Annotated in this window: 63 protein-coding genes and 1 tRNA gene (1 of these 64 only partly in view); 24 read left to right on the top strand and 40 right to left on the bottom strand. The window is 65.9% G+C overall.

All coding sequences use genetic code 11. The features are described 5' to 3' along the window. From E5673_RS00300 to E5673_RS00290, 3 genes are all read left to right on the top strand, one after another. On the top strand, positions 1 to 545 hold the 3' portion of the coding sequence (locus E5673_RS00300; protein WP_136188498.1) for a fumarate hydratase. The gene continues 973 nt to the left of window position 1, outside the view; only the last 545 of its 1,518 coding nucleotides appear in the window; its start codon lies off the left edge, out of view; its stop codon occupies positions 543 to 545. Between the two features lie 44 nt (positions 546 to 589). Then, on the top strand, positions 590 to 1,216 hold the full coding sequence (locus E5673_RS00295; RefSeq protein ID WP_247599493.1) for a hypothetical protein: 627 nt from the start codon (positions 590 to 592) through the stop codon (positions 1,214 to 1,216). Positions 1,217 to 1,286: 70 nt separating this feature from the next. Then, positions 1,287 to 1,772: a DUF2501 domain-containing protein gene (locus E5673_RS00290; protein WP_168711536.1), complete on the top strand. Its 486-nt coding sequence runs from the start codon at positions 1,287 to 1,289 to the stop codon at positions 1,770 to 1,772. 682 nt (positions 1,773 to 2,454) lie between these two features. Here E5673_RS00290 and E5673_RS00285 read toward each other — a convergent pair. Further along, complete coding sequence (locus E5673_RS00285; protein WP_247599492.1) at positions 2,455 to 3,036, bottom strand: hypothetical protein; 582 nt, start codon at positions 3,034 to 3,036, stop codon at positions 2,455 to 2,457. 112 nt (positions 3,037 to 3,148) lie between these two features. Here E5673_RS00285 and E5673_RS00280 point away from each other — a divergent pair, with 112 nt between their 5' ends. Next, a complete protein-coding gene (locus tag E5673_RS00280) occupies positions 3,149 to 3,526 on the top strand; it encodes a PRC-barrel domain-containing protein (RefSeq protein WP_136188495.1) in 378 nt (125 codons plus the stop codon). Between the two features lie 50 nt (positions 3,527 to 3,576). Here E5673_RS00280 and uvrB read toward each other — a convergent pair whose 3' ends face one another. Further along, positions 3,577 to 5,775, bottom strand: a complete 2,199-nt coding sequence (gene uvrB / locus E5673_RS00275) for an excinuclease ABC subunit UvrB (RefSeq protein WP_136188494.1) — start codon at positions 5,773 to 5,775, stop codon at positions 3,577 to 3,579. Positions 5,776 to 5,941: 166 nt separating this feature from the next. On the opposite strand from uvrB, the gene E5673_RS00270 reads away from it, so the two are divergent. Beyond that, positions 5,942 to 6,772 carry a ferredoxin--NADP reductase gene (locus E5673_RS00270; protein ID WP_107963158.1) on the top strand — a complete coding sequence of 277 codons (831 nt, stop codon included), beginning with the start codon at positions 5,942 to 5,944 and terminating at the stop codon, positions 6,770 to 6,772. Positions 6,773 to 6,938: 166 nt separating this feature from the next. Continuing rightward, positions 6,939 to 7,325, top strand: a complete 387-nt coding sequence (locus tag E5673_RS00265) for a VOC family protein (protein ID WP_136188493.1) — start codon at positions 6,939 to 6,941, stop codon at positions 7,323 to 7,325. A gap of 300 nt (positions 7,326 to 7,625) precedes the next feature. Here E5673_RS00265 and E5673_RS00260 read toward each other — a convergent pair whose 3' ends face one another. The 7 genes from E5673_RS00260 to E5673_RS00225 all read right to left on the bottom strand — a co-directional run bounded on the left by E5673_RS00260 (position 7,626) and on the right by E5673_RS00225 (position 15,859). Continuing rightward, complete coding sequence (locus E5673_RS00260; RefSeq protein ID WP_136188492.1) at positions 7,626 to 8,804, bottom strand: MBL fold metallo-hydrolase; 1,179 nt, start codon at positions 8,802 to 8,804, stop codon at positions 7,626 to 7,628. Positions 8,805 to 8,866: 62 nt separating this feature from the next. After that, entirely contained in the window at positions 8,867 to 9,289 is a 423-nt protein-coding gene (locus E5673_RS00255) for a DUF4345 domain-containing protein (RefSeq protein WP_136188491.1), read from the bottom strand. Continuing rightward, the gene (locus E5673_RS00250; RefSeq protein WP_136188490.1) at positions 9,286 to 9,744 is read right to left on the bottom strand and encodes a DUF2721 domain-containing protein; all 459 of its coding nucleotides are present in this window, start codon (positions 9,742 to 9,744) and stop codon (positions 9,286 to 9,288) included. Before E5673_RS00250 ends, E5673_RS00255 begins: the two co-directional genes overlap by 4 nt. Positions 9,745 to 9,853: 109 nt before the next feature. Continuing rightward, positions 9,854 to 12,193, bottom strand: coding sequence for a TonB-dependent receptor (locus tag E5673_RS00245; protein WP_136188489.1), 2,340 nt, complete (start codon positions 12,191 to 12,193; stop codon positions 9,854 to 9,856). 88 nt (positions 12,194 to 12,281) lie between these two features. Next, a complete protein-coding gene (locus E5673_RS00240; protein ID WP_136188488.1) occupies positions 12,282 to 13,529 on the bottom strand; it encodes an MFS transporter in 1,248 nt (415 codons plus the stop codon). A gap of 372 nt (positions 13,530 to 13,901) precedes the next feature. Beyond that, positions 13,902 to 14,969 (bottom strand): LLM class flavin-dependent oxidoreductase, encoded by a 1,068-nt coding sequence (locus tag E5673_RS00230; RefSeq protein WP_136188486.1) that lies wholly within the window; start codon positions 14,967 to 14,969, stop codon positions 13,902 to 13,904. Continuing rightward, the gene (locus E5673_RS00225; protein WP_136188485.1) at positions 14,966 to 15,859 is read right to left on the bottom strand and encodes an aldo/keto reductase; all 894 of its coding nucleotides are present in this window, start codon (positions 15,857 to 15,859) and stop codon (positions 14,966 to 14,968) included. Before E5673_RS00225 ends, E5673_RS00230 begins: the two co-directional genes overlap by 4 nt. Before the next feature lie 30 nt (positions 15,860 to 15,889). Here E5673_RS00225 and E5673_RS00220 point away from each other — a divergent pair, with 30 nt between their 5' ends. Beyond that, positions 15,890 to 16,978, top strand: a complete 1,089-nt coding sequence (locus E5673_RS00220) for a Gfo/Idh/MocA family oxidoreductase (protein WP_281727879.1) — start codon at positions 15,890 to 15,892, stop codon at positions 16,976 to 16,978. 87 nt (positions 16,979 to 17,065) lie between these two features. Here the strand turns inward: E5673_RS00220 and E5673_RS00215 are convergent. Beyond that, positions 17,066 to 17,140, bottom strand: a tRNA-Thr gene (locus E5673_RS00215). A gap of 89 nt (positions 17,141 to 17,229) precedes the next feature. Between E5673_RS00215 and E5673_RS19500 the strand changes: the two genes are divergently transcribed. Next, the gene (locus tag E5673_RS19500) at positions 17,230 to 17,367 is read left to right on the top strand and encodes a hypothetical protein (protein WP_165899554.1); all 138 of its coding nucleotides are present in this window, start codon (positions 17,230 to 17,232) and stop codon (positions 17,365 to 17,367) included. Positions 17,368 to 17,373: 6 nt separating this feature from the next. Here E5673_RS19500 and E5673_RS00210 read toward each other — a convergent pair whose 3' ends face one another. Continuing rightward, complete coding sequence (locus E5673_RS00210) at positions 17,374 to 19,173, bottom strand: aminopeptidase P family protein (RefSeq protein ID WP_136188484.1); 1,800 nt, start codon at positions 19,171 to 19,173, stop codon at positions 17,374 to 17,376. Between the two features lie 395 nt (positions 19,174 to 19,568). Between E5673_RS00210 and E5673_RS00205 the strand changes: the two genes are divergently transcribed. Beyond that, on the top strand, positions 19,569 to 21,623 hold the full coding sequence (locus E5673_RS00205) for a S9 family peptidase (protein ID WP_136188483.1): 2,055 nt from the start codon (positions 19,569 to 19,571) through the stop codon (positions 21,621 to 21,623). Continuing rightward, complete coding sequence (locus tag E5673_RS00200; protein WP_136188482.1) at positions 21,620 to 22,012, top strand: acyl-CoA thioesterase; 393 nt, start codon at positions 21,620 to 21,622, stop codon at positions 22,010 to 22,012. The genes E5673_RS00205 and E5673_RS00200 overlap by 4 nt, the downstream gene beginning before the upstream one ends. Positions 22,013 to 22,163: 151 nt before the next feature. Here E5673_RS00200 and ppc read toward each other — a convergent pair whose 3' ends face one another. The 3 genes from ppc to E5673_RS00185 form a co-directional block, all read right to left on the bottom strand. Next, on the bottom strand, positions 22,164 to 24,839 hold the full coding sequence (gene ppc, locus E5673_RS00195; RefSeq protein WP_136188481.1) for a phosphoenolpyruvate carboxylase: 2,676 nt from the start codon (positions 24,837 to 24,839) through the stop codon (positions 22,164 to 22,166). A 105-nt stretch (positions 24,840 to 24,944) separates the two neighbouring features. Next, positions 24,945 to 25,319, bottom strand: coding sequence for an EF-hand domain-containing protein (locus tag E5673_RS00190; RefSeq protein WP_136188480.1), 375 nt, complete (start codon positions 25,317 to 25,319; stop codon positions 24,945 to 24,947). 25 nt (positions 25,320 to 25,344) lie between these two features. Continuing rightward, on the bottom strand, positions 25,345 to 25,911 hold the full coding sequence (locus E5673_RS00185; RefSeq protein WP_056052248.1) for an HNH endonuclease: 567 nt from the start codon (positions 25,909 to 25,911) through the stop codon (positions 25,345 to 25,347). A gap of 89 nt (positions 25,912 to 26,000) precedes the next feature. On the opposite strand from E5673_RS00185, the gene gluQRS reads away from it, so the two are divergent. Beyond that, complete coding sequence (gene gluQRS, locus E5673_RS00180; RefSeq protein WP_136188479.1) at positions 26,001 to 26,834, top strand: tRNA glutamyl-Q(34) synthetase GluQRS; 834 nt, start codon at positions 26,001 to 26,003, stop codon at positions 26,832 to 26,834. Between the two features lie 315 nt (positions 26,835 to 27,149). On the opposite strand, the gene E5673_RS00175 is transcribed toward gluQRS, so the two are convergent. Next, positions 27,150 to 27,500, bottom strand: coding sequence for a DUF3147 family protein (locus E5673_RS00175; RefSeq protein ID WP_136188478.1), 351 nt, complete (start codon positions 27,498 to 27,500; stop codon positions 27,150 to 27,152). 83 nt (positions 27,501 to 27,583) lie between these two features. Here E5673_RS00175 and E5673_RS00170 point away from each other — a divergent pair, with 83 nt between their 5' ends. From E5673_RS00170 to egtD, 4 genes are all read left to right on the top strand, one after another. After that, positions 27,584 to 27,814 (top strand): twin transmembrane helix small protein, encoded by a 231-nt coding sequence (locus tag E5673_RS00170; protein WP_056052241.1) that lies wholly within the window; start codon positions 27,584 to 27,586, stop codon positions 27,812 to 27,814. A 158-nt stretch (positions 27,815 to 27,972) separates the two neighbouring features. Beyond that, the gene (locus tag E5673_RS00165) at positions 27,973 to 28,557 is read left to right on the top strand and encodes a cob(I)yrinic acid a,c-diamide adenosyltransferase (protein WP_136188477.1); all 585 of its coding nucleotides are present in this window, start codon (positions 27,973 to 27,975) and stop codon (positions 28,555 to 28,557) included. A gap of 48 nt (positions 28,558 to 28,605) precedes the next feature. Next, positions 28,606 to 29,874: an ergothioneine biosynthesis protein EgtB gene (gene egtB, locus E5673_RS00160; RefSeq protein WP_136188476.1), complete on the top strand. Its 1,269-nt coding sequence runs from the start codon at positions 28,606 to 28,608 to the stop codon at positions 29,872 to 29,874. Beyond that, the gene (gene egtD, locus E5673_RS00155; protein WP_136188475.1) at positions 29,874 to 30,851 is read left to right on the top strand and encodes an L-histidine N(alpha)-methyltransferase; all 978 of its coding nucleotides are present in this window, start codon (positions 29,874 to 29,876) and stop codon (positions 30,849 to 30,851) included. The genes egtB and egtD overlap by 1 nt, the downstream gene beginning before the upstream one ends. Positions 30,852 to 30,890: 39 nt before the next feature. Here egtD and E5673_RS00150 read toward each other — a convergent pair whose 3' ends face one another. The 4 genes from E5673_RS00150 to E5673_RS00135 form a co-directional block, all read right to left on the bottom strand. Beyond that, positions 30,891 to 31,112, bottom strand: a complete 222-nt coding sequence (locus tag E5673_RS00150; RefSeq protein ID WP_136188474.1) for a hypothetical protein — start codon at positions 31,110 to 31,112, stop codon at positions 30,891 to 30,893. Between the two features lie 97 nt (positions 31,113 to 31,209). Next, on the bottom strand, positions 31,210 to 31,497 hold the full coding sequence (locus E5673_RS00145; protein WP_136188473.1) for a hypothetical protein: 288 nt from the start codon (positions 31,495 to 31,497) through the stop codon (positions 31,210 to 31,212). A gap of 146 nt (positions 31,498 to 31,643) precedes the next feature. Further along, positions 31,644 to 32,015, bottom strand: coding sequence for a hypothetical protein (locus tag E5673_RS00140; RefSeq protein ID WP_136188472.1), 372 nt, complete (start codon positions 32,013 to 32,015; stop codon positions 31,644 to 31,646). Then, positions 32,012 to 32,701 (bottom strand): EI24 domain-containing protein, encoded by a 690-nt coding sequence (locus E5673_RS00135; protein WP_136188471.1) that lies wholly within the window; start codon positions 32,699 to 32,701, stop codon positions 32,012 to 32,014. The genes E5673_RS00140 and E5673_RS00135 overlap by 4 nt, the downstream gene beginning before the upstream one ends. 482 nt (positions 32,702 to 33,183) lie before the next feature. On the opposite strand from E5673_RS00135, the gene E5673_RS00130 reads away from it, so the two are divergent. Then, positions 33,184 to 34,182 carry an adenosine kinase gene (locus E5673_RS00130; RefSeq protein ID WP_136188470.1) on the top strand — a complete coding sequence of 333 codons (999 nt, stop codon included), beginning with the start codon at positions 33,184 to 33,186 and terminating at the stop codon, positions 34,180 to 34,182. A gap of 128 nt (positions 34,183 to 34,310) precedes the next feature. Here the strand turns inward: E5673_RS00130 and E5673_RS00125 are convergent, their stop codons facing one another. The 8 genes from E5673_RS00125 to hisB all read right to left on the bottom strand — a co-directional run bounded on the left by E5673_RS00125 (position 34,311) and on the right by hisB (position 40,086). Then, positions 34,311 to 35,921, bottom strand: coding sequence for an amino acid permease (locus tag E5673_RS00125; protein WP_136188469.1), 1,611 nt, complete (start codon positions 35,919 to 35,921; stop codon positions 34,311 to 34,313). A gap of 112 nt (positions 35,922 to 36,033) precedes the next feature. Next, complete coding sequence (locus E5673_RS00120) at positions 36,034 to 36,411, bottom strand: histidine triad nucleotide-binding protein (RefSeq protein ID WP_136188468.1); 378 nt, start codon at positions 36,409 to 36,411, stop codon at positions 36,034 to 36,036. A 116-nt stretch (positions 36,412 to 36,527) separates the two neighbouring features. After that, entirely contained in the window at positions 36,528 to 36,845 is a 318-nt protein-coding gene (locus tag E5673_RS00115; protein WP_120301286.1) for a phosphoribosyl-ATP diphosphatase, read from the bottom strand. A 32-nt stretch (positions 36,846 to 36,877) separates the two neighbouring features. Further along, the gene (locus E5673_RS19495) at positions 36,878 to 37,054 is read right to left on the bottom strand and encodes a hypothetical protein (protein ID WP_168711535.1); all 177 of its coding nucleotides are present in this window, start codon (positions 37,052 to 37,054) and stop codon (positions 36,878 to 36,880) included. Positions 37,055 to 37,058: 4 nt separating this feature from the next. Continuing rightward, positions 37,059 to 37,832, bottom strand: a complete 774-nt coding sequence (gene hisF / locus E5673_RS00110) for an imidazole glycerol phosphate synthase subunit HisF (protein ID WP_136188467.1) — start codon at positions 37,830 to 37,832, stop codon at positions 37,059 to 37,061. Between the two features lie 217 nt (positions 37,833 to 38,049). Then, positions 38,050 to 38,787, bottom strand: a complete 738-nt coding sequence (gene hisA, locus E5673_RS00105) for a 1-(5-phosphoribosyl)-5-[(5-phosphoribosylamino)methylideneamino]imidazole-4-carboxamide isomerase (RefSeq protein WP_136188466.1) — start codon at positions 38,785 to 38,787, stop codon at positions 38,050 to 38,052. Then, on the bottom strand, positions 38,784 to 39,389 hold the full coding sequence (gene hisH, locus E5673_RS00100; RefSeq protein ID WP_136188465.1) for an imidazole glycerol phosphate synthase subunit HisH: 606 nt from the start codon (positions 39,387 to 39,389) through the stop codon (positions 38,784 to 38,786). The genes hisA and hisH overlap by 4 nt, the downstream gene beginning before the upstream one ends. Before the next feature lie 109 nt (positions 39,390 to 39,498). Next, entirely contained in the window at positions 39,499 to 40,086 is a 588-nt protein-coding gene (gene hisB / locus E5673_RS00095; RefSeq protein ID WP_136188464.1) for an imidazoleglycerol-phosphate dehydratase HisB, read from the bottom strand. 71 nt (positions 40,087 to 40,157) lie between these two features. On the opposite strand from hisB, the gene E5673_RS00090 reads away from it, so the two are divergent. The 5 genes from E5673_RS00090 (at position 40,158) to gmk (ending at position 43,501) form a co-directional block, all read left to right on the top strand. Next, a complete protein-coding gene (locus E5673_RS00090; protein ID WP_056052087.1) occupies positions 40,158 to 40,643 on the top strand; it encodes a ClpXP protease specificity-enhancing factor SspB in 486 nt (161 codons plus the stop codon). A gap of 189 nt (positions 40,644 to 40,832) precedes the next feature. After that, on the top strand, positions 40,833 to 42,221 hold the full coding sequence (gene fumC, locus E5673_RS00085; protein WP_136188463.1) for a class II fumarate hydratase: 1,389 nt from the start codon (positions 40,833 to 40,835) through the stop codon (positions 42,219 to 42,221). Between the two features lie 147 nt (positions 42,222 to 42,368). Beyond that, positions 42,369 to 42,581: a hypothetical protein gene (locus E5673_RS00080; RefSeq protein ID WP_056052081.1), complete on the top strand. Its 213-nt coding sequence runs from the start codon at positions 42,369 to 42,371 to the stop codon at positions 42,579 to 42,581. Then, on the top strand, positions 42,578 to 42,778 hold the full coding sequence (locus E5673_RS00075) for a hypothetical protein (RefSeq protein WP_056052077.1): 201 nt from the start codon (positions 42,578 to 42,580) through the stop codon (positions 42,776 to 42,778). The genes E5673_RS00080 and E5673_RS00075 overlap by 4 nt, the downstream gene beginning before the upstream one ends. A 72-nt stretch (positions 42,779 to 42,850) precedes the next feature. Further along, positions 42,851 to 43,501, top strand: coding sequence for a guanylate kinase (gene gmk / locus E5673_RS00070; protein ID WP_056489738.1), 651 nt, complete (start codon positions 42,851 to 42,853; stop codon positions 43,499 to 43,501). A gap of 115 nt (positions 43,502 to 43,616) precedes the next feature. Here gmk and E5673_RS00065 read toward each other — a convergent pair whose 3' ends face one another. From E5673_RS00065 to E5673_RS00055, 3 genes are read right to left on the bottom strand one after another with little or no spacing between them, the layout of a single operon-like run. Further along, positions 43,617 to 44,297 carry an ATP12 family protein gene (locus tag E5673_RS00065; protein ID WP_136188462.1) on the bottom strand — a complete coding sequence of 227 codons (681 nt, stop codon included), beginning with the start codon at positions 44,295 to 44,297 and terminating at the stop codon, positions 43,617 to 43,619. After that, complete coding sequence (locus E5673_RS00060) at positions 44,294 to 44,512, bottom strand: hypothetical protein (RefSeq protein ID WP_121904415.1); 219 nt, start codon at positions 44,510 to 44,512, stop codon at positions 44,294 to 44,296. Before E5673_RS00060 ends, E5673_RS00065 begins: the two co-directional genes overlap by 4 nt. Beyond that, on the bottom strand, positions 44,509 to 45,168 hold the full coding sequence (locus tag E5673_RS00055; RefSeq protein ID WP_136188461.1) for an HAD-IA family hydrolase: 660 nt from the start codon (positions 45,166 to 45,168) through the stop codon (positions 44,509 to 44,511). Before E5673_RS00055 ends, E5673_RS00060 begins: the two co-directional genes overlap by 4 nt. Positions 45,169 to 45,282: 114 nt before the next feature. Here E5673_RS00055 and E5673_RS00050 point away from each other — a divergent pair, with 114 nt between their 5' ends. Continuing rightward, the gene (locus tag E5673_RS00050) at positions 45,283 to 45,777 is read left to right on the top strand and encodes a DUF1440 domain-containing protein (RefSeq protein WP_136188460.1); all 495 of its coding nucleotides are present in this window, start codon (positions 45,283 to 45,285) and stop codon (positions 45,775 to 45,777) included. Between the two features lie 355 nt (positions 45,778 to 46,132). Here the strand turns inward: E5673_RS00050 and E5673_RS00045 are convergent, their stop codons facing one another. The 3 genes from E5673_RS00045 to E5673_RS00035 form a co-directional block, all read right to left on the bottom strand. Further along, positions 46,133 to 47,428, bottom strand: a complete 1,296-nt coding sequence (locus E5673_RS00045) for an RluA family pseudouridine synthase (RefSeq protein ID WP_136188459.1) — start codon at positions 47,426 to 47,428, stop codon at positions 46,133 to 46,135. Then, positions 47,425 to 47,799, bottom strand: a complete 375-nt coding sequence (crcB, locus tag E5673_RS00040) for a fluoride efflux transporter CrcB (protein ID WP_056489728.1) — start codon at positions 47,797 to 47,799, stop codon at positions 47,425 to 47,427. Before crcB ends, E5673_RS00045 begins: the two co-directional genes overlap by 4 nt. A gap of 287 nt (positions 47,800 to 48,086) precedes the next feature. Then, positions 48,087 to 48,818 carry a hypothetical protein gene (locus tag E5673_RS00035; protein WP_247599491.1) on the bottom strand — a complete coding sequence of 244 codons (732 nt, stop codon included), beginning with the start codon at positions 48,816 to 48,818 and terminating at the stop codon, positions 48,087 to 48,089. Between the two features lie 111 nt (positions 48,819 to 48,929). On the opposite strand from E5673_RS00035, the gene E5673_RS00030 reads away from it, so the two are divergent. Next, a complete protein-coding gene (locus tag E5673_RS00030; protein WP_132737284.1) occupies positions 48,930 to 49,151 on the top strand; it encodes a hypothetical protein in 222 nt (73 codons plus the stop codon). 58 nt (positions 49,152 to 49,209) lie between these two features. On the opposite strand, the gene E5673_RS00025 is transcribed toward E5673_RS00030, so the two are convergent. Beyond that, positions 49,210 to 49,638: an OsmC family protein gene (locus E5673_RS00025; RefSeq protein ID WP_136188457.1), complete on the bottom strand. Its 429-nt coding sequence runs from the start codon at positions 49,636 to 49,638 to the stop codon at positions 49,210 to 49,212. A gap of 106 nt (positions 49,639 to 49,744) precedes the next feature. Continuing rightward, positions 49,745 to 50,050 carry a glycine zipper 2TM domain-containing protein gene (locus E5673_RS00020; protein WP_136188456.1) on the bottom strand — a complete coding sequence of 102 codons (306 nt, stop codon included), beginning with the start codon at positions 50,048 to 50,050 and terminating at the stop codon, positions 49,745 to 49,747. 197 nt (positions 50,051 to 50,247) lie between these two features. Here E5673_RS00020 and E5673_RS00015 point away from each other — a divergent pair, with 197 nt between their 5' ends. Next, on the top strand, positions 50,248 to 50,886 hold the full coding sequence (locus E5673_RS00015; protein ID WP_136188455.1) for a TRIC cation channel family protein: 639 nt from the start codon (positions 50,248 to 50,250) through the stop codon (positions 50,884 to 50,886). Between the two features lie 323 nt (positions 50,887 to 51,209). Here E5673_RS00015 and E5673_RS00010 read toward each other — a convergent pair whose 3' ends face one another. The 5 genes from E5673_RS00010 to E5673_RS19890 all read right to left on the bottom strand — a co-directional run bounded on the left by E5673_RS00010 (position 51,210) and on the right by E5673_RS19890 (position 53,517). Continuing rightward, positions 51,210 to 51,875, bottom strand: coding sequence for an N-acetyltransferase family protein (locus E5673_RS00010; RefSeq protein ID WP_348769877.1), 666 nt, complete (start codon positions 51,873 to 51,875; stop codon positions 51,210 to 51,212). A gap of 132 nt (positions 51,876 to 52,007) precedes the next feature. Then, a complete protein-coding gene (locus tag E5673_RS19900) occupies positions 52,008 to 52,367 on the bottom strand; it encodes a hypothetical protein (protein WP_281727878.1) in 360 nt (119 codons plus the stop codon). After that, on the bottom strand, positions 52,364 to 52,951 hold the full coding sequence (locus tag E5673_RS20130) for a S49 family peptidase (protein ID WP_281727877.1): 588 nt from the start codon (positions 52,949 to 52,951) through the stop codon (positions 52,364 to 52,366). Before E5673_RS20130 ends, E5673_RS19900 begins: the two co-directional genes overlap by 4 nt. Then, a complete protein-coding gene (locus tag E5673_RS19895; RefSeq protein WP_247599490.1) occupies positions 52,948 to 53,295 on the bottom strand; it encodes a S49 family peptidase in 348 nt (115 codons plus the stop codon). Before E5673_RS19895 ends, E5673_RS20130 begins: the two co-directional genes overlap by 4 nt. Before the next feature lie 78 nt (positions 53,296 to 53,373). Further along, on the bottom strand, positions 53,374 to 53,517 hold the full coding sequence (locus E5673_RS19890) for a hypothetical protein (RefSeq protein WP_247599489.1): 144 nt from the start codon (positions 53,515 to 53,517) through the stop codon (positions 53,374 to 53,376). Between the last annotated feature and the right edge of the window lie 369 nt (positions 53,518 to 53,886).

Raw genomic sequence — 53,886 nt, 5'->3', positions numbered from 1 at the left:
TCGTGCAGACGTGGAAGCATGGCGACCGCCTGCTGCTCAACGGCAAGATGCTGACCGGGCGCGATGCGGCGCACAAGCGGATCAAGGACATGCTCGATGCGGGCGAGCCGCTACCGGTCGATTTCAAGGGTCGCGTGATCTATTATGTCGGCCCGGTCGATCCGGTCGGCGCGGAAGTCGTCGGACCTGCGGGCCCCACCACGGCGACGCGGATGGACAAGTTCACGCGGATGATGCTCGACCAGGGCCTTTTGGCGATGGTCGGCAAGGCGGAGCGCGGCGGCGATGCGACCAAGGCGATCGCGGAAGCCAAGTCGGCGTATCTGATGGCGGTCGGCGGCGCGGCGTATCTGGTCGCGCGCGCGATCAAGGGATCGAAGGTCGTCGGCTTCGCGGATCTCGGCATGGAAGCGATCTACGAGTTCGAGGTCAGCGACTTCCCGGTGACCGTTGCGGTCGATTCCGCGGGCGAGAACGTCCACCAGCTCGCACCGTTGGTCTGGCGTGAGAAGATCGCGCGTGAGGGGTTGCTGACGCCGGCATGACGACGCGCGGAGGCAGAAGGGGGCGGGGGTCCATCCGGTGGGTCGTGGCCTTCCTCCTTCTGCTTGCCGTCGCGGTCGTCCACGCGCCGCAGTTGCTAGCGTTTCCGAATGAGCAGCACGTCGGCACCGTCACCGTCTATGCCGAGCGTCCGATCGATCCGCGGATCGCCAGCGAACTGGCGCGCGCGGAAGGGTTGCTGCGCGCCAGTCCGATCTACACCGGCCGGCTCGATCGTTCGCTGTTCCTGACGGACGGTGGCTGGCGGTGGCGGCTTTTGGCGATCCAATCGCCGGGCGCCTTTGCGTTCCGCCGGCCCTTCAGTGCGGCGATCGTTTTCAACCGCAGCGACGTCGCCGCCGACCGCGTGACGAACGGTCGTGCGATCGGTGGTACCCGGACGCTGTCCGGCGTGATCGCGCACGAGACGACGCACATCATGATCGCCAACCATCTCGGCGAAATACGCAGCGCGCTGCTCCCGACCTGGCGGCAGGAGGGGTATGCGGATCATGTCGCGCGCGAGAGCAGCCTGACGGACGCGGAGGCCGCCAGCCTTCGACAGATCGATCCGGCCGCGCCGGCACTGGTATATTACGATGCTCGCCGACGGGTGGCGGCGGCGTTGGGCGCCAAGCGCGGATCGGTCGACGCGTTCTTCGCGGGCGGCTGAACGAAGCCGAGCCCGGAACGCACCCCGGCCAGTCCTGTTGGTAATACGACCTCATCGGAGCACGCTCATCATGCCTAAGACCGCAATCGCCCTCGTCGCAGCCTTCGCTTTCGCGACCACGGCCTCGGCCCAGACCACCGCGCCACAATCGGCGCCGACGCAGGGTGGCTTGGGCAGCCTCGGGGGACTCGGCGGTCTGCTAGGTGGCGCGTTGCCGAACATCGGATCGATCGGCGCGGGCAATGCTGCCGGGTTGCTCGGCTATTGCCTGAAGAACAATCTGCTCGGGCAAGGCGGTGCACTTGGCGCCTTAACCGGCGGGCGGAATGCAGCGTCACGAGCGGGCAGCGCGAAGGCCCCGGCTACTGGCGCGCAGTCGATCCTCCAGCGTCTGACCGGGCGACAGGGTGTGCAGACTTCGCCGGGCTATGCCGCGGGACAGGAAGGCGAAGTGCAGGCGCCGAACGGCCAGGCGTTTTCACTCGACGACCTCGGCGGGCAGGTGAAGACGCGGATGTGCAGCATCGTCCTCAATCGGGCGAAGTCGTTCCTGTAGGGGCGGTCTTGGGCAGTCGGCGTCTCTACGGGGCAAAGCGCAGCGTGTGTACCTGAACCAGCATGTTTCCCCGCGAAGGCGGGGATTCAGACTGGGCTCCCGCCTTCGCGGGAGAACAAGGACGTGCGCTGGCCCTTCGATCTGCCACGGACGACGGCGTGCCAAACCTCTCGGAATCTCTGGATAGTTTCGGCCGCACAATGCCGCAAAACTTAAACGATCGAGTACGTAGCGCGGTGAAGTCTGGAATTGGCCCCACATTAGGCGGCGCGGGCAGGGCAATGGTTTGCCCCCGAGCGCGGCATGCCAACACGCCCCGTAGTTCCCACAAACGAAAAGAGGCTGCCGGATCGTCTCACGACGAACCGACAGCCTCCTGACATGGTCAGCGGCCGGAGAGCTCCAGCCCGGAGGACCATGCGTACCGCCTATCCTATGGACCACGTGTTGACTGGGAGAGGATACTCCCCACGCGGACCGGCGGACTTAGCGGTGCGTCCCCCGAACGAACCGAACCGAACTCACTGCTGAACCATGAGACATCGGATCACCTCCTTTCGCTTGTTGAAACAACGCGGCCAAGCCTGACCGCAACGCCAATGTGTGCCGACCGCGTCTGCGATACAAGCCTTGTTTTACGGAAGTTTTCGGTCAATCCTGTGCGACTGCCGGTTCACCGAAGTCAGCCGCGGCAATCCTCGGTGACGCGCTCGATCTCGGCCCAGGCGGGCACCACCAGTGGCGGCAGTCCGGCTTGCTGGACGACGAACCGCCCGCGACTGAACCCCATCGCTTCCAGCAACGAATCGTTCGGCATCAGTGAGGCCGCGACATAAGGCGGCGTGCCTCCGGTCGGCTGTACGGACACGGCCCGCGTAACACTCGACGTGCGGATCGTCAGCGGCGTCGGCGTACTGCCCGCGCGCGACAGATAGACTTGGCGCGCCGCGGTGTCGCATCGCACCGTCAGCGACGCGTCGGCATTGGCAGGCCCGAACAACGCGATCGAACCGCGCGCATCGCGGCGATACACCCACGTCCCCGGCGAATACGGCCAGTCGCGCCAGTCGGCAGCAATCGGTGCCGGACGCGGCTCCGGGGCAGGGGCCGGGGCGACGGTGCGCGGCGGGGGCGGCGCTTCGGCCCGCGGTGGCGGCACGCAGCCCGCGATCGACGCGAGCGTCGCCAGACCGGCAAGCCGCGCCAGGACGAGAGGGCTGGCAAGCGATCGCAAGCCGACGAGGTGAGGGGACGGAGTGCGCATCGCATCGCTATGCGGCACGCCCGGCGGTCGCTCAAGTACGACGAAGCGCACCGGCCGGGAACCGCCGCACGGTGATACCGGTTCAACGACGGAAGAAATCAGGAGAACGTCCATGTCCGATACCGCCGCCCAGACGCCCACCCAGTTGCTCGTCCAGTCGAATATCTCCGGCACGATGAAGGTCGAGAGCCGTGACGGCGACAATGTCGGCTCGGTCCACGCGTTCATGGTCCACAAGGGCACCGGCCGCGTCACCCACGCCGTGCTCAGCCTCGGCGGCTTTTTCGGCATGGGCAAGAGCTTCTATCCGCTGCCGTTCGCGCTCCTCCAGTTCGACGCCGTCCGCGACCTCTACGTCGTCACGATCGACAAGCGCGTCCTCGAAGGCGGCCCAAGCTGGGCAAACAACGCACCGGTCTTCGACCAGGCTTATGCCGACCGTGTGGCAAGCTATTACGGGTCGAGCAGCGAAGACCTCATCGTCGGCTAAGCTACATTTCGACCGGTGCGGGTGACTGCCCGCACCGGTAACTTCCGCGTTCACCGCGACCGCGAACCGCCCATCCGCATTTTCTGACTCTTGCCGTAGCGCGTTTTGCGTGTCCCAGGCTTGCCCTCGTTCGAACGCCCCATGACCGGCGCCTTCTGCTGGTCGACCGGCAGGCCTAGTTCCTCGTTCTCCAGCTGACGAATCTCGTCGCGCAGACGCCCGGCGGTTTCGAACTCGAGATCGCTCGCGGCCTTTCGCATCTGCTTCTCGAGGTCCTCGATATACGCGCGCAGGTTGTGGCCGACCATGTGCGGGCGGTCCTCGTCGATCGGGATCGTCACCTGATCCTGGCTCGCGACGTGTGCGATGATGTCGCCGATGTTGCGGCGGATCGTCGTCGGGGTGATGCCGTGTTCGGTGTTGTACGCGACCTGCTTCTCGCGGCGCCGCGAGGTCTCGTTCACCGCGCGCTCCATCGATCCGGTGACGCGGTCGGCGTACAGGATCACGCGGCCGTCGACGTTGCGCGCCGCGCGGCCGATCGTCTGGATCAGCGACGTTTCGGAGCGCAGGAAGCCCTCCTTGTCCGCATCGAGGATCGCGACCAGCCCGCATTCGGGGATGTCCAATCCCTCGCGCAGCAGGTTGATGCCGATCAGCACGTCGTACACGCCCAGCCGCAGGTCGCGGATCAGTTCGATGCGCTCCAGCGTCTCGACGTCGCTATGCATGTAGCGGACCTTGATCCCCGCCTCGTGCATATACTCGGTCAGGTCCTCCGCCATCCGCTTGGTCAGCGTGGTGACGAGCGTGCGATACCCTAGCGCCGTCGTCTTGCCGACCTCGACGATCAGGTCCTGGACCTGTTCCTCGACCGGCTTGATCTCGACGGGCGGATCGATCAGCCCGGTCGGGCGGATGACCTGTTCGGCGAACACGCCGCCGGTCTGCTCCATTTCCCAGCTGCCGGGGGTCGCCGAGACGTAGGTCGTCGGCGGGCGCATCGCGTCCCATTCGTTGAAGCGCAGCGGGCGGTTGTCGATCGCGCTCGGCAGGCGGAAGCCATACTCCGCAAGAGTCAGCTTGCGACGGTGATCGCCGCGCGACATGCCATTGATCTGGCCAATCGTGACGTGGCTCTCGTCGACGAACAGCAGCGCGTTGTCGGGGAGATATTCGAACAACGTGGGTGGCGGCTCGCCCGGCATGCGACCGGTGAGGAAGCGCGAGTAATTCTCGATCCCCGCGCAGGAGCCGGTGGCGGCGATCATCTCCAGGTCGAAGTTGGTGCGCTGCTCGAGCCGCTGCGCCTCCAACAGCTTGCCCTCTAGCACCAGCTCCTTGAGCCGCTCGGCGAGCTCGTGCTTGATCGCCTCGCCCGCCTGCTTGAGCGTCGGTCCAGGCGTCACGTAATGCGAGTTCGCGTAGACGCGCACCGAGTTCAGCGACGCGACCTTCTTGCCGGTCAGCGGATCGAACTCGATGATCTCCTCGATATCGTCGCCGAAGAACGAGATGCGCCACGCGCTGTCCTCGTAATGCGACGGGAAGATCTCCAGCGTGTCGCCCTTCACGCGGAAATTACCACGCTGGAACGCCGCGTCGTTGCGCTTGTACTGGAGCGCAACGAGCTTGCGCACGATCTCGCGCTGGTCGACCGTCGTGCCCTTCTTGAGATCGAAGATCATCGCCGAATAGGTCTCGACCGAGCCGATGCCGTACAGGCACGACACCGACGCGACGATGATGACGTCGTCGCGTTCGAGCAGCGCGCGGGTCGCGGAATGCCGCATCCGGTCGATCGACTCGTTGGTCGACGATTCCTTCTCGATGTACGTGTCGGAGCGCGCGACATACGCCTCGGGTTGGTAATAATCGTAATAGCTGACGAAATATTCGACCGCGTTGTCGGGGAAGAACGACTTCATCTCACCATATAACTGCGCGGCCAGGATCTTGTTCGGCGCAAGGATCAGCGCGGGACGCTGGACGCGGTTGATGACGCTGGCCATCGTGAAGGTTTTGCCCGAGCCGGTAACGCCGAGCAGCACCTGGTCCTTCTCGCCGTCGCCGATGGCGGAGACGAGCTCGGCGATCGCGGTAGGCTGGTCGCCTGCGGGTTCGTATTCGCTGACGAGGTTGAACCGCTTTCCACCCTCGACCTTGTCGGGACGCGCGGTCGGGCGGTGCGGGACGAAGCTCTCGCCGGTTTCGGGCTCGGCGAGACTGGTGCGGATCTGAATGGCCATCGAGGGGGAATATGGGGAACATCGCTCGAGTCGGCAACGGCCACGGGACCTGTTTGGCCGATGCCAAGTTTAGCTGTTGTTGACCCGTCCGGCTCGCGCCCATAATGCGACCGTTTCGCAAGCCATCGATCCGCCAGCGCCCGCGCGTAGGCCAAGGAATAGACGCATGACCGCCCCGACCGTCGAAGCAACCCGCGCGCCCGCGCTGATCCCCGAGACCCCCGCGTTCCTCAACGCCAAGGTGCTGTGGGTGCGCCACTGGAACGAACATCTGTTCAGCTTCGCGATCGAGCGGCCATCGACCTTCCGTTTCCGCTCGGGCGAGTTCGTGATGATCGGCCTGCCGCAGGAAGGGGGCAAGCCGATCATGCGCGCCTATTCGATCGCGTCCCCGCATTATTCGGAAGAGCTCGAGTTCCTGTCGATCAAGGTCGAGGACGGCCCGCTGACCTCGAAGCTCCAGCTGATCCAGCCCGGCGACGAAGTGTATCTCGGCAAGAAGCCGACCGGTACGCTGGTGCTCGACGCGCTGCTGCCGGGGAAGCGGTTGTTCATGTTCTCGACCGGCACCGGCCTTGCGCCGTTCCTTAGCCTGATGCGTGATCCCGACGTGTATGCGGCCTATGAGCAGGTGATCGTCGTGCACAGCGTGCGCCGCGTGAGCGATCTTGCGTATCACGACGAGATGGTCGGCCTGCTGGCGGAGGACCCGCTGATCGCCGACGAAGCGCAGACGCAGTTCCACTATATTCCGACCGTGACGCGCGAGCCGTTCCGCACCACGCGGCGGATCGGTGCGCTGATCGAGGATGCGTCGCTGTTCGGCCACCCGGTCCGCGGCGAGCAGAAGCTGAACCCCGAGACCGACCGCGCGATGCTGTGCGGCTCGACCGAGATGATCAAGGAATTCGCGGTAATGCTCGAGGCTAACGGCTTCGAGGAGGGCGCGAATTCGAAGCCGGGTACGTTCGTGATCGAGCGCGCCTTCGTCGGCTGATGGCGTTGCGCTTTGGGTTCCCCCGCGAACGCGGGGGCCCAGGGATTACTGCACCGTCGCATGCCGGGAGGGTTCGGGCCTGGGCCCCCGCCTTCGCGGGGGGACAGCTAGTTGCGTCCCCGCGTAACCCGCCGATATCGCTCCTTATTCATAAGAGGAGAGACCCATGATCGGTTACGCAACGCTCGGCACCAACGATATCGACGCCGCACTGGCGTTCTACGATGCGCTGTTCGCAACGGTCGGCGGCAAGCGCCTCATGCAGATGCCCGACGCACGCCAACTCACCTTCTACGGCGCAGGCCCCGACAAGCCGATGCTCGTGATCGGCAAGCCCTATGACGGCGCGGCCGCGACCGCGGGCAACGGTACGATGGTCGCGCTGGCGGCAGATTCGCGCGAGCAAGTCGATCAGGTCTACGCCAAGGCGATCGAACTGGGTGCAGCGGACGAAGGCGCTGCCGGCACCCGCGGGCCCGAGGAGATGGGCTTCTACGGCGCATATTTCCGCGATCCCGACGGCAACAAGCTCTGCGTGTTCAAGATAGGGTGAAGCGGAGGATCACCGCACCGGCAATCTAGGCGGTGTCGCTTCATATCATACACCACCCCGGCGAAGGCCGGGGCCCAATTGGGGAAGGCCGCTAATGTTGGACAGCCCCTCGTTACTGCCACCTTTCCAATTGGGCCCCGGCCTTCGCCGGGGTGGTAGAAGGCAAATTCGGCGTTACTCTTCTCTCTCGTTGTTCTACCGCGAAGGCGGGAGCCCAGTCTGGATCCCCGCCTTCGCGGGGAAAAAGGTTTACTCGGTCGAAGGGGATAGCCGCCGAACTTCTCCAGAGTGACGGACAATTTAGCGCAATGCGCGAACCTGCGGCGTATCGAGGCACCGCAACAACGCCTCCCGCGGCATCGCGTTAACCGCCGCCGGCTTCACATACCCCGCAACCTCCGTGGGCCGCCCAATCGCCACCGGCTCGAACCCAGTCTGCCCCGTACACCGCATCGCCGCCGCCAGCAGTTTCGGCGGCGTATCATACCCCTCGAACGACAGCCGGAACGTCCCCCAGTGAATCGGGATCGCGTGCGCCGCGCCGAGCCGGCGATACACCTCGACCGCGTCGACCGGCCCGATATGGCTCCCCGACTCCATCTGCCCATCGACGAACCGGAACGCGCCGATCGGGATCAGCGCAAGCCGGATCGGCCCCAGCGCCGCCGCCTCACCCGGCCACTGGCCGTCGCCCATCCCGGTATCGCCCGCAAAGAACACATTCCCGCCCGGGAGCGTCACGACGAAGCTCGACCACAGCGCACGATTCCGATCGGTGAACCACCGGCTGCCCCAATGGTGGTTGCGCGTCACGGTAACGGACACGCCCGGCTTGATCGCCACCCGCTGCCCCCAGTCGAGCGCAGTCGCCTGCGCCCCGGTCTGGCCGATCACGCTGTCGTTGCCCAAGCTGGTGACGATCCGCGGCCGATCGCGCTGCCACAGTCGCTTCAGCGTCGCCTTGTCGAGATGATCGTAGTGATTGTGGCTGACCAGCACGAGGTCGATCCTGGGAAGCGCATCGAAGGCGATCCCCGGCTCGGCGACACGACGCGGCCCCGTGCCCAGCGGCCCCGCCTTCTCCGCCCAGACCGGATCGGTGAGGATGTTGAGCCCCTGCGTCTGGATCAGCACGCTGGCATGGCCGACCCACGTCACGACCATCCGCTCGCCCTCGACGCGGGCGGGCGGCGCGACGCGGTTCACCGCGACCGACTTCGGCCACGCAGGCCGGCCATCGCTGCCCGTGAAATACTTCCAGAAGAAGCTCGCCCGGCCACCGCCACTGCCCTTGGGCTGAATTTGCCGGGTATCCGCGTCGCCATCGGGATTGGAGAACCGCGCACCGTCGAAATGGCTCGACGTCGCCCCACGATAATAGATTCGGTCGAGAAATTGCGGCACGATCGTCACAACCAGCGCACCGATCACGATCAGCAACAGGATCGCACCGCCGACGATCTTCAATAGTCTCGTCACGGCGTTCCTGTCTGCATGGGATTGGATGTCGCCCTAACGCACGCTGTCGATCATCGTTCAGATCACGCGCGCAATCCGGTCCGCCGCGCGAAATTCCGCCGCTCGAAATTCCATTGCCACAGCATTAGCAACGGCACGACGATCGTCTCCATGCCCAGCCCGAGCACATGGCCCTGCGACGGCACGCCGACCGCGATCAACGATATCAGCCGCGACACGCCCCCGACGAAGATCAGCCCGCCGAGCAGCCGGAACCGCGGCCCCTTGCGCTCGATATCCGGAATGCAACTGACGAACCCGAGACCTGTCGCGAAGAATATCCCCGAGATATACCGGAAATGGCTGTCGAGATCCCTCGGCACATCGGCGAGATGCCCGAACGGCGCAGGGCCGTGCAGGATACCCTGGCCGCCGACGATCAGCGGCAACAGGCACGCCACCGCGATAACGGCCTGCAACAGGCGCTTCTCGATCGAGCCGGTCATGGCAGGGGCCTCAGCAATTCTGGGCGAATACGAAATGCGCGGAGCGAAATCCGCACCTCGAAGATAAACGAGATGAGCGCCGCGATCAGCAGGATCATCGCCAAGATGAAGCACACCGCGACGTAGGTCCCGAAGTGCAGCTTCGCGAGTTCGGCGATGAACAGCAGCGCGATCAGGATACACGTCATGATCGCGCTGGAGACCGCGAGGAACAGCGCGAAGTTAATGATCGTCATCCGGCGGTCGAGCAGGCGCAGTTCCCAGACGAACCGGACATGCTCGGGTCCAGTGCTGCTCGCGTGGAGATGCTCCAGCTTGCGTGCGCGGTCGATCACCCGCGACAGGCGTCCGGCCAGCACGTTGAGCAACTGGCCGATACCCGCCAGCATGAACACGGGCGCTAGCGAAAGCTGGATCGTCTGAGCGATCGTCGAGACGGCGGGGATCGTCGGCATGCCGGCACCATGTGGTAAAACGCGCTCGATAGGAAGAACGCGCGTACCGCATGGCGTCGCAATACAGCGGCTTGCCGCTGTTTGCCTCGCGCAGGCCCCCGGGTGCCGGTCAGAAGTCCTTGCGCAGCAGCAGCCCGGCATAGCGCTTGTCGTCGCGCGGCACGAACCGGACGGTGCCGGCGAACGTGCCGGCGGTCAGGAACGACGAATAGGACGTGTTCGTCAGGTTCTTGACGTACGCACGCAGCTGCCACCCGGACGTATCGCTCAGTACCGCGACGCTCGCGTTCCAGATCGCATAGGATGGCTGGACCGTGCTCGGCGTCTCGGCGAGTGAATATTGCACCTTGCTGCTGAACGTCACATCGGTCTGGAGCTCCAGCGCTAGCGTGTCGGTCAGCCCGAACTTGTACGCGGCATTCTCGTACAACTTGATCTTCGGCGCATAGGGGAGCGGCTGGCCGTTGATGTTGCAGCTCGTCGGCGCGCCGGTCGGGCAGAGGAAGTTGCGCACCGTCGCATCGGTATAGGCGGCGGAGATGTCGAGCGTCAGGCCCTTGGTCGGGCGCAGCGTCACGTCCGCCTCGACCCCGCGCGAGCGGACCGATCCGGCGTTGATCAGCCGGCTGACCTGCGCGCCCGCGACGACGTCGTTAAAGCTCGCCTGATACCCGTCGAAATTGGTCGTGAACGCGGCGAGGCTATAGCTCAGCGCACGGTTCGCGGTGCTGCCCTTCAGCCCGACCTCATAGGAGTTGGACGTCTCCGGGCTCAGCGGCACTTCGTCGAGCGGCGTCGTCGCGTTCAGCGATCGCATGTTGAAATACACGTTGTACGCCGGGCCCTTATAGCCGTGCGAATAGGTGAAATAGGTCTGCGCATGCTCGCCGAGATCGTACTGGAGCCCGAGGCGATAGCTGTCGCCGCGCTTGTCGATCCCGCCGGTCGCGTTGTGATACGCGCGGACGCCGGGCCGATCGAGCGCCGCCGCGCCGGTGTTGAGCGGATCCGCGGTCGACGTGCGGACGTGGTAGAAATCGAGACTGTCCCAGGTCGAGCGATAGCCGGCGATACCGCGGAATTTCGGCGTGAAATTGACGTTCGCCTCACCGAACAGCGCGTAATTGTCGTTGGTGATGCCGTAGTTGGCGACGCCCGTCGTCGTGCTCTGCGCGCCACCCGCCGCGAGCGAAGTCAGCGTGCGCTGGTATCGCTCGTCGGTCGTTGCGTGGAGGTAATAGGCGCCAACGACATAGTCGATGAGGCCACCCTTGGGCGACGTCAGCCGCAGTTCCTCGGAGAATTGCTTGGTGTTGACGCTGCCTGCGTCCTGTCCCGACGGGAACGCGGTCGAGAGCGCGGCGACGCTGTCGTAATCCTGGCGCTGGTTATTGAGCCATTGCCGCCAGCCGGTGATCAAGGTGACGTGGTAATCGCCGAGCGCGAGTTCGCCGGTGAACGACCCGCCGTAATTCTCGTCCTTCACGTCGGTGATCGAATTGTTGTTGGTCCGGCGATTGCTCGGTCCGGCGACGATCCCGCTTGCACCCAGCGCGGCGGCGAGATCGGGTGAATTGGTGACAACACCGGTGGGATACGCCGTACGGCTGGTGGCGGCGTAGACGCTGGTCGGGGTGGTATCGTGTGAGTTGAGGTAATCGCCGATGATCGTGAACTTCAGGGCGTCGGACGTCGTCACGACCAGCTTGCCGCGCGCGCCATAACGCCGGTAGCCGTTGACGTCCTGGTTGCGTGCGACGTTGCGGACGTTGCCCTGATAGTCGTCGTACAGCCCGCCGATCAGGGCTTGCACCTTGCCGGGGACGAGCGCGCCAGAGATGCCGGCCTTGATCCGGTATTCCTCGTCGGAGGTGATGCCGGCCTCGCCGAACGCGCGGAATTCGTCGGTCGGGTTGCGGGTGACGATGTTGACCACGCCCGCCGAGGCGTTCTTGCCGAACAACGTGCCCTGCGGTCCGCGCAACACCTCGATCCGCTCGACTTCGCCGAGGTCGAGCGTCGATTGGCCGGGGCGGGTGAGGACGACGCCATCGAGCACGGTCGACACCGATGGCTCGACGCCCGGCGAGGTCGTGATCGTGCCGACGCCGCGGATGAAGATCGTGCGATCCTTGTTCGACGCGCCGCTGCGGAAGCCGACCGACGGAATCGTCGCGGCGATGTTCTCGACCGTGTTCAACTGGCGCTCGGCGAGCGACTGACCGCTGACCGCGGTGATCGCGATCGGCACCGATTGGAGCGTCTCGTTGCGGTAGCGCGCGGTAACGATCACTTCGTCGCTCTGCGCCGCCGGGGCAGGCGTGGTGGTCGGCGCAGTCACCGGTGTCGTCGCGGGAATATCCTGCGCAGCAGCCGGAGTGGCGAGCGCGACGAGTGCGGTGCCAGCGAACAACGCGACATGGCGCCGCTGGATGCGTGGGTCGATCATGGGTTCCCTCCCCGAAATTGATGCCGCCTTGTAAATCCCATTCGGGCGATGGGTATAAAGAACGATATGCAGGTGCGTCGTATCAGCTTTAGCGCGCCTCGATCGGTCGCAGCGTCGGCAGCAGCAGCTGGATCCATCCGACCGCGAGCAGGTACGACACGCTCGCGAACAGGAATAACGGAAGATATCCAAGGCCTGCGGTGAGCACGAGCCCCGCGACCTTGGCGATCACCATCCCCCCGACATTGCCGCTGAACGACCCGAACGCGGTCACGCGACCGAGCTTGTCCTGTGGCACGACGTCGGCGATCAGCGCGAAGAGATTGGTCGAAAATGCCTGATGTGCCGCGAGCGTCAGTGCCATGAGCCCGATCGTGACCGCGTAATTGCCCGCGTAGAGCACCAGCGGGATCGGCAGCACGCAAAGCGCGGCGACCAGCAAGATGCCTTTGCGCACCGCGTTGATGCTGTAGCCAAGACTCAGCAACCGCGTCGAGACGCCGCCGCCGAGCAACGACCCGACCGCCGCGCCACCATAAGCAATGGCGAGCGGCACACCGAGCGCAACGCCGGTCAGCCCGTATTGCCGGTGGAAGAAGTCAGGCAACCAGAACAGCAGCAGCCACCACGTCGCATCCGACAGGATCTTGGCAACCGCGATCGCCCAGGTCTGGCGGTTGCGCAGGATCGGGCCGTACTCGGTGAGGGGAGCGGTATCCGTCTTGACCGGACGGGGCGGGGAGAAAGTCACGCGCCGTGTCGCGACCAGCCATACTGCAGCCCAGACGAGCCCTAGAACGCCCGCAGCGACGAACGTCCCGCGCCACCCGACCAGCAGCGCAACACCCGGGATCGCTAGCGGCGCCAGGATCGCGCCGATGCTGTTGGCGGCGTTGGTCGCGCCGAACCCGCTCGATCGCCAGTTCTTGGGCAGCACCGACGCGATCGTCTTGATCCCCGTCGGCGTTCCCATCGCCTCGGTTGCGCCGAGGCTGACGCGAATCATCACGAATTCGGTCATCGACCGCGCCCAGCCATGCGCCATCGCCGCGATGCTCCACGCCGCGACGCCGATCGGGTTCGCCCATTTGACGCCGAGCTTGTCGACGATCCACCCGGTGAACAGGAATGCAAACGCCGCGCCGCCCTGGAACCACGCGGCGAGGGTCCCGTAATCATCGTCGCTCCAACCAAGGTCGGTGGCGATGATCGGCTTCAGCACGGAGATGATCTGGCGGTCGACGAGGTTGAGGATGCCCGCGGTGACGACGAGCGCGAACAGCAGCGCGCGGGCGCGGGCGCCGAGTTGCGCGACGGTCTTGGTAGGCTTGGTCATACGCGCCTAGCATGGACGAGGCGCGCGCGGTGGCCAGCCAGTTTCTCTTCACCGACCCGGTTATTTGGTTGCAGCGGGGCGGACAGGCTGGCCCTCACTTCGCGGATTTGTTCGGGGATTATCTGATCAATCAAGCACGCTTGTTTCCCCGCGAAGGCGGGGATCCAGACTGGGCTCCCGCCTTCGCGGGAGAACATGGAGGAGAGGGCCACCGCCAACCCAATACCACCCCGGAGTTGGCCGGGGCCCAATTGGAAAGGTCGCAGTAACGGAGCGGAGCGCTCAGTTAGCAACGTTCCCCAACTGGGCCCCGGCCTTCGCCGGGGTGGCGCTACTGTGGGGTGGGTGCGTAATTGAACCGCAAGCGGCCTCTTATATCACCAAAGGCCCATGCTCGATCCGCGGCAACACATGCCGCGCAAACAGATCCGCCTCGGCCGCATGCGGATACCCGGAGAGAATAAACGCATCGATCCCCTCGGCCCTATACGCGTTCAGCTTAGCCAACACCTGGTCCGGATCGCCAACGATCGCCGCCCCGCATCCAGACCGAGCCCGCCCGATGCCCGTCCACAGGTTCGCCTCCGCATAGCCGTCGTCCGATCCTTCGCGCAGCTCGGCCTGACGCCGCACGCCAGCCGACTGCGAGTCCAGCGAGCGCTCCCGGATCGCACGACCCTCGGCATCGTCGAGCTTCGAGAGTAGCCGGTCGGCGGCAACGCGGGCTTCCGCCTCAGTCTCGCGCACGACGACATGCACTCGGTATCCGAACCGCAAAGTCCGACCGTGCTTTGCCGCCCGCGACCGTAGATCCGCAACGATCGCGCGGACCGCATCCATCGTATCCGGCCACATCAAATACACGTCGGCATTGGTGGCCGCCGCATCGCGCGCAGCCTCCGAAAGCCCACCGAAATATAGTGCCGGGCAGCGTCCCGACACCGTCGTCACGCGCGGCGGATCGACCTTCAGCTTCCAGAATGCGCCGTCATAATCGAGCGGCTTGCCGTCGAGCAACGTCCGCAAGATATGCATCGCCTCGACCGTGCGCGCATACCGCGGCGCACTCTCCAGCTTCTCGCCGGGCAGGTCGCTTGAGATGATGTTGATCGCCAGCCGCCCGCCGAGCATCCGGTCGATCGTCGCGATCTGGCGCGCGAGTTGCGGCGGCCAGCTCTCGCCGATCCGCACCGCCATCAGCAACCGCAGGCGCTTCAGCATCGGCGCGATCCCCGCAGCGAACGCGGTCGTGTCGATCCCCAGCGCATAGCCCGACGGCAGCAGGATATTGTCGTAGCCGGCGGTCTCGGCCTGCATCACGATGTCGCGGCAATGCTCCCAGCTCGATTTCAGCGCCGCATCGGGCACGCCGAGAAACTCGTAATCGTCGTCGCACAGCGCGGAGAACCAGCTGATTTCGCAAGGGGGCAGGACGGTCATGGCAGATTCTCACCCATCCCGGCCTGCAGCACCGCATACCATTCGGGACGCGTCCACTCGACCTTGTACGCGTCCGCCGAGGCAGCGATCCGCGCAGGAGTCTGCGACCCGACGATCGGAATGATCCGCGCCGGATGCGCCATGATCCACGCGAGCGTCGCGGTCGCCGCATCGACGCCGTAGCGTGCGCCATGCTCGGCGAGCAGCTTGGCCGCGGGGTGATCGCCCTGCGCCAGCCGCCCGCCCCCGAGCGGCGACCACGCCATCACCGCGACATCGCGCCGCATCGCCTGGTCGAGCGTCCCGTCGAACAGCGGCGCGGTCCGCAGCGGCGAGAACTCAGGCTGCGTGCTGACGATCGGCTGGCCCAGGAAAGCCTGCAACGCGTCGAACTCGTCCACGCTGTAGTTCGACACGCCGATGCTGCGGATCTTGCCCGCCTCGACCATCCGGGTCAGCGTTTCGGCCACCTCGTGCGGATGCGTCAGGAAGTCGCGACGGTGGATCTGGTACAGGTCGACCTGCTCGACGCTGATCCGCGTCAGCGACGCGTCGAGCGCATCGGCAAGATACGTCGCGCTCGAATTATACGGGATGCCGGGACGGATGCCCGCCTTGGTCGCGATCACCATTTTCGCCCGCAATGACCGGTCTTCGGCCAGCGCCCGCCCGAACAGCGCCTCCGCCGAACCGAACCCGGCGGGCACGTCGCAGCCATAGATGTCGGCGGTGTCGAAGAAATTGATCCCCGCCCCCAAGGCCGCCTCGATCATGGCGTGGACCGGGGCAACCTCTCCGGCCAGCCGCCACATGCCCCAGGCTATCGGTGAAACAAGGATTTCGCTCTTGCCGAGCGGGCGAAGGTCGTTGGAAAGGCGGATCGTCGTCATGCAGGCGGCCATGGCATAGGGAATGACAGCTTGGTAGCCACGATCAGATACGGCGTCGTCGGAACGGGCATGATGGGCGTCGAACACCTTCGGAACCTGGCAATCCTGCCCGGTGCCGAGATCGTCGCGATCGCCGATCCGGTCGCGACCTCGATCGACTGGGCGACCGATGCGCTTGGCGACCGCGCCGCCACTGTCGCGCGGTTCGACAGCGTCGAGGCGTTCGCCAAAGCAGCAGATGTCGACGCGATCGTCATCGCCTCGCCCAACAACACGCACCGCGACGTGCTGGAACGACTGTTCGACATGGACGCCGCGATCCTGTGCGAGAAGCCGCTGGCGACGACGATCGAGGACGCCCGCTGGATCGTCGAGCGTGCAGGAGCCCACGCAAAGCCGTTCTGGACCGGCATGGAATATCGCTTCATGCCCCCCGCCGCCGCGTTTATCGAACAGGTGCGCGGAGGCCGTGTCGGCCGGCTCCAGATGCTCTCGATCCGTGAACACCGTTTCCCGTTCCTTCCCAAGGTCGGCGACTGGAACCGCTTCTCCGCCAACACCGGCGGCACGATGGTCGAGAAATGCTGCCACTTCTTCGACCTGATGCGACTGATCGTCGGCTCGGAAGCGGTCCGCGTATATTGCTCGGGCGCGATGGACGTGAACCATCTCGACGAGCGCTATGACGGCCAGCGGCCCGACATCATCGACAACAGTTTCACGACTGTCGACTTCGCCAACGGCGTGCGCGCAATGCTCGACCTCAGCATGTTCGCCGACGGTGCCGAGAACCAGGAGGAAATGTCCGCGACCGGCGACGCCGCTCGCCTCGACGTGCTGATCCCCGCAGGCGAACTGGTCTACTCCCCCCGCGTCGGTTTCCTGAACCCGAAGCAGGTCGAGCGTACCCACGTCGTCGTAGACCCCGCCGCCAAGGCGGCCGGCTCACACGAAGGCGCGACCTACTACCAGCACGCTGCGTTTGCCGCAGCGGTCCGCGGGGAGGGGCCGGTCCAAGTCACCGCGGAGGACGGCCTGCGCGCCGTCGCGATCGGCACCGCCGCCGAGATCAGCGCTCGCGAGCACCGCGTCGTGACGATGGCCGAACTCGGGCTCTAGAACGTTCGCGGAAGCGTCAATACAGACCCCGACGGAAGTCGGTGTCCCCGCAGGGGATGCTTGTCGCGACGATCAAATGTTGAAAAATGGTGCTGCCGGTGAGGATTGAACTCACGACCTCAGCCTTACCAAGGATGCGCTCTACCACTGAGCTACGGCAGCACTCGCTGGCATCGCTGCCGGCGGAGTGGGGCTAAGAGACGAGGGCGGGATGATTGTCAAGGCACCGCGCCGCAATGTAGGGCATATTTATGGATGATCGGGATCGAAAGGCGGCGGAGAAGGCCGAGCGCATGGCGGCTGCGCTGCGCGAGAACCTGCGGCGCAGGAAGGCGCAGGCGCGCGCCGTCGGCGCGGCACCTGCGACCAAGGATGAGCCTTCTAGCTGATCGCCCTTAAGGCAATGGCGCGCATTTGGCGGTCAGCCAGGCGTGATCTTCTGCGTCGGTCATTTCCGGCGCTAGAACCGCCAGCACTTGCGCGTGATAGTCGTCGACCCATTGGCGCTCTTCCGCGGTCAGCAACGCCGGCTCGATCAGCGTGCGCTCGATCGGGCAAAAGGTGAGCGTCTCGAAGCCCAGCATTTCGCGGTCGGCACCGGGGATGGCGCGCGGCTCGATCAGGATCAAATTCTCGATTCGGATGCCGTATTCGCCGGCCTTGTAATAGCCGGGCTCGTTGGAGAGCATCATACCGGCGCGTAGGGGCTCCATCGCCGCGCCGCCGGGGTAGTTGGGCGCGGCGATACGCTGTGGGCCTTCGTGAACCGCGAGATACGCGCCGATGCCGTGGCCGGTGCCATGCGCGAAATCGAGGCCGGCTTCCCACAGCGGACGGCGCGCGAAGGCGTCGATCTGGCCACCCATCGTGCCATCGGGGAAGACTGCCGTGGCGATGCCGATATGGCCCTTCAGGACGCGGGTAAAACGGTCGCGCATCTCGTCGGTCGGTTCGCCGATCGGCATCACGCGCGTCACGTCGGTGGTGCCATCGGCATACTGGCCGCCTGAATCGATCAGGTAGAGCTGGCCGGGTTCGATCGGCGCGCTCGACTCCTCGGTGACATGGTAATGCGGGCTCGCGCCGTGCGGACCGGTTGCGGAGATCGTGTCGAACGAGGTATCCTTCAGCAGGCCGGTCTGTTCGCGGAACGCGAGCAGCTTGGCGGCGGCGCTGAGTTCGGTTTGCCCCCCCTTCACGCACTCGGTCTCGACCCAGCGGAGGAAGCGCGCGAGTGCGGCGCCGTCGCGGGCGGAGGCGGCGCGGTGGCCGCTTATCTCGACGGGGTTCTTGATCGCCTTGGCGAGCACGACGGGATCGCGCAGCGGCAGGATCTTCGCGCCGCCGGCCTGGAGCGCTTGCGTGATCGCGGCGACCGCGCGTTCGGGATCGGCGGCGACGCGCTTGCCGGAATAGGTGCCCAGCGCAGCGGCGAACGCGGTGCGATCATGGAGGCGGACCGCGTTGCCCAGATGCTGGCGGACCGCGTCGTCGAGCTTGTCGGGCGCGACGAACAGGTCGGTGGTGCCGTCCGCACCGACGATCGCATAGGACAGTGCGACGGGCGTGTGATCGACGTCGCCGCCGCGGACGTTGAGCGCCCAGGCGATCGAATCGAGCGCAGAGAGAATGACCGCGTCGGCATTCTGCTCAGACAGCCAGTCGGCGATCTTCGCGCGCTTTTCGGCAGACGAGGCGCCGGTGAACTGGTCGGGCTGGACAGTAAGCTTGGCGGGGGAGGGGGCTGGACGATCGGTCCAGATCGCATCGATCGGGTTGGCATCGACCGCGACCAGCGTGGCGCCACGGTCTGCTAGCGCGGTGGTGGCGTCGGCGACCCAGGTCCCGGTGTGCAGCCACGGGTCGTAACCGATCCGACCGCCCTCGGGGGCATGCTTGCCGAGCCACGCGGCGGGACTGGTCTGCGGCACGGGCTCATAGTCCCAGTGCGCGCCATCGACCTGCTCGCGAACCTGGATCGTGTAGCGCCCATCGGTAAAGATCGCCGCACGGTCGGCCAGCACGACCGCCGTGCCCGCGGATCCGCCGAACCCGGTAAGCCAACCTAGGCGCTGCGCGTAACTGCCGACATATTCGCTCATATGCTCGTCGGTAAGGGGGATGACGAAGCCGTCGAGGCCGTCGGCTTGGAGCTGTGCGCGGAGGGCGGCGAGGCGGTCGGTCTGGGTCGGCATTGTGTGGGTCTCTCGTCGGTCTCGGGTGATGCCTGTGTTCTGCCAGAAACGCGCTGCGTGGGACAGCGCGGGGAATAGCCGCGCCCTTTTTGATCGAACGGCGCTCCTGCGTCCTTGTTCTCCCGCGAAGGCGGGAGCCCAGTCTGGGTCCCCGCCTTCGCGGGGAAACACGTTTGGTGCAGGGGCGCTTACACCAGCTATCACCACCCCGGCGGAGGCCGGTGCCCAATTGGAAAGGTCGCAGTAACTGCGCGCGATCCTCCGTTATTGCCGTCCCCCAATTGGGCCCCGGCCTTCGCCGGGGTGGTGGCGTGGGAGTGGTGCGCGGTTTCTATCGATCGCTCGCAAACGCCACAGCGTTTGGCATCCACACCCCGCACGGCTAACACACCGGGATGACCACGCCCCCCATTGCCGAACAGCGGCCGCACAGCTTCACCACGCATGGCGTGACGATCGAGGATCCGTATGCGTGGCTGAAGGACCCGAATTATCCGGAGGTCGATGACGCCGACGTGCTGGCGTATCTCGCTGCCGAGAATTCGTATTTCGAAGAGCAGATGGCGCCGCACAAAGCGCTCACCGACACGATCTACGAAGAGATGAAGGCGCGCATCAAGGAGGACGAATCCTCGGTGCCGCAGAAGGATGGCGATTGGCTCTACTGGACCGCGTACGAGACCGGCGGGCAGTACAAGAAATGGTGGCGCAAGCCAGTGGCCGGCGGTGACGACGAGCTGTTGCTCGACGAGCCGGCGCTGGCGGAGGGGCATGAGTATTTCCGGCTCGGCGCGTTCTCGGTCAGCAATGACGGGCGCTATCTCGCCTATGCGATCGACGACAATGGGAGCGAGCGGTTCGAGGTTCGGGTCAAGGACCTGGATACCGGCGAGCATCTGCCCGACGTGATCCCGGGGATGCTCAGCGAGATCGTCTGGACCGCGGACGATGCGGGCTTTTTGTACGGGCTGGCGAACGAGCAGTGGCGCACGGACAATGCGCGGTTCCACCGGTTGGGGACGCCGATCTCCGAGGACGTCGTGCTGTTCCACGAGGAGGACGAGGGCTTTCGCGTCGGCGTCGGCGAGACGAGTTCGCGGAAATGGATCGTGATTGCGACCAGCGATCATGTGACGAGCGAGCTGTATCTGCTGCCGGCGCACGAGCCTTTGGCGGTGCCGATCCTCGTGTCGGCGCGGAAGGTGGGCCGCGAATATGATGTGGACGAGCATGACGGGACGCTGTTCATCCATACCAACGACGTCGATCCGAATTTCCGGCTGTGCACTGCGCTGGTCGAGGAGCCGGATGCGTGGAGCGAGCTGATTCCGGCCTCGCCGCATTTCTACATGACCGGGGTCGAGTGCTATCAGGACTTCTTCGTCGTCGATGGGCGCGAGGACGGTCTCGATCAGATCGCGATCCACCGGTACGAGACGCCGACCGAGGGCAAGCGGATCGATTTTCCCGAGGCGAGCTATGTCGCCGGGCTGGGGGACAATCCCGAATACGACATGACCGTATTGCGGCTTGGGTATGAGTCGATGGTCACGCCGGGGACGGTGTATGATTACGACGTCGATACCGGCGAGCGGACGATGCTCAAGGTGCAGGAAATCCCGAGCGGGTATGACGCCGCGAAATATGCGACCGAGCGGCTGAAGATCGCCGCGCGGGACGGGACCGAAATTCCGGTTTCGATCGTGTATCCGGCGGGGTTCGTGCGCGACGGGTCTGCGCCGTTGTTTCTCTATGCCTATGGCGCGTACGGCTATGCGATCCCGCCGGGCTTCTCGACTGGGCGGATGAGCCTGCTCGATCGCGGGTTCACCTATGCGATCGCGCATATTCGTGGCGGCGATGACCTGGGCCAGCAATGGTACCTCGACGGCAAGCTGGAGAAGCGCGCGAACACGTTCAACGATTTCGTCGATGTGGCGAAGGCGCTGGTCGACGCGCAGTGGACGTCGGCGGGGAAGATCGCGATCGCGGGGCGGTCGGCTGGCGGCGAGCTGATGGGGGCGGTGGTCAACTCCGATCCCGAGCTGTGGGGCGCGGTGATCGCGGATGTGCCGTTCGTCGACGTGCTGAACACGATGCTCGACGAGAGCCTGCCGCTGACGCCGGGTGAGTGGCCTGAGTGGGGGAACCCGATCGAGGATAAGGCGGCGTTCGAGCTGATCCGATCCTATTCGCCGTACGACAACGTGAAGGCGCAGGCTTATCCGCCGATGTTCATCAGCGGCGGGCTGAACGATCCGCGCGTGACCTATTGGGAGCCGGCGAAGTGGGCGGCCAAGCTGCGGCTGATGAAGACCGACGACAACGTGCTGTTGCTCAAGACCAACATGGGCGCGGGGCACGGCGGCAAGTCGGGGCGGTTCGAGTCGTTGCGTGAGGGCGCGGAGGAACACGCGTTCGTGCTGTGGCAGCTGGGCGTCGCGGGGTGAGCCGGTTCACGCTCTCGATCACGGCGCAGGACGCGGATATCGACGAGCTTGGGCATGTGAACAATGCGGTCTGGGTGCAGTGGATCCAGGCCATCGCGACTGCACATTGGGAGGCGGTGGCGCCGGCCGAGCATAAGCTGGCGTATGTGTGGGTCGTGACGCGGCATGAGATCGATTACCGCGGGAGTGTTGTCGCGGGGGAGACGGTCGTTGGTGAGACTTGGGTCGAGGGCGCGCCGAAGGGGGCTCGGTTCGATCGGCATGTTCGGTTTTTGAGCTATGACGGGAAGGTAAAGCTGCAAGCGGTGACCACTTGGGCTTTGCTCGACCGCGCGACTGGGCGGTTGATGCGGGTGCGCGAGGATATCGCCGCGCCGTTTTACTCCTAGTCCCTCTCCCCTGCGGGGAGAGGGAGGGAGCGACGTAGTCGCGGAAGGGTGAGGGGCGTTGGGATGAACCGTCCCGAGCCTCATGCCCCTCTCCCTTCCCACCGCAAGCGCGGCGGGCCCCTTCCCTCTCCCCGTAGGGGCGAGGGAGTTTTTAGCCGCTGTTTCGCAGCGCGGTGGCGATGGCGTTGATCGATAAGAGGATGCCTTCGCCTATCCGCGGGTCGTCCTCGCCAGCGCGGCGGCGTTTTATCAGCTCGATCTGGAGGAGGTTGAGCGGCTCGATATAGGGGAGGCGGAGGCGGATCGAGGCGTCTAGGGCGGGGTGCTTTTCTAGCAGGCGGGACTGGCCTGTTACCGCGAGCAGGCCGTCGTGGGTCTGGTGCCAGCCGTCGCGGATCGTGGTGAAGATTTCGCGGAGCTTGTCGTCCTCGACGAGCCCGGCATAGCGTTCGGCGATGCCGATGTCGGACTTGGCGAGTACCATCTCCAGGTTCGCCAGCGCGGACGCGAAGAGCGGCCAGCCTTGTGCCATGTCCTTCAGCAGCGCCTTGTCCTCGAAATCGGCGATCGCGCGGCCTACCCCGTACCAGCCGGGGAGCATGACGCGCGCCTGCGCCCAGCTGAACACCCAGGGGATCGCGCGGAGGTCTTCGATGCGGTCGGACTTGGTGCGACTGGCGGGGCGGCTGCCGATCTTGAGGCCGGCGATCTCGGCGATCGGCGTCATCTGGCGGAAGAAGGTGCGGAAGCCTTCGGTACCATAAACCAAGTCGCGGTAGCTGTGGAACGCGGTGTCGCTGAGCGTGTCCATTGCGGCGGAGAAGCTGGCGTTGTCGGCGTTGGAGAGGCGTTCGGGTTCGAGGCTGGCCAGCAACGTGGCCGACGCGATCGCCTCGAGGTTGGTCATCGCGGCGTCGCGCGTGCCGTATTTCGCGGCGATGACTTCGCCCTGCTCGGTGATGCGGATGCGGCCCTGGACGGTGCCCGAGGGCTGCGCGCGGATTGCACGGAACGCCGAGCCGCCGCCGCGCCCGACCGCGCCGCCGCGACCGTGGAACAGCTGCATGCCGACGCCGGCGGCTGCGAAGACGGGTTTTAGCGCGGTCGAGGCTTTCGAGAGCTGCCAGGTGGAGGTGAGGTAGCCGCCGTCCTTGTTGCTGTCGGAATAGCCGATCATCACTTCCTGATGGCCGCGTGCCTTGGAGATCGTCGCGATCTCGGGGAGCGCGAACCACGCGGTCATGACGGCGGGGGCGGCTTCGAGATCGCCGATCGTCTCGAACAAGGGCACGGCCATGATCGCCGCGGTCGGGGTTTCGCCGGGGCGGTAGAGGCCGACTTCCTTGAGCAGGAGGTTCACTTCGAGCAGGTCGCTGACCGACTGCGCCATCGAGACGATGTAGTTGGTGATGCAGGCGGGGCCGTACGCGGCGTGCGCGTCGGCGGCGGCCTGGGCTATCGCGAGTTCGCCGGCGGTTTCCTCCGAATATTCGGCGAAGCGCGAGGTGAGGGGGCGGGCGTTGGCGAGTTCGCGGCGGAGCAGCGCGACGCGGGCGTCTTCGTCGAGCGCGAGGTACTCGTTTTCTGCGCCGGCGACCTTGAGCAGTTCGGCGACCACGCGCTCGTGGACGGCGCTGTTCTGGCGAAGGTCGAGCGTGGCGAGGTGGAAGCCGAACGTTTCGACCGCGCGGATCAGCCGACCGAGCGCGCCGCCGGTTTTCAGCGCATTTCCGAGGCCGTGCGCGAGCGTGACGAGATCGGCGCGGAAGTCGGCGGGGTTCGCATAGGGTTCGCCGGTAAGGCGGCCGGGGCGGGGGGCGTGCTTGCCGGTGAGCGCGTCGTGCGTGGCGGACAGGCGGGCGTAGATGCCGGAGAGCGCGCGGCGATAGGGTTCGTCGGCGCGGCTGGCGGCGTTGTCGCCGCTGGTGTCGGCGAGCGCTTGTACGGCGGCGTCTGTGGGCGTGTGTTCGGTCGAGATCGAGAGTTCGGCGCCGAGCGCGTGCACCGCGTCGCAATAATAGCCGAGCACGGCTTCGCTCGCCTTCGACAGCGCGGTCTTGAGCGAGTCGGCGGTGACATAGGGGTTACCATCGCGGTCGCCGCCGATCCAGCTGCCGGGGCGCAGGAAGCTCGGCGTGCGTTCGCCGAGGGCGCGGTCCCAGCGCTGGTAGAGCGCGGGGAGCGCGGGGAGGAACACGTCGCGCAGGTAGCTGAGCGCGGTGTCGACTTCGTCGGTGACGTAGAGGCGGTCGCGGCGCAGGACGCGCGTCTGCCAGAGCAGCGCGATCTGGCGGAGGATCGCGTCGTCGACGCTGTCGCCATCGGGCGTGGTGTCGCGGCCGAGATCGCGCAACGCCATCAGCTCGGCGATGCGGTTGCGGTGGTCGATCATGCTTTTGCGGCGGACTTCGGTCGGGTGCGCAGTGAGCACGGGGGCGATCAGCGCGTGGTCGAGCAGCGTGCGGATCTGGGCGCGGTCGATGCCTTCGGATTCGAGCTGGGCGATCGCGGAGGCGAGGTCGGCGCCGTCCTCCGCGGCGATGCCCTGGCGGTCCTCGGCGAGGTTGGCGAGCATCGAGAACAGCATGAAGCCGCGGACGAAATCGAGCGTCTCGTCGAGGCTCAGTTTTTCGAGGCTGAGGTCGACGGCAGTGTTGTCGGCGGCCTTGCCTTCGGAAACGTCGCGGTGGCGCTCGACCGATGCCTTGCGGATCGTCTCGGTGGCTTCGAACAGACGCTCGCCGCCATAGGCGCGGATGACGTCGCCGAGCAGTTTGCCGAGGAACCGGATGTCGGAATTGTTCGCGATTGCGGGGAGGCTTGCCATAATGCCCTGCTGCGCTGCGGCAGGGATCAGGTCAACCTTGTACGCTAGGCGAGTCGCTTAAATAGTCGCTTCAACAGACCTTGGAGCGACAGATTGTTGCAGCGATCAGCGCTTACGCGACTCCGCACGCTCTTCCGACGTCACCGTGCCGTCGTGGTTCAGGTCCATCCTGTCGAACCAGGCGAGCGTACCTTCGCTCCACTCGATCGCGGTGATGACGCCGTCCTTATTGCGGTCGAATGCCTTGATGCGGGCATTCGGCGAGGGGAGTTCGTCCTTGGTGACCCGATCGTCGCCGTTGCGGTCGAGCGTGCGGAAGCGGCGCTCCATGCTGGCCCCGAAATCGAGCCGTGACGTCACCGATGGCGGTACGAAGCCGACCGCGTTGGCGTCGGCCTGCGCGCGCTGCTCGTCCTTGTCGCCGCACGCGGACACCAGAATTCCCGTCGCGGCGAGCGCCGCTACCAGTTTCACCTGCATAGAATCTCCCGTCGTATCGACGCCGTCAGGCTTCGAGTTCGATGTCCCAATAGAGCCAGTCGTGCCACGTGTCGTGCAGGTAGTTGGGCGGGAAGCTGCGGCCGTGTTCCTGGAGATGCCAGTTGGTCGGGCGGATCGCCTCGATATGGAGCGGCATCGCCGCCTGTTTTGGCGTGCGCCCGCCCTTTTTGAGGTTGCAGGGCGAGCAGGCGGTGACGACGTTCTCCCACGTGGTACGACCGCCTTGCGCGCGGGGGACGACATGGTCGAAGGTGAGATCGCGCAGCTTGCCGCAATATTGGCAGGTGAACTTGTCGCGCAGAAACAGGTTGAAGCGAGTGAAGGCGGGAAATTGCGACGGTCGGACGAACTGCTTGAGCGCGATGACCGAGGGCAGCTTCAGCGCGAAATTGGCGCTGCGGACTTCGCGTTCATAGGTGGCGACGATGTCGACGCGGTCGAGGAAGACAGCCTTGACCGCGGTTTGCCACGGCCAGACGCTGAGCGGATAGTAGGAAAGCGGCGTGTAGTCGGCATTGAGCACAAGCGCCGGACAACCATCCGGGTGACGCATCAGATCGGGGTGAAACACGGCTCCTCCCACTCAGGCTTCGCAGAGCGCCCTATGGACGACAGCGATGACACCGCCATGACAGCACGCCGCGTGGCGGTCGGTCAAGCATGCTGAGCGACGGACCGGTCGTAACGCGGTTCGCGCCGAGCCCGACGGGGCGGTTGCACCTGGGCCACGCGGTCTCGGCGATCCGCGCGCACGATTACGCGCGCGAGCGGGGCGGGCGGTTCCTGCTGCGGATCGAGGATATCGATGGGACGCGGAGTCGGCCGGAGTTCGTGGCGGGGATTTTGGAGGATCTGGCGTGGCTTGGGTTGCGGTGGGACTCGCTGGTGTTTCAGTCGGAGCGGTTGGCGACGTATGATGTTGCGCTGGAGGCATTGAAGGCGCGCGGGCTGGTTTACCCCTGTTTCTGTACGCGGGCGGAGATCGCGGCGAGCGCGTCGGCGCCGCAGGGGGATGTCGGGCCGGTCTATCCGGGGATTTGTCGCGGTCTGAGCGCGGAGGAGGTCGCTGCGCGGGGGGATGTGGCGCATTGCTGGCGGCTCGACATGGCGAAGGCGGTGGCGATGACCGGCGTGCTTGCGTGGCATGATGCGATTGCCGGGACGGTTGTCGCCGATCCGCTGGCGCAGGGGGATGTCGTGCTGGCGCGGAAGGATGCGCCGGCGAGCTATCATCTGGCGGTGACTCTGGATGATGCGGCGCAGGGGGTGACGGACGTGGTGCGCGGGGTGGACCTGTTTGCGGCGACCGACGTGCACCGGGTGTTGCAGGCTTTGCTGGGGTTGCCGGTGCCGGGGTATCATCATCATCCGCTGGTGGTGGATGCGGCGGGGCGGCGGTTGGCCAAGCGGGATGGGGCGGTGTCGCTGGCGGAGATGCGCGCGGCGGGGGAGGATGGGGTGGCGTTGGCGGCTCGGGTACGGAGTGGGGGGTGACCGATCCGCGCTGCCGATCATGAGCGTGATGATCGGAGCAGGGTATGGCTGGAGACGGATCGTAGCCCGTGCCTCCTTGTTCTCCCGCGAAGGCGGGAGCCCAGACTGGGTCCCCGCCTTCGCGGGGAAACAATGAGGAGAGTGGGACATCCGTAATCTCGCACCACCCCGGCGGAGGCCGGGGCCCAGTTGGGGGACGTTGCCAACTGAACGCTGCGCTTCGTTACTGCGACCTTTCCAACTGGGCCCCGGCCTTCGCCGGGGTGGTGCTTCTTTTTGGGGGGGGGCATCTTGCCTATGACGAGGGCGCTGCCGCTAAAGCTCGATCCCCAGCTTCGGCGCGGCCCACGTCATCGCGACATACAGCGCGATCGTCAGCACGCACCCCGCCACCAGCGACACCCAGAACGGCGCGCCGTGGCGCAGCATCGCCGGGATCAGCAGGAACATCGGCAGGGATGGCAGGACGTACCAGAAGGTCGCGCCGGCGTGCGCGGCCATCGTCCGAGGGTCGGGCTTGTCGTGCCAGAGCCAGATCATGCCGAGCACCGATACCAAGGGCAGCGACGCCACGAGCGCGCCGAAGCCGGGGTAGCGCTTGGCGATCTCCGAGGCGGCGGCGATAAGAATGCCGGAAATCAAGGCTTTCAGCGTCAAGTATAACATGCAGCATTTGCGCGCATCACAAGCGTGTCCGCAACACTATCCTTGCCATTGCTAGCGTCGATGCGCGCGCTTACATTCCGTCTATGAACACATTCCTCGTCATCCTCCTGATCGCGGCGATGATCGCGACCGTCGTGGCCCTGGTGCGGGGCGTCGTGTCGTTCCTGCAGGAGGGGACGGCGCAGGTTCGCGACGGCAACGGCCCGAGCGCGGCGTCGCTGAAATCGAATCGGATGATGCAGCAGCGGATTTTCTTCCAGGCGCTGGCGATCCTGATCGTCGTCGTGATCCTGTTCGCGGCGGGACGGAACTAGGAAAGGGACTGTCCCGCTCATGGGGTTCGGCCACTTCCGCAGTCGGTATGCGTCCGCCATCCTGACGAAAGTCAGGATCCAGAGTAATTAGCGACGCGCTCTGGGCTCTGGTTCCTGACTTTTGTCAGGACGGCGGGTCCTGGTGTTGGTGGATAAAAATGGTCAAGCTCAACAAGATCTACACGCGAACCGGTGACGACGGCACGACCGGGCTGGTCGACGGGTCGCGCGTGTCGAAGGCGAGTGCGCTGATGCAGGCGATCGGCGATGTCGACGAGGCGAACTCGGCGATCGGCGTGGCGGTGGTGGCGCTCGGCGACGATCCGCTTGCTGCCGCGCTGGAGCGGATCCAGAACGATCTGTTCGATCTCGGTGCCGACCTCGCAACGCCTGCGACTGACAACGGATTCGCACCATCCGAGATGGTGTTGCGCATCGTCCCGGCGCAGGTCAAGCGACTCGAGCGTGAGATCGATGCGATGAACGTGCACCTCGCGCCGTTACGGAGCTTCATCCTGCCGGGCGGGTCGCCGCAGGCCGCCGCACTACATCTGGCCCGCGCCATTTCACGGCGGGCGGAGCGATCCGCGGTTGCGGCGACGCATGATATGCCGCTGAATCCGGCGGCATTAGCGTATGTTAACCGGCTATCGGATTTCCTGTTCGTGGCGTCGCGCGCAGTGAACCAAAACGGGGCCGGCGACGTTCTATGGCGACCGGGGGCTACGCGCACGCAGGCGTGATCGGCGTTCGCGCGTTGCGGTACTGGGCGACGCATTGAAGGATAACCGATGCCGCAGCCTATTCGTCCCGATCTCACCCCCGCTCTTTCGTCGGATCTGAGCGAGCGTTTTTCAGCGGTACGAGCGCTGTCGCTTGCTCTGGCCGCGCCGCTGTCGGATGCCGATGCGACGGTGCAGTCGATGGACGATGCCTCGCCGACCAAATGGCATCTGGCGCATACGACGTGGTTCTTCGAGACTTTCGTGTTGCGCGATCACGTCGGTGGCTATGCGCTGCATGACGAGCGGTTTCCGTTCCTGTTTAACAGCTATTACGAGGCCGAGGGGCGGCGCCATGCGCGCGACCGGCGCGGGATGGTGACGCGGCCGTCGCTCGACGAAGTGCGGGCGTACCGCGCGCATGTCGATGCGGCGCTGCTCGATGCGCTGCCCGGGTTGTCGGCGGATGCACAGGCGCTTGTGGCGCTCGGGTGTCATCACGAGGAGCAGCACCAGGAATTGCTGGTGACCGACATCCTCCACATGTTTTCCGAGAATCCGCTGGAGCCAGCGATGTGGCCGGCGCCGCGGAAAGTGCCGGTCGAGATGCCGGGGCCGATCGGCTGGATCGCGCGCGAGAGCGGGATCGTCGAGGTCGGGCATGACGGCGATGGGTTCGGGTTCGATTGCGAGGGACCGCGTCACGCTGCCTTGCTCGTGCCGCATGCGATCGCCGACCGGACCGTGACGAACGGCGAATGGGCGGCGTTCATCGCCGACGGCGGCTACACCGAAGCGCGGCATTGGCTGGCGGATGGCTGGGCCTGGGTGAAGGCGGAGGGCATCGTCGCGCCGCTCTATTGGGAACAGGGCGAGGCGGGCTGGACGCGGTTCGGGCTCGACGGGCGGCGCGCGATCGATCCGGCGGCGCCGGTGACGCATGTGAGCTTCTTCGAGGCGGATGCGTATGCGAGCTGGGCTGGCGCACGGTTGCCGACCGAGTTCGAATGGGAGGCGGCGGCGGCGTCGCATGACGCGAACGGTGGCAACCAGATGGATGTGGCGGGGCCAGTCGAGCCTCGGCCTGCGGCAAACGGTCCGGCGTTTTTCGGCGACGTATGGGAGTGGACCGGCAGCGCGTACCGGCCGTATCCCGGCTTCGTGACTGCGGCGGGCGCCGTCGGCGAATACAACGGCAAGTTCATGAGTTCGCAGTTCATCCTCCGCGGTGGCAGTTGTGCCACGCCGCGTGGGCATGCGCGCACGAGCTACCGTAATTTCTTTTATCCGCATCAACGGTGGCAGTTCACCGGCGTGCGTCTCGCGAAAGATATCTGATGTTGAAGCCTGAGATCGAGGATGGCCAGCAGACGCTCGCCGATCCGCAATTCCGCGCGGATGTGCTGGACGGGCTCGCGCGGCGGCCGCGGGCGATCCCGGCACGGTGGTTCTACGATCGGCGCGGGTCGGAGCTGTTCGAGAAGATCACCGATCTGCCCGAATATTATCCGACGCGGACCGAGCGCTCGATCCTTGAGACCGCGTGTCCCGAAGTTGCGACGCTTGCGGGCGCAGGGCGTGCGGTCGTCGAGTTCGGCTCGGGGTCGTCCACCAAGACGCCTATCCTGCTCGATGCCGTAGCGCCGTCGGTATACGTGCCGATCGATATCTCGGGTGATTTCCTGCGGGAGTCATCGAAGGTGCTGGGCGACCAGTTTCCGGACCTGCTCGTGCTGCCGTTCGAGGCGGACTTCATGCGGCCGTTGAGCTTGCCGAAGACGATTGCAGATACGCCCAAGCTCGGGTTTTTCCCGGGGTCGACGATCGGCAACATGATCCCGCTGATGGCGGTCGATCTGCTGCGCGCGATGCGGTCGTCGCTCGGCGTCGGCGCGATGCTGCTGATCGGGATGGACCGGATCAAGGGCGAAGACGTGCTGGTGCCCGCGTATGACGATGCGCAGGGCGTGACCGCGGCGTTCAACTTGAACCTGCTAGAGCGGATCAATCGCGAACTAAACGGCGACATCCCGGTCGACGCGTTCCGACACAAAGCCGTGTGGAACGACGATCGCGCTCGGATCGAGATGCACCTAGAGGCGGTGCGCGACGTTGTGTTCACCGTCGATGGGCGATCGTTCGAGATGACCGAGGGCGAGACGATCCATACGGAGAACTCGCACAAATATGGCGCACGGGATGCGCGGATCCTGCTGCGGTCCGGTGGGTGGACGCCGGTGGCGGCGTGGACCGATCCCGAGGGGCTGTTCGGCGTGTATCTGGCCGAGGCTCAGGTGGAGCGGCCAGCGCCCTGAAGCAGGGCCTGTTCCGGACGAGTTGCCCGCCGCCTAGGCTCAACCGGGAATGCCCCAGTTCGCCTCATCGTCAGCCGATGCGGCAGTGCGGACAAGATGCTCGACATAATGCTGGAAAATCGGAACCGTGAAGGTGACTAGCGTGGGCTCGCCCCCCGGTTCCTTGAACGTCAGCACGACGAAGCGCTGGCCGTCTTCGTCGAGAATCAGGCCGGCTTCCATCGCGCCGGGGCCGCTCGGGGTAATTACGGTCGTTGCCATGATCGTCTTTCGCTATCGGGTCTCCAGGCGCCCATAACGCTCCGCCGCACCAAGTCCATGACCAGCACGATATCGACGCGTGTCAATCTCCCGCGCTCTAGGCCTCGATACGCCGAAGGTCCCGGATTTCCTCCCAGGTGATCGGTCGGTCGCGGCCCGCGCACTGAATGATCAGGTCCGCCGCTTCGACGTCGTCATACCCGTCGAATGCCCGGACCATCTCTTGCAACGATCCGCTGGCGACGGACTTGCCGATGTCCTCTTCGTTCGCCGCATGCTCGCGCACTACCTTTGCGGGCATATTCCACATGGTCTTCAACACGATCACTGACTCCGGCCCCCCGGGTGGATCGCCGTCGTGCGGCGTGATGGAGCGCGCGTCCATAGTGTCGGCAGGTCGTATGCGATCGCCTTACGCGACGGCACGGTGAACCGATCTCGCTCTCCCGTTGCTCATCGACGAAGCCGGCGCGGTTGAACCTTATCGGATGCGTTGAAGGCGGAAACCTTGGCCTACCGCACGGCCGTGCGTTACTTTCCGCCTTCCCGTCGTGTCAGCGCCGCTACGCAACTCGCACGGTCGATCGTGCTGCCGTCGGGTTCTCGCGCGTCGAGATACGTCACGCGGGGGGCGTCGGACCCCTTGGGGTACAGATACGCGTCGAGCACGCAGATCCCGCTCTGGAACTGAAGCTTTCGCGCGCTGCCCTCGCGCACGTCGGCATCGGGTTGGCCGAACAGCTTGGTCAGGCCGGCGGCATCCTGGCCGAGCACGCGTTCAAGGCCGACGCTCGTGTACGGGATCGCCGGGCGTCCGACCGCGGGCTTAGCTACCGGAGCGGCGCAGCCGGCCAGTCCGCCACCGAGTGCCAGCGCGATGGCTATAGTGGTCAATCGCGTCATGGTCGGCCTTTGCGAGAATACTGGCTGTGGAAATAATGCGTCGCCATCGCTGCCCCCAGCACGGGCGCGGCGATGTTGAGGACCGGAACCACGAACAGCCCGGTGTTCGCAAGCCCCAGCACGAACCGGCTCCCCTTGGTCGTCGCACGCCAGCCTCGCATCGCCGTTGCGTCCATGTGTCGTGCCGCAACCATGTCACCAAGATCGCGCCCCAGCAGCCAGCCATTGACGACGAAGAACGCGGCCGCCGTGCCGACACCTGTGACGAGCAACGCGATATAGATGGGCAGCATCACCAAGTTGACGAGCACGACGCGCGCGGCGGAGCGTAACCCCATCGCGAGGCTGCGAGCAAACGCGACGGGGCGGGCGGTCATCAGCGCGTCGGGATAATGCCGAGCCTCGACCGCTTCGACGACCTCGTCCGCGAAAATTCCGACCACCGCGATCGCGACGGCACGGAACAGCAGCCACAGCGCCAGGACCGTTACGAACAGCGCGAAAGCCGCGGCCAGCCCATCCGCATCCCAACCAAGCCACGCCGCCAGCGCTGCTTGCGTTCCCCACCATGCGCCGACGCCGAGCAGCGCGAAGACGAGCAGCGTGACGACCATCGACTTGACGAACACCCGGAGCACGGGCGGATCGGTAAGTTGGCCGATCGAGAGAAGGAGAGCGCGGAGCATCGGCTCGGGATGGCGCGAGGGCAGGGGAAGGTCAACGCGCGTTTCCGCCGTGTCTCCGTCGTGTCTCCGTCGTGTCTCTGTCGTTTCGGCAGCTCGACCTTTCCCGTTCCCCCGCGGACGCGGGGGCCCAGCTAAACCAAGGCCACCGTCCGAGAGCCTGCCCCCCCAAGGCGCTTGGGAACAGCAGTGGGCGAGGGTGTCATGCAGCTATCTTTTCAGCACCGCGAGAACCGCAGAGCCTGCGCAAACCGGAAACCAAGGCAACCACCCCGGCGGAGGCCGGGGCCCAGTTGGGGAACGGCGGTAATGACGGATCGCGTTTTATCACGACCACCTTGCCAACTGGGCCCCGGCCTCCGCCGGGGTGGCGGATTTAGTCGTTCTGCCCCGACCTAACCAAAAGCGGCGGCGCCCCCACACCAGTTGCACCAATCCCCCCCGCGATTTACGGCAGGGCTTTCCCGCACCCCCGGAGTTTCCCCTTGTCCAACCCAACTTACGACGTCGTCGCGATCGGCAACGCCATCGTCGACATCCTCAGCACCGCCGACGACGCGTTCATCACCGAGATCGGCGTCGCCAAAGGCTCGATGCAGCTCATGTTCTCGTCGGAAGAAGCCGACGCGCTCTACGCCAAAATGGGCCCGGGCATGGAAATCTCCGGTGGCTCCGCTGCCAATACCGTCGCCGGCATCGCCGCGCTCGGCGGCAAGTGCGGGTTCATCGGCCAGGTCGCCGACGATCAACTCGGCCAGGTCTTCGCGCATGACGTCCGCAGCATCGGTATCGAGTTCGCCACCCCCGTCCGCGCCGGCGACCCGACCACCGGCCGCTGCCTGATCTTCGTGACGCCCGACGGCCAGCGCACGATGAACACCTTCCTCGGTGCGGGGCAGTTCCTCCCCGCCGCGGCGATCGACACCGCGATGATCGCCGACAGCGCGATCCTGTATCTCGAAGGCTATCTCTGGGATCCGGAAGAGCCGCGCGCCGCGATGCGCGCCGCGATCGATTGCGCGCGCGGGGCAGGGCGCAAGGTCGCTTTCACGCTCAGCGACGTATTCTGCATCTCGCGCCACGGCGGCGATTTCCGCCAACTGCTGTCGGACGGCCTGATCGACATCTTGTTTGCGAACGAGAGCGAACTGGCCGCGCTCGCCGAGACCGACGACTTCGACGCAGCCGTCGCCAAGATCTCGGCACAGGTCCCGACCCTGGTCGTCACCCGCGGCGAGCACGGCGCCTGCGCGATCCAGAACGGCGCGCGTGCCGAGGTCAAGGCCGAGCCGATCGCCAAGGTCGTAGACACCACCGGCGCCGGCGACCTGTTCGCGGCGGGGTTCCTCCACGGCCAGGCCCAGGGCTACGACCTGCAGGCGTCGCTGAAGCTCGGTGCGGTCTGCGCGGCCGAGATCATCAGCCATGTCGGCGCCCGCCCGATGGTCGACATGAAGGCGCTCGCCGCCAAGCACATCGGCTGAGGCACGTGTCCCCGCGAAGGCGGGGACCCAGACTGGGCTCCCGCCTTCGCGGGAGAACAAGCTTGGTGCGAAGGCATAAAAAAAGGGCCGCGGGAGTTTCTCCCGCGGCCCTTTTTCGTCGCACTCGATCAGTGGCTGGCCGGAGGCGTCCGGTCGTCCTCGGCTACACCGTCATCGAGCCCCATCCCGACATGGCTGCGCGAGCGGCTATACAGGAAGTAGATTGCCAACCCGATCGCACCCCAGCCCGGCAGGACCAGCTTGGCGGTCAGCGGCAGCGACAGGTACAGCCCGACGCAACCGATGATCGCGAGCGGCGCGACGATGTACACCGCCGGCGTACGGAACGGACGCTTGCGGCTCGGGTCGGTCTTGCGCAGCACCATCACCGAGATCGCCACCATCATGAACGCGAACAGCGTCCCCGCATTCGAATAATCCGCGAGCTTGCCGACCGGCAGCACCGCCGCTGCGATCGCTGCGGCGATACCCGTCACGACCGTGACGACGTGTGGCGTGCGGAACTTAGGATGGATCGACGCGAGCTTGGCGGGCAACAGGCCGTCACGCGCCATCGTGAAGAACACGCGGGTCTGGCCGAACATCATCATCAGCACGACCGATGGCAGCGCCAGCACCGCGGCCAGCCCGACCAGCCGACCCATGATCGGCCAGTTGATGACCTGAAGCACGTGGACGAGCGCTTCCTTCGAGCAGACCAGAGGCTCCATCGCGCCGCCTGCGACGATCGCCGCACAACGCCCAGCCATCTCGGCCGAGCCCGGTGCCAGCACGCCGCCATCGGCGGTCGTCACCGGGTTCGCACCGATCGCACCGATCGCGCCCGATGCGACCAGCAGGTAGAACAACGTACAGATGCCGAGGCTGGCGATCAGCCCAATCGGCACGTTGCGTTGCGGGTTCTTGGTCTCTTCCGCCGCCGTCGAAACCGCGTCGAAGCCGACATAGGCGAAGAAGATCGACGCCGCCGCACCCAGCACGCCTACACCCGACGAACTCAGCGGGTTACCGACGCCGTAGGGCAGGAACGGATGGAAATTGTCGGCCTTGAGGACCGGGATCGTCAGCGCGATGAACGCGGTCAGCGCGGCGATCTTGATTAGCACCAGCACCGCATTGACGCGTGCGCTCTCGGTCGTTCCGACCACCAGCAGCCACGTGACGAGCGCGATGACGATCACCGCGGGCAGGTTGATGAACCCGCCAACGGTCATTGCGGTTTGCAGATCGGCGTTGGGCGTCGCGCCGAATGCGACCTGGACGTTCGCCATCAGCGCATCGGCGTTGCGCAACCCGTTGGGGATGTGAAAGCCGATCCCGTCGAGCAGCCCGGCCAGATGGTTCGACCACCCCACCGCAACCGCGCTCGCGCCGACCGCATATTCGAGGATCAGCGCCCAGCCGACCATCCAGGCAAGCAACTCACCCGTGACGGCGTAGGTATATGTGTAGGCCGAGCCCGACACCGGCACCATCGACGCGAGTTCGGAATAACAGAGCGCCGCCACCGCGCAGACGAAGCCGGCGACGACGAAGCTCAGCAACATGCCCGGCCCGGCCTTCTGCGCGGCTTCGGACGTCAGCACGAAGATACCCGTGCCGATCACCGCGCCGACGCCCAGCAGCGTCAGCTGGAACGCGCTGAGCGTTCGCGCCAGACCCTTTTTCTCTGCCGTCGCCAGAATGGCATCCAGCGATTTTACGCGACCAAAAATCAACGCGGTGTCCCCCGGGGATAGCGAGGGCCGGGTCAAATGGCCCCCTTTGCTCAAGCGCCCGAGCCTAATGGCAATTTTATTACGCGCAATCCTTTAGTGCGGTGAAGCTGGCCTATCGCGCCAGCATCGGCCCGAGCGGGCGCCCGCCAAAGACATGAACATGCAGATGCGGCACCTCCTGGTGTCCGTCCTGGCCGACGTTTGCGAGCAGTCGATAACCTGGTTCGACAAGGCCGGCGACACGCGCGACGGTGCCCACCGCGCGGATGAATCCGGCGATCTCGGCATCTGGTGCGCGCGCGGAAAAGTCGTCCCAGGACACGTACGCACCCTTGGGGATCACGAGCAGGTGCGTCGGCGCCTGCGGATTGATGTCATGGAAGGCGATCGCGAAGTCGTCGTCATAGACCCGCTGCGACGGGATCTCGCCGCGCAGGATCTTCGCGAAGATGTTCTGGTCGTCATAAGGCTGGGTGGCGTCGATCGGCATGTATTCCCCTCCCGCTTGCGGGAGGGGTTATGGGAGGGGCTGGGCCATCCCGATCCCGGCGGAGCATGTGCGTCATGCCCTCCCCCGAACCCTCCCGCAAGCGGAAGGGGAGAAGGTTAGCCCGTTCGCCCAGCCTTCTCGATCAGTCCACCGACACCCTCGCGCCGTTCCAACTCCGCGCGCACGTCGTCCAAACTCAAACCCGCATCGGCCAGCAACACCGCCAGATGGAACATCAGGTCCGCGGCTTCCGGCACGATGCTCGCCTCGTCGCCCGAGCACGCCGCGATCACCGTCTCAACCGCTTCCTCGCCGAGCTTCTGCGCGATCTTCGGGCGGCCCTTGGCGAACAGGCTCGCGGTATAGCTGGTGTCGGCGGGCGCATCGCGGCGGGCGCGGATGGTCGCCTCGAGGCGGTCGAATACGGGGTCCATGCGCTGCGTGCTGACGCAGCGGGGAGGGTGGGTCAATCCTCTGCGGGCGGTTTGGTCTTGGTAAACCGCTTCCGCAACGCCCGCCGCACGAGGAACACGCCCATCACCGCGAACACGAACAGCGCGATGTCCGACAGTTCGGGCCCGGTACGCGGATGGACGATGCCGCTATGCCCCGACTGCACCGCGAGAAAGGGCAGCGCTATCATCGGATCAGGCCGGCCGAACCGGCGAGCGCACAGGAATCCCCCCCGCTGCCAGCGCAGCATGCGCATCGCCGATCGACGCCTGCCCAAAATGGAAGATCGACGCCGCCAGCACCGCGCTCGCATGCCCGTCGCGGATCCCCGCCACCAGATCGTCGAGCCCGCCGACGCCACCGCTAGCGACCACGGGCACGCTCACTCTATCGGAAATCGCCCGGATCAGGTCGAGGTCGTAACCACTCCGCGTGCCGTCACGGTCCATCGAGGTGACAAGCAACTCGCCTGCGCCCAGTTCGGCAAGCTTCAGTGCATGCGCGATCGCATCGATCCCGGTCGCGCGCCGACCGCCATGCGTGAACACTTCCCAGCCTTCACCGGAACGCCGCGCATCGACACTCGCGACGCAGCACTGGCTGCCGAACCGCTCTGCGATATCCGCAACCAGTTCCGGCCGCTCGACCGCCGCTGAATTGACCGCCACCTTGTCCGCTCCCGCCAGCAACAGCGCGCGCGCATCGTCCGCCGTCCGCACCCCGCCGCCAACCGTCAACGGCATGAAACACACCGCCGCGGTCCGTCGCACGACGTCGAGAATCGTCCCCCGACCCTCATGGCTCGCGCCGATATCGAGGAAACACAACTCATCCGCCCCGGCCGCATCATACGCCCGCGCCTGCTCGACCGGATCGCCGGCGTCGCGCAGTTCGACGAAGTTCACCCCCTTCACCACGCGCCCATCGGCGACGTCGAGACACGGAATGACGCGCGCGCGGACCGTCATGCGTTGGGCCGAAGGTTTTGTTCACGCGGAGACGCGGAGACGCGGAGACGCGGCAAAGCCGCTAAGAAGAATATTTCGCGCAGAGGCGCAGAGGCGCTGAGAGAGAGGAAGGGAGCAAGGCCTAACTTCTTACTCTCCGCGCCTCTGCGCCTCTGCGCGAACAAGTTTCTGCCTGCGGCGCTCAACTTCTCTCCGCGTCTCCGCGTCTCCGCGTGAATCATCCTGCTGCCTTCGCCACGCTCATCGCCGCAGCAAGATCGAGCCGGCCGTCGTACAACGCCCGCCCCGTAATCACGCCCTCGACCCCGTCCCGCACATGCAAAGCCAGAACGTGAATCTCGGCGATCCCCTTGACCCCGCCGCTGGCGATCACCGGAATGTCCACCGACCGCGCCAGATCGACCGTTGCATCGACGTTGCACCCCTTCAGCATCCCGTCGCGCCCGACATCGGTGAACAGCAAAGACGCCACCCCCGCATCCTCGAACCGCCGCGCCAGATCGACCGCGCTCGTGGTCGAAACGTCCGCCCAGCCCTTGGTCGCGACCATGCCGTCCTTTGCGTCGACCGCAACGACGATCCCGCCTGGGAAATCCTTCGCCACGCCGCGCACGAACTCGGGGTCCTCCAACGCCGCCGTCCCGATCACCACGCGGGACACGCCCAGATCGAACCAGCCCTCGACGCTCGTCCGCGTCCGGATCCCGCCGCCAAGCTGCACATGCCCCGGAAACTGCGCGACGATCGCCCGAACCGCATCGCCATTGACCGAAGCCCCCGCAAACGCGCCGTCGAGATCGACCACGTGCAGATGCTCCGCACCGGCCTCGGCGAACAGCATCGCCTGCGCCGCCGGATCGTCGCCATACACGGTCGCCCGGTCCATATCGCCCTCGGCGAGACGCACCACCTGACCCGCCTTGAGGTCGATCGCGGGAAAGATAATCAGGCTCACGGCCGCCACTCCAGGAAACGTTCGAGCAAGGCCAGGCCATAGCGCTGGCTCTTCTCAGGATGAAACTGCACGCCGATCATCGTGTCGCGACCGATCGCCGCGGTGACGGGGCCGGCATGGTCGGTCGTCGCGAGGACGTCGGAACCCTCGAACGCGAAGCTATGCAGGAAATACGCCTCGCCCGGCTCGATCAGCGGATGTGCGACGGACGGAACGACGTCGTTCCAGCCCATATGCGGCACCTTCGCCTCCATAGTCCCCGGCTCCAGCCGCCGCACGCGCCCGGCGACCCAGCCAAGCCCGGCATGAGTCCCAATTTCTTCCCCCGCATCGGCCATCAACTGCATGCCGACGCAAATGCCAAGAAACGGCGCACCCTCGTCGCGCACCCGTCGGTTCAAAGCCTCGACCATCCCCGGCACCGCGCGCAAAGCCGCAGCGCACGCGCCGTACGCGCCAACGCCCGGCAGCACGATCCGCTCGGCCTTCGCAACGACATCAGCGTCCGAAGTCACGATCAGATCGACACACCCAGCCGTCCGCAACGCGTTCTCGACCGAATGCAAATTCCCCGCACCGTAATCGATCAGGGCAAGCGTCAAATTCCCCTCCCGCTTGCGGGAGGGGTTAGGGGAGGGAGTGACATAGCCGCGCGTGCAACGGTCGCGGCCAGGCCCTCCCCCGACCCCTCCCGCAAGCGGGAGGGGAGCATCAGAGGATCCCCTTGGTCGACGGAATCGCATCCGCCTTCCGCGGATCGATCTCGATCGCCGCCCGCAGTGCCCGCGCGACACCCTTGAACGCCGCCTCGGCGATATGATGATTGTTCGACCCGTACAGCGTCTCGACGTGCAGCGTGATGCCGCCCGCCTGCGCGAAACTGTGGAAGAAATGCTCGAACATCTCGGTATCCATGCCGCCGAGGCGCTTCTGCGAGAACAGGTCCTTCCAAACCAGCCAAGGCCGCCCGGAAATATCCAGCGCCACCCGCGTCAGCGTCTCGTCCATCGGCGACAGCGCATCGCCGTACCGCGCAATCCCCCGCTTATCGCCGAGCGCTTGCGCGAACGCCTGCCCGATCGCGATCCCGGTATCCTCGACGGTGTGGTGCTCGTCGATATGCAGGTCGCCCTTGGTCCGCACGCGGATGTCGATCAGCGAGTGGCGCGACAATTGTTCGAGCATGTGATCGAAGAAACCGACCCCGGTTTCGACGTCGTACACGCCGGTCCCATCGAGGTTCACGGTGACGTCGATCGCCGTCTCGGCGGTGGAGCGGGTGATCGTGGCGGTGCGCATGCCACCCCCCATAACGTGCGCCACGACGCATGCAATCTTGACCGGCATCCGAATGGCGCTACCCAAGGGATATGACCGATGGACTGCCCGATAGCCTGATTCCGTACGACGAGATCGTACAAGAAGCCCTGCGTGCCGTGGTCGGCCGCGTACTCGGTTCGGTCGCGGAGGCCGGCGGGCTTCCCGGCGAGCATCATTTCTACATCACCTTCAAGACGCAGGCGCCGGGAGTCGACATCCCCAAGCGCCTGATCGAGCGCTTTCCGGACGAGATGACGATCGTCATGCAGAACCGCTACTGGGACCTGATCGTCGACGACGAGCGCTTCTCGATCGGGCTGAGCTTCAACCAGGTGCCCTCGAAGCTGGTGATCCCGTACTCGGCGATCACCGCGTTCCAGGATCCCGCCGTAAGCTTCGAACTCCGCTTCCAGGCGCAGGAAGGTGCGGACGACGCGCTCGGCGACCACGACGAAGCCGAGAACGACGGCCCGACCGCGGTGCCGATCGAGGACGGTTCGAACGTCGTGGCGGTGGATTTCAAACGGAAAAAGTGACCCTCTAAAGTCCCTCTCCCCGTCGGGGAGAGGGAAGGGGCCCGCGGCGCTTGCCGTGGGAAGGGTGAGGGGAATTGGGACGCGCGTTCCGAGCCTCAAGCCCCTCTCCCTTCCGTCGCCTGCGGCTCCTCCCTCCCTCTCCCCGAAGGGGCGAGGGATCCCTCGCAAGCCCCGGAAGGTTCTTCTGCCATGACCACCCGCACAGAAACCGACACGATCGGCCCGATCGAAGTCCCCGCCGCCGCCTATTGGGGCGCGCAAACCGAACGCTCGATCGAGAACTTCCCCTTCGCCACCCGCGAACGCATGCCGATCGAGATCGTCCACGCCCTCGCGCTCGTCAAACAAGCCGCCGCCCGCGTGAACCGCTCCCACGGCCTCGACCAAACCATCGCCACCGCGATCGACTCCGCCGCGCAGGAAGTCATCGACGGCAAGCTCGACGACCAGTTCCCGCTCGTCATCTGGCAGACCGGCAGCGGTACGCAGTCGAACATGAACGCGAACGAGGTCATCGCCGGCCGCGCGAACGAGGTCCTCACCGGCACCCGCGGCGGCAAGTCGCCGGTCCACCCCAACGACCACGTCAACATGAGTCAGTCGTCCAACGACAGCTTCCCGACCGCGCTCCACATCGCCGCCGCAATCGCTACGACACACCGCCTGATCCCCGCGCTCGACAAGCTTCACGCCGCGCTCGACGCCAAGGCCAATGCCTGGGACGACATCGTCAAGATCGGCCGCACCCACCTCCAGGACGCGACCCCGCTCACGCTCGGTCAGGAATTCTCCGGTTATGCGAACCAGCTCTACCGCTGCCGTGCCCGCATCGAGCCTGCGATCAGCCACGGCATGGTGATCCTCGCGCAGGGCGGCACCGCGGTCGGCACCGGCCTCAACGCGCCAGCCGGGTTCGGCGACGCGATCGCGCGTGAACTGGCGGCAATCACCGGCCTGCCGTTCGTCAGCGCGCGCAACAAGTTCGAGGCGCTCGCGTCGAACGACCCGCTCGTCCACCTGTCGGGCACGCTCAACACGTTGGCGGTCGCGCTGACCAAGATCGCCAACGACATCCGCCTCTTGGGCTCGGGCCCGCGCTGCGGTTTCGGCGAGATCGACCTTCCCGCGAACGAGCCCGGCAGCTCGATCATGCCGGGCAAGGTGAATCCCACGCAGTGCGAGATGCTGACGATGGTCGCGGGGCAAGTGATGGGCAACCACGTCGCGGTCACCGTCGGCGGGATGCAGGGCCATCTCGAATTGAACGTGTTCAAGCCGCTGATCGGCGCCAACGTGCTGCGCTCGATCGACCTGCTCGCGACGGCTATGGAAGGATTCGCGGAACGTTGCGTCGATGGAATCGAACCCAACCGCGGGCGGATCGCGGAACTGCTCGACCGCTCGCTCATGCTGGTGACGGCGCTTGCCCCGGAGATCGGCTACGACGCCGCGGCGAAGATCGCCAAATACGCGCACGCCGAAGGGCTGACGCTGAAAGAAGCCGGTCTCGCGCTGGGCTTGGTAGACGCCGAAACTTTCGACCGCGTCGTCAAACCCGAATCGATGCTCGGCCGCTGACCTTCCGTTCTCCTGCGAACGCAGGAGCCCAGGGTACCAAGCGCGCCGCGCGAAACCCTGGACTCCTGCGTGCGCAGGAGAACGCGAGCGCGTGGGAACCCAATCCTCCGCCAAACGCTAACCCGCCACACGGACAGGAGAAATTACGTGGGCGCAACGACCATAGGCGCGCTGATCGGCGCAGGCATCGACTCGCTCAGCGGCGACGACGGCAACGCGGACGGCGCGATCATCGGTGCGATCACCGCCAACGTACTCAAGATCGTCGTGCCGCTAGCCGTGACCTACGCGATCGGCTGGGCAGTGCTGCGCGGTGCAGCGGAACTCAAGGACCAGGTTTTCGGGGAGTCAGAAGCATGATCGGACGTATTATCAGTGCATTGGTCGGCCGCGAGATGGGTCGTCGCGACGGTTCGGGCGGCGCCTCGGGCGCAGTAAAGGGCGTCGTGGCGATGGGCCTGATGCGTCGCATGGGCCCGCTCGGCATGATCCTCGGCGGCGGCTACGCAGCCAAGAAGGCCTATGATCGCAACAAGGCGCGCAAGGCCGGCTATTAATCCGCCTTCGTAATGCCACGCGCGGGCCGCGCATGGGTTGACGCCCATATGCGGTCCGCGGCAAGGGCGCGCATGCCCCACACACTTCCGTCCGACCCGCATGGTTTCCGTCGTCGCGGAGTCCTGTTCGTCCTGTCCTCACCGTCCGGTGCCGGCAAGTCGACCATCGCGCGCAGATTGCTCGCGGACGAGCATGAACTCGAGATGTCGGTATCGGTCACCACCCGATCGGTGCGACCCGGCGAAGTCGACGGTAAGGATTACCATTTTACCGACCTCGAAGGCTTTCGCGACATGGTTGCGAAGGACGAGTTCCTCGAATGGGCGCACGTCTTCAACCACCGCTACGGCACTCCGCGCGCGCAGGTCGAGGAACTCCTCGCGGCCGGCAAGGACGTGCTGTTCGACATCGACTGGCAGGGCGCGCAACAGCTGTTCCAGATCGCCGGCGGCGACGTCGTCCGCGTCTTCATCTTCCCGCCCTCGATGGAGGAACTCCACCGCCGCCTCACAAGCCGCGGCACCGATTCGGAAGAAGTGATCGAAGCCCGCATGTCGCGCGCCGCGAACGAAGTCAGCCACTGGGACGGCTATGATTACGTACTGGTCAACGACGACGTCGACAGCTGCATCCGCGGCGTGAAGACGATCCTGGCCGCGGAACGGTTGAAGCGGTCACGCCAGACCGGGCTGATCGGTTTCATCCGCCGCCTGACGCGCTGATCTTCACCCCTCCCTGAAAGGGAGGGGACGGGGGTGGGTCGGCCGCTTGGGAATCGGCTCGTGAGCCAATAGGCCGACCCACCCCCAACCCCTCCCTTCCAGGGAGGGGAGCAGGTTACAGAAGCCCTAAAAACGCCACCCCGACCCCGAACTCCTTACGCTTCAACGCGCGCAACTGGGTCGCCTGCCAATCCTCGCCCCACATCTCGACCGACCAGTCCTCGTCGATCCCCGCCGCGGCCCAGGCCGCATCGGCATCGATCTCACCCTCGATCAACGCCAGCCCGATCACCAGCGACCCGGTCAACGTCACCACCGGTGACAACCCCGCCAGCCGGAAATCGTCATACGCCGCGACCGCCTCGTGCAGCCGCGCGATCGTCGCGTCCGGTTGCGCGACGTGCATCACGCCGGTGGTGACTGCGAACGTCACGTCATACCGCCCCCGCGCCCACGCCAGCAGCGGATCCCAGGACGCCGCCTGCCGCTCGACCAGCAGAGGCGGCCCCTCGGCGCGGTAACACAGCAGGTCGCTCTCGCCATACGCCGCGAGCCGCGCGGCAAACTGCGCAGGATCGTTCGCGATCGGATCGGTCGCCGCATTGGCTAGGCCCGTCAGCGGCATCGTCCGCGGATCGATCGTCTCGCCGACCGCACGCCACTCCGCCGCGACCGCCTCGGCCAGCGCAGCGCTCGGCAACGCGAGCGGTCGCCGCCCGGGCGTCCGCACCGGCTTGCCGTCGAGCGTCACCACCCGGTCGGTATCGATCGCGACGTCTTTCCAGAACCGCTTCACGCGTCGGGACTCCGCCAGCGATGCGCAAGGCTGCGCGGCACGATCGCGATCATCGCCATCGCCGACAGCACGATCGCCGTCCCGAGGATCTTCGGCCCGAGATCATGCGCGCGCGCGATCAGGATCAGGCCGAGCAGCGCGCCCGCCACCCCCGCCAGCCGAACTGCGACCAGCACGAACCAACGCCGCTGCGCCAATTTGTCGGCGTCGGTCATCGTGTAGCCACCATGTGCAGCAGATCCGGCACGGCCGTCGCGACGACATCCGCGCCCGCGTCGGAAAGCTCGTGCACGTCGTGATACCCCCACGCGACCCCGACGGCCCGCACACCGGCCGTGCGGGCCATCGCCATGTCAAAGCTTGTATCGCCGATCATCGCGGTCGTCTCCACGCTCGCACTAGCCTCCGCGATCGCCGCGAGCAGCATCGCCGGATCGGGCTTCGACGGATGCCGATCCGCGGTCTGCAACGTCACGAACCGCTCGGTGATCCCGTGCGCGGCGAGGATATGCGCGAGCCCGCGATCGGACTTCCCCGTCGCCACGCCAAGGAGCCAGCCGTCATCGGCGAGCGTCTCGATCACCTCGGCAATCCCCTCGAACAGCGGCTCGTCCGCCAGCTCGCCACTCGCGCGCATCGCATGGAACGCATTCTTGTAGTCGGTAGCGAGCAACCGGTGCAGCGCGTCGTCTGCCTCCGGCAGCAACACCTGCATTGCCTCGACAAGACTGAGCCCGACGATCCGCCGAATGTCCGGGCGTGGCGGCGGGATCAGCCCGGCGCCCTCGAACGCACGCTCGCACGCGACACAGATATTCGCCTGGCTATCGACGAGCGTCCCGTCGCAATCGAACACGGCAAGACGGGTCATGAGATTTTCCAACGCATCGCCGCCTCGTAGATCACGCGTGCACGCGAGGGAACGCCAAACCGGAACGCGCGCGCCTGCGAACGGTTCGTGTCGGATAGCTCTGGAGACTTAACGATGGCGCACGCACAGACCGACACCCCGAACATCTGGGCCGCCGCCGCTGCGGGACTCGTCGCCGGCTTGGCCGCGTCATTGGTGATGGACCTGTTCCAGGCCGGCATCGCCGCGCTGTCCTCATCGGATAGCGATGCGGAACCGGCGACGGAGAAGGCGGCGGACAAGGTGTCGCAGGTCGTGGTCGGCCACGATATCCCCGACGATCGCAAGCCGCTCGCGGGGCAGGTCGTGCATTATGCGCTCGGGGCAGGGCTGGGGATTGCTTACGCGGTGGCGGCGGAATACCGGCCTTCGGTGACCGCTGGCTACGGCACCGCGTTCGCTGCGACGACGACGGTGTTGCTGGATGAGGCGGCGGTGCCGGCGGCGGGGCTTGGCGATGCGCCGTGGAACACTGCGCCGACCACGCATCTGTACAGCGCGGCGTCGCATATCGTGTTCGGGACGGTGACGGAGGGCGTGCGGCGGTTGCTGCTGGGGTGGCTGAAGTAGGGCGCGACTAGTTCCCCCGCGAAGGCGGGGGCCCAGGGATCAAGCAGCGTTACGGTCGTGGCCCCTGGACCCCCGCCTTCGCGGGGGAACGGCTTGGGGGCAAGGTGCGGCCAACCACCTCAAACCGCCACCCCGGCGAAGGCCGGGGCCCAGTTGGAAAGGTGGCAATAATGAAGCGCCGTCCTTCGTTAGAAACGTTTCCCAACTGGGCCCCGGCCTTCGCCGGGGTGGCGCCAAAAGTGAGATGACCGCCTAACCGACCTACTTCCCCCTCTCCCCTCAGGGGAGAGGGAAGGGGCCCGCGGCCGCTCGGCCGTGGGAAGGGTGAGGGCACGCGTCAGCCGAAGAGCATCAATTACCGCGTCCCAGGCCCACTCCGAGGCCCAGGCTTCCCAGCTCCACCCGGACGCCCGCGCCCAGTCGGCTTGGCCCCTTCAACCCGAGGCCCGCTCCGCGGCGCGCCGAACTTCGACCCAGCCCCGGTCCGAGGTCCACCCGTCTTCGGCGCAGGCTTGCCCGTCACCTTCTCCTCGACAACCCCACGCCCACGCCGCTCACCCTTGCGGTCTTTCCGCACCGACTTCGCATGCGCCTTGGCCCGCGACTTCATCTGCTCGCGCGTCGGCGCGGTCTTCTCGTCGAGCACCAGGTCGTCGCCCAGCTTCTCCTCGAAGCCCAATTGCTTGAGGCTCTCGGCGAAATGCGTCGGCAGTTCCGCGGTGACGTCGATCGACCCGCCATCCGGATGATCCACCTTGATCCGCCGCGCGTGCAAATGCATCTTCCGCGAGATCCCGCCGGTCAAAAACGCCGCAGCCCCGCCGTACTTCCCATCGCCGACGATCGGATGCCCGATCGCCGCCATGTGCACGCGCAACTGGTGAGTCCGCCCCGTAAACGGCTGCAATTCCACCCACGCCGCACGGTTGCCCGCCCGCTCGATCACCCTGTAGCGCGTCCGCGCCGGTGCGCCTTCGGCCTCGTCGACGTGCATCTTCTCGCCGCCGGTGCCCGGCTGCTTCGCGATCGGCAGCTCGATCATGCCGTCCTCGATCGACGGCACGTCGACCACCAGCGCCCAATAGACTTTCCGCGCGGTCCGCCCCGAAAACGCCTTCGCAAAGAACGCCGCCGCCCGCGACGTGCGCGCCACCAGCAGCGCGCCGGACGTATCCTTGTCGAGCCGGTGGACCAGCTTCGGCCGACCCTCGTTGTCGTACTGCAATCCGTCGAGCAGCCCGTCGACATGCTGCGTCGTCTTGGTCCCGCCCTGCGTCGCCAGGCCCGGCGGCTTGTTCAGCACGAACGCCTGGAAATCCTTGTGGATGACCATGGACTGCGCGAGTTCGGTCTCCTCGTCCGACAGGATCACGCGTTCGCGGACGCGCCTGGGCTTGTCGACGTCGGCGGCGGCCTTGTCGGCCTCGGGCGGCGGCACGCGCAGCATCTGGCCCGCCGCGATCCGGTCGCCCGGAGTCGCGCGCGCGCCATCGACGCGGAGCTGCCCGGTGCGCGCCCACATCGCCACCGTCGTGAAGCTCGTGTCGGGCAGATGCCGCTTGAACCACCGGTCGAGCCGGATGCCGTCATCGTCGAACCCGACGTTGAACTCGCGAAAACCCGTATCGCTATCGCTTTTGCCCGCAGTCATGCGACGGCCCTTACTGCGGAGAGACCCGCGAACAACGCGGCGACCGAACCGATCACCGACACCAAAACATACCCGAACGCGACGCCGATCGCGCCTCGCTCGATCATCGTGACGACGTCCAGCGAGAACGCCGAAAACGTCGTGAATCCCCCCAATACGCCTACGCCGAGCAACAGCCGCCACGTTTCCGACGCGGTATTGCGGGCGAGTACGCCAACCAGCACCCCCATCAGCAACCCACCGATCAAATTCACGGCAAGCGTACCAAAGGGATAGTCAGGCCCCAGCAACGACAGCATCGCGCGGCCAGTTAGATAGCGCGCGCCGGATCCGACCGCACCACCGACCATGACATAGAGAAGGGGAAGCATTCTCGCGCCCTAGCGTGTATCGGGCAAAACGGAAAGGTGCGCCGCAGGGGAGGGAATGCGGCGCCGCACTGTACGTGTTTCCCCGCAAAGGCGGGGACCCAGTCTGGGCTCCCGCCTTCGCGGGAGAACAAGGAGAGCGAAAACGACGCCGCCCCACACCACCACCCCGGCGAAGGCCGGGGCCCAGTTGGAAAGGTGGCAATAACGGAGCGCTGTCCTTCGTTAGCGACGTTCCCCAACTGGACCCCGGCCTTCGCCGGGGAGGTGAATCTCAGCGCAATCCGCCCTCACCGCCCAGCGTTGGAAACCAGATCCACATCGCTCCCGCCACCAGCCCGCGCCGTCACATACACCACATAAGCGTCATTCCCCCGAACCCCGCCCAGCACATGCTGCCTGCCGTCCGTGCTATGCCCAGCCGAATACCCCGCTGCGCTAGCCTTCGTAAAATACCAGTCGAGCATCTTCTGCATCGGTGCAGCACTCGCGAAACTCACGACGCGCAACCGACACCCGTCCCGATCCGCCCCCGCAGCCTCGGTCAACCGCGCCGCCGGATACAACGGCAGGTCCGCCGGCAGCCGGTTAGCCCACCCCGCCGAATAGCCGATCTTCTGCGCACAAACGCCCGCATCCGGCGTCGTCTGCCGCTCTGCCAGTGCCCCCAGCGTCAGCGCGCCGTTCGCGGTCTTGCACTCCGGACAGTCGTTGGACGCTGCCGGCGCGCGCTTGAGAGTCCGCGGATCGACCGGATCGGCCTTCAGAGGACCTTCCGGCGGCACCGCGCCACTATCCGGTCGGGGCGGCGGTCGCACCGCGTCGGTATTCGACGACTGCGCCAGCCGGGGATCGACCATGATCTGCCCCCCCAGCGACGACGTCAGCGCCGGATCGCGCACCGCGCCATTGGTCAGCTCGGCATCGAGGCTGTTGAGATCCTGCTGGTCGGTCGACGACCGACCGCACGCGGCCAGCGCAAGTGGCAAAAGGATCAGGGCGGGGCGCAAGGTAAAAGTCATCACCGCCATCCTATGCGCGAAAGGCAGTGAAGAAAGCGTTTTCCGCATGTCCCCAACCGAGCGCGTGACGCCGATCTTGCCCGAACCGGTCCGACTCGCCATGTCCACCCTATGCTGAACATCGTCTCGATCCTCATCGGCCTCGTCACCCTGGTGCTTGGCCTCGTCGCGTTCATCCCGCTGCTCGGCTGGATGAACTGGCTCGTCATCCCGATCGGCATCGTCGGCGCAGCGGTCGGCGCGCTGTCGTCGAGCACCGGCGGTCGCAACCTCAACATCGTCCTGATCATCATCTTCGCGCTCCGCCTCAGCCTCGGCGGCGGCATCATCTGACGCAAGAAGGGCCCGGCGTTTCCACCGTGCCCTCCTGATCACGAATACGCACTCGTCGTTATGCGGCGAGATTGTGCTCCAGCGTGATCTCGGCGTTGAGCACCTTCGACACCGGGCAGTTCGCCTTGGCGCCCGCGGCGATCGCCTCGAACTCTTCCTTCGAGATGCCGTCGACCTTCGCGTTGAGCGTCAGCGCCGACTTGGTGATCTTGAACCCGTCGCCATCCTTGTCGAGGGTCACCTTGGCGGACGTCTCGAGCGTGCCGGCTTCATACCCCTTGCCGGCGAGCGCGAAGCTCAGCGCCATCGTGAAGCACGATGCATGCGCGGCCGCGATCAGCTCCTCGGGGTTTGTGCCGGGCTCGTTCTCGAACCGTGTGTTGAAGCCGTAGGGGCTGTCGGACAACACGCCCGACTGCGTCGAGACATGACCCTTGCCGTCCTTGCCGAGGCCTTCATACTTTGCCGAACCGCTGCGTGTGGTCATCGTTTTGATCCTTTATCGGACAAGAAAAAAGGCGCCGCGGTTTCCCACGACGCCCTTCCACAACGCGCCACTACCGAAATAGCGGCATTGATTTCGCCGATGAGTGTCAGCGGCAACGGCGGTTGTTGTTGCTCGTGCCCTTGTCGATCGCGCGACCGGCGAGGCCACCGAGGACGGCGCCGCCCAGCGTGCCGACCGTGCGGTCGCCGCGGGTGTCGACCGTGCGGCCGAGCAGTGCGCCGCCGACGCCGCCGATGATGGTGCCGGTCGTGCCATTGCTCTTCTTGCAGTAGACGCGGCCGTCGCGACCACGCCATTCGCGACGATCACGTGCATCTGCTGCCGACACGGGGACGAGCATGGTCGGCAGGACCATTGCGCCGAGGCCCATGGCCAGAATGAACTTACGCATGATGTAACTCCCTAGTGAATTGATCTGCTGGTATAACGAAGCCGCTATAGCGCCAGTTGCATGAACCAAAAACAACACCGCGTTCATGCTGGCGTTCATCTTCGCGGCCCGTATTCGAGCCACCGCGTTTTCGGCCCGAGCAACGTCATCCCACGGTCCCGCTTTACGCTGGATGGCAGGCCGGTTACGCCGCCGCGATGTTGCCCGTGCCCTTGCCCGTCGAGATCCTGCCCGTCGCCGCGCCGTGGTTCGACTTGGCCGGTCTCGCGGTGTTTGCCGCCTCGGGGGCGCTAGCGGCGGCCAAGCGCGGCCAGACGTTCGTGACGCTCGTGTTCTTCGGGCTGATCACCGGCGTTGGCGGCGGTACCGTGCGCGACCTGCTGATCGGCGCGCCGGTATTTTGGGTGCATGACGCGCGCGCCGCGAGCGTGTGCCTGGGCATGGCGCTGCTGATCTGGGTGACGCCCGAGCGCTGGTGGAAAGACGAGGCGCTCGGCTGGTTCGACGCGGTCGGGCTGGCGGCGTATGCGGTGTACGGCGCGGCGAAGGCGCTCGGCTACGGCGTGCCACCGGTGCCGGCGGCGCTCATGGGGGTGATGACCGCGTGCGTCGGCGGCATCATCCGCGACGTTCTGGCGGGTGAGGCGTCGATTTTGATGCGACCGGAACTGTACGTGACCGCGGCGGCGCTGGCGGCGGCGAGTTATGTCGGGTTGGTGTTGGTGGGGGTACCGCTGGCTTTGGCGGCGGTGATCGCGGCGAGTGCAGGGTTCACGTTGAGGGCGGCAGCGATCCGCTTTCATCTGGCGCTGCCTGCGTATGGTGGGCGCCGCTAACTTCCCGCGCCCTCACCATGTTTCCTTGCGAAGGCGGGTATCCAGTCTGGGCTCCCGCCTTCGCGGGAGAACAAGGGAAAGCGGGCTAGCGGTTGAACTGGAGCCGACGGTCATAATTCGTCGGCTTGATCTCTACTGGTCGGTAGAAGCATCTTAGATCTTCCACCACCCCGGCGAAGGCCGGGGCCCAATTGGGGGACGTTGCCAACGACGGACTGCGCTACGTTACTATAACCTCACCAATTGGGCCCCGGCCTCCGCCGGGGTGGTGTGAGTGTTCGTGTGCGCCTTCTAGAATGAGGCGCGAAAACATCACCCTCGCACTACACCAACATCCGCAAACCGCTTCGGCTCGACCGGCGGAGTCGAAGGTTCGGCCAACGTGCACTGCCAGTGCCCGACATCGATCCATTGCCCGTTCTTGTACCCGACCTCCCGGTACACCCCGCGCGGCGAAACCCGACAGCCTCATGCAGCTTGATCGACGAATCGTTCGGCAACGCGATCGCCCCGATCGCCTGCGTAAACCCCTGCGCCCGCAGCGTATCGATCAGCGCCTCGTACAACAGTCGCCCCGCACCCTGCCGCTGCGCCGCATCCGCGACGTACACCGTGGTCTCGCACGCGAACCGGTACGCCTCGCGCTTGTGGAAGGCGGACGCACAGGCGTACGCCAACACGCCACCCTCTGTACCGATCGTCGCGACCAGCCACGGGTACAGCCCATCCGACGCCGCCATCCGCCCGCGCATCTGCCGCGCATCGGGCGCCTCGGTCTCGAACGACACCGTCCCGACCAGCACGTGCGGCGCGTAGATCGCCGCGATTGACGCGGCATCCTCGGGGACCGCGGCCCGAATGACGATCCCGCCGCCGTTGCCAGTTGCGGCCTGAGACGCGGGGACATCATCAGAACCGATCCGTGCCAGCAGCAGGTCGAGCAGCTGGCATCGCCCAAGCCCGCCGTCGTCGGACCCATCCCGCCGCACTCCAGGCAGCGCGCCTGGATCGAGCCCGACGTCGCCAGCCGCTTCATGTCACCGACCGCACGCGCGAGCATCTGGCGCCGGTCCGCCGCGACATGCGCGAATGCATCGCCGCCGCCAGCGTCGTCGTCACCATCATTGCCGAAATCCTGCGCGATCGTCGCGAGGAAGCCCGGCTTCTTCTCCAGATACTCGGCATGCACCTTGGCGGATCGAGCTTGGCGCGCTTGGCCGCCTCGTCGATCGCGTCCTGCAACGTGCCGAACCGGTCGACCAGTCCGATCTGGCGCGCAGTGCCGCCGTCCCAGACGCGCCCTGGCCGATCTCGTCGACCCGCGCCGGCGTCATCTTCCGCGATGCGGCCACGCGGCTCACGAACTCGCGATAGCCATTCTCGATCCCCGCCTGCGCGATGGCGTCGAACATTGGCGTGGTGCCGCCGGTGATGTCGGGCTGGCCCGACAGCGGCGTGGTCTTCACGCCGTCGCTGGTCACGCCGATCTTCGCGAGCGCGTTCTCGAGGTCGGCACGACACCGAAGATACCGATCGAGCCGGTGATCGTGCCCGGCTCGGCGAAGATCACGTCCGCCGGAGTCGACACCCAGTATCCGCCGCTCGCCGCCAGGCCACCCATCGACACGACCACGGGCAGCTTCTGCCGCTTGGCCTCGAGGATCGCGAGCCGGATCTGCTCGGACGCCAGCACCGATCCGCCCGGCGAATCGACGCGCACAACCAGCGCCTTCAGCGTCTTCTTCGCGAGCCCGTCGAGCACCGCCTTCTCGATCGTCTTGCCCGCCGCCTTGCCGGGGCCGCTCTCGCCGTCGACGATCTCACCAGCGATCGTCAGCACGCCGATCGCGTCGCCTGCGGTCGGCAACGGGTTCGCCTTCACCCACGCGTCGTATTTGATCGCGGTGTAATTGCCCGCGGGCTTCTTGGCGTCGAACCCGGCGATCTCGGCCACGCGCCGTCCGAACGCGGTACGGTCGCCGAGCTTGTCGACGATCCCTGCGCGCAGATTGGCCTCGGCGATGTTGCCGTTCGACGCGAGGATCACCTTGTCCGGCGCGCTCATGAACTGTGCGATCTGTGCCTTGGACGAGCCTTCGCGATCGCCTCGCGCCACTGCGAGAACAGCGTGCCGTACAGCGCGGTGCTAGCCGCTTTTGCGTCCTCGCTCTGGTTCGCCCGCGTATAAGGCTCGACGAACGACTTGTAGCGGCCGACGCGGTAGACGTGCGCGTTGACGCCGAGCTTGTCGATCAGGCCCTTGTAATAGAGCTGGTTGCCGCCCGGACCCATGAAGATCGTGCCGCCCAGCGGATTGACCCAGACCTCGCTGGCGTTGACTGCGAGTCGGTAGCCGCCATCGGTGTAGGCGGTCGCATAGGCGAGCACCGGCTTGCCGCTCGCGCGCACCCGCGCCAGCGCATCGCGACTTCGCCCAGCGCCGCCGGATACGCGCCGCCGAAGCTGTCGAGATCGAGCACCAGAACCTCACCCGCGCATCCGTCCGCGCGGTATCGATCGAGCGGACACGTCGCGCAGCCGGAACTGGCGAGTCGTGCTCTGCCCCGACAGCGCGGCGAACGCGGCCTGCTCCTCGGGCTGCTCGACGATCGAGCCGTTGAGGTCGAGCACCAGGGCGCCGTCCTTGATCGCCGTCGTACCCTGCGCGCATTGAGCGCCGCGAATATGAGCCGAAGAACAACAGCATCCCGATCAGGACGAGCGCGTCCTTGATCACCACGAGGAACTTCCACACGCCCCGGACGAGCCGCCATTCCGCCGCGGCGGGCGGCAGGGTCGACATAGGAGGGGGCGTAGGACGGCGCTGCGGTATCGGTCATGAGAGGAGAGCTAGAGCAACGGGGCGCACAGGTAAATGCCCTGTATTACGCGTCCAACACAGGAGCGTTCTAGCCCCCGCATCTACCGCAATCACCACGCAATCCCCCTCCGCCTGCGGGAGGGGTTAGGGGAGGGAGTCCCACAAGCACCCCGCCCGAG

Source organism: Sphingomonas sp. PAMC26645, from assembly GCF_004795835.1.
Classification (GTDB): Bacteria; Pseudomonadota; Alphaproteobacteria; order Sphingomonadales; family Sphingomonadaceae; genus Sphingomonas.
Note: the sequence above shows the minus strand (reverse complement) of the source record. Positions and strands in the feature narration are given on the sequence as shown.

What these genes read in the sequence shown, in the direction of transcription:
- E5673_RS20130 (WP_281727877.1), bottom strand. Translation starts at nt 52,951, where the DNA reads ATGAGCGCGCCGGACAAGGTGATCCTCGCGTCGAACGGCAACATCGCC.
- E5673_RS19495 (WP_168711535.1), bottom strand. Translation starts at nt 37,054, where the DNA reads ATGATAGCGCTGCCCTTTCTCGCGGTGCAGTCGGGGCATAGCGGCATC.
- E5673_RS00210 (WP_136188484.1), bottom strand. Translation starts at nt 19,173, where the DNA reads ATGCCGACCCAGACCGACCGCCTCGCCGCCCTCCGCGCACAGCTCCAA.
- E5673_RS00230 (WP_136188486.1), bottom strand. Translation starts at nt 14,969, where the DNA reads ATGACCGTCCTGCCCCCTTGCGAAATCAGCTGGTTCTCCGCGCTGTGC.
- E5673_RS00190 (WP_136188480.1), bottom strand. Translation starts at nt 25,319, where the DNA reads ATGCAGGTGAAACTGGTAGCGGCGCTCGCCGCGACGGGAATTCTGGTG.
- crcB (WP_056489728.1), bottom strand. Translation starts at nt 47,799, where the DNA reads ATGCTTCCCCTTCTCTATGTCATGGTCGGTGGTGCGGTCGGATCCGGC.
- E5673_RS00020 (WP_136188456.1), bottom strand. Translation starts at nt 50,050, where the DNA reads ATGCGTAAGTTCATTCTGGCCATGGGCCTCGGCGCAATGGTCCTGCCG.
- E5673_RS19500 (WP_165899554.1), top strand. Translation starts at nt 17,230, where the DNA reads ATGGATGATCGGGATCGAAAGGCGGCGGAGAAGGCCGAGCGCATGGCG.
- fumC (WP_136188463.1), top strand. Translation starts at nt 40,833, where the DNA reads ATGACCACCCGCACAGAAACCGACACGATCGGCCCGATCGAAGTCCCC.
- E5673_RS00280 (WP_136188495.1), top strand. Translation starts at nt 3,149, where the DNA reads ATGTCCGATACCGCCGCCCAGACGCCCACCCAGTTGCTCGTCCAGTCG.
- E5673_RS00120 (WP_136188468.1), bottom strand. Translation starts at nt 36,411, where the DNA reads ATGCCGATCGACGCCACCCAGCCTTATGACGACCAGAACATCTTCGCG.
- E5673_RS00175 (WP_136188478.1), bottom strand. Translation starts at nt 27,500, where the DNA reads ATGTTATACTTGACGCTGAAAGCCTTGATTTCCGGCATTCTTATCGCC.
- E5673_RS00245 (WP_136188489.1), bottom strand. Translation starts at nt 12,193, where the DNA reads ATGATCGACCCACGCATCCAGCGGCGCCATGTCGCGTTGTTCGCTGGC.
- E5673_RS00050 (WP_136188460.1), top strand. Translation starts at nt 45,283, where the DNA reads ATGGCGCACGCACAGACCGACACCCCGAACATCTGGGCCGCCGCCGCT.
- hisB (WP_136188464.1), bottom strand. Translation starts at nt 40,086, where the DNA reads ATGCGCACCGCCACGATCACCCGCTCCACCGCCGAGACGGCGATCGAC.
- E5673_RS00075 (WP_056052077.1), top strand. Translation starts at nt 42,578, where the DNA reads ATGATCGGACGTATTATCAGTGCATTGGTCGGCCGCGAGATGGGTCGT.
- E5673_RS00265 (WP_136188493.1), top strand. Translation starts at nt 6,939, where the DNA reads ATGATCGGTTACGCAACGCTCGGCACCAACGATATCGACGCCGCACTG.
- E5673_RS00250 (WP_136188490.1), bottom strand. Translation starts at nt 9,744, where the DNA reads ATGCCGACGATCCCCGCCGTCTCGACGATCGCTCAGACGATCCAGCTT.
- uvrB (WP_136188494.1), bottom strand. Translation starts at nt 5,775, where the DNA reads ATGGCCATTCAGATCCGCACCAGTCTCGCCGAGCCCGAAACCGGCGAG.
- E5673_RS00165 (WP_136188477.1), top strand. Translation starts at nt 27,973, where the DNA reads ATGGTCAAGCTCAACAAGATCTACACGCGAACCGGTGACGACGGCACG.
- E5673_RS00035 (WP_247599491.1), bottom strand. Translation starts at nt 48,818, where the DNA reads ATGACTTTTACCTTGCGCCCCGCCCTGATCCTTTTGCCACTTGCGCTG.
- E5673_RS00135 (WP_136188471.1), bottom strand. Translation starts at nt 32,701, where the DNA reads ATGCTCCGCGCTCTCCTTCTCTCGATCGGCCAACTTACCGATCCGCCC.
- E5673_RS00205 (WP_136188483.1), top strand. Translation starts at nt 19,569, where the DNA reads ATGACCACGCCCCCCATTGCCGAACAGCGGCCGCACAGCTTCACCACG.
- E5673_RS00060 (WP_121904415.1), bottom strand. Translation starts at nt 44,512, where the DNA reads ATGACCGACGCCGACAAATTGGCGCAGCGGCGTTGGTTCGTGCTGGTC.
- E5673_RS00240 (WP_136188488.1), bottom strand. Translation starts at nt 13,529, where the DNA reads ATGACCAAGCCTACCAAGACCGTCGCGCAACTCGGCGCCCGCGCCCGC.
- E5673_RS00290 (WP_168711536.1), top strand. Translation starts at nt 1,287, where the DNA reads ATGCCTAAGACCGCAATCGCCCTCGTCGCAGCCTTCGCTTTCGCGACC.
- E5673_RS00270 (WP_107963158.1), top strand. Translation starts at nt 5,942, where the DNA reads ATGACCGCCCCGACCGTCGAAGCAACCCGCGCGCCCGCGCTGATCCCC.
- E5673_RS00145 (WP_136188473.1), bottom strand. Translation starts at nt 31,497, where the DNA reads ATGGACGCGCGCTCCATCACGCCGCACGACGGCGATCCACCCGGGGGG.
- E5673_RS00045 (WP_136188459.1), bottom strand. Translation starts at nt 47,428, where the DNA reads ATGACTGCGGGCAAAAGCGATAGCGATACGGGTTTTCGCGAGTTCAAC.
- E5673_RS00025 (WP_136188457.1), bottom strand. Translation starts at nt 49,638, where the DNA reads ATGACCACACGCAGCGGTTCGGCAAAGTATGAAGGCCTCGGCAAGGAC.
- E5673_RS00030 (WP_132737284.1), top strand. Translation starts at nt 48,930, where the DNA reads ATGCTGAACATCGTCTCGATCCTCATCGGCCTCGTCACCCTGGTGCTT.
- gmk (WP_056489738.1), top strand. Translation starts at nt 42,851, where the DNA reads ATGCCCCACACACTTCCGTCCGACCCGCATGGTTTCCGTCGTCGCGGA.
- E5673_RS00140 (WP_136188472.1), bottom strand. Translation starts at nt 32,015, where the DNA reads ATGACGCGATTGACCACTATAGCCATCGCGCTGGCACTCGGTGGCGGA.
- E5673_RS00285 (WP_247599492.1), bottom strand. Translation starts at nt 3,036, where the DNA reads ATGCGCACTCCGTCCCCTCACCTCGTCGGCTTGCGATCGCTTGCCAGC.
- E5673_RS00150 (WP_136188474.1), bottom strand. Translation starts at nt 31,112, where the DNA reads ATGGCAACGACCGTAATTACCCCGAGCGGCCCCGGCGCGATGGAAGCC.
- E5673_RS00055 (WP_136188461.1), bottom strand. Translation starts at nt 45,168, where the DNA reads ATGACCCGTCTTGCCGTGTTCGATTGCGACGGGACGCTCGTCGATAGC.
- egtD (WP_136188475.1), top strand. Translation starts at nt 29,874, where the DNA reads ATGTTGAAGCCTGAGATCGAGGATGGCCAGCAGACGCTCGCCGATCCG.
- egtB (WP_136188476.1), top strand. Translation starts at nt 28,606, where the DNA reads ATGCCGCAGCCTATTCGTCCCGATCTCACCCCCGCTCTTTCGTCGGAT.
- E5673_RS00255 (WP_136188491.1), bottom strand. Translation starts at nt 9,289, where the DNA reads ATGACCGGCTCGATCGAGAAGCGCCTGTTGCAGGCCGTTATCGCGGTG.
- E5673_RS00225 (WP_136188485.1), bottom strand. Translation starts at nt 15,859, where the DNA reads ATGACGACGATCCGCCTTTCCAACGACCTTCGCCCGCTCGGCAAGAGC.
- ppc (WP_136188481.1), bottom strand. Translation starts at nt 24,839, where the DNA reads ATGGCAAGCCTCCCCGCAATCGCGAACAATTCCGACATCCGGTTCCTC.
- hisF (WP_136188467.1), bottom strand. Translation starts at nt 37,832, where the DNA reads ATGACGGTCCGCGCGCGCGTCATTCCGTGTCTCGACGTCGCCGATGGG.
- E5673_RS00090 (WP_056052087.1), top strand. Translation starts at nt 40,158, where the DNA reads ATGACCGATGGACTGCCCGATAGCCTGATTCCGTACGACGAGATCGTA.
- gluQRS (WP_136188479.1), top strand. Translation starts at nt 26,001, where the DNA reads ATGCTGAGCGACGGACCGGTCGTAACGCGGTTCGCGCCGAGCCCGACG.
- E5673_RS00015 (WP_136188455.1), top strand. Translation starts at nt 50,248, where the DNA reads ATGTTGCCCGTGCCCTTGCCCGTCGAGATCCTGCCCGTCGCCGCGCCG.
- E5673_RS00170 (WP_056052241.1), top strand. Translation starts at nt 27,584, where the DNA reads ATGAACACATTCCTCGTCATCCTCCTGATCGCGGCGATGATCGCGACC.
- E5673_RS00115 (WP_120301286.1), bottom strand. Translation starts at nt 36,845, where the DNA reads ATGGACCCCGTATTCGACCGCCTCGAGGCGACCATCCGCGCCCGCCGC.